At 34.8% G+C, this 57,671-nt stretch carries 50 protein-coding genes, 1 tRNA gene and 1 pseudogene (2 of these 52 cut by a window edge); 21 read left to right on the top strand and 31 right to left on the bottom strand.

Annotated features, from left to right (window positions below):
- From WFH39_RS05995 to WFH39_RS05875, 25 genes and pseudogenes are all read right to left on the bottom strand, one after another.
- Window positions 1–572, bottom strand: partial view of a glycosyltransferase family 2 protein gene (locus WFH39_RS05995; protein WP_336689169.1) — the 5' portion only. 364 nt of this gene lie to the left of the window's left edge; 572 of the gene's 936 nt are visible here — the first part of the coding sequence; the start codon lies at window positions 570–572; its stop codon lies beyond the left edge, outside the window.
- Entirely contained in the window at window positions 572–2,368 is a 1,797-nt protein-coding gene (gene asnB / locus WFH39_RS05990; protein WP_336689168.1) for an asparagine synthase (glutamine-hydrolyzing), read from the bottom strand. The genes WFH39_RS05995 and asnB overlap by 1 nt, the downstream gene beginning before the upstream one ends.
- Window positions 2,369–2,375: 7 nt before the next feature.
- Window positions 2,376–3,524 (bottom strand): annotated as a pseudogene (gene rffA, locus WFH39_RS05985) (dTDP-4-amino-4,6-dideoxygalactose transaminase); the annotation flags it as partial.
- A 110-nt stretch (window positions 3,525–3,634) separates the two neighbouring features.
- The gene (locus WFH39_RS05980) at window positions 3,635–5,308 is read right to left on the bottom strand and encodes a DUF6044 family protein (protein ID WP_336689167.1); all 1,674 of its coding nucleotides are present in this window, start codon (window positions 5,306–5,308) and stop codon (window positions 3,635–3,637) included.
- 1 nt (window position 5,309) lies between these two features.
- Window positions 5,310–6,011: a GNAT family N-acetyltransferase gene (locus WFH39_RS05975; RefSeq protein ID WP_336689166.1), complete on the bottom strand. Its 702-nt coding sequence runs from the start codon at window positions 6,009–6,011 to the stop codon at window positions 5,310–5,312.
- A complete protein-coding gene (locus WFH39_RS05970) occupies window positions 6,001–6,909 on the bottom strand; it encodes a glycosyltransferase family 2 protein (RefSeq protein WP_336689165.1) in 909 nt (302 codons plus the stop codon). The genes WFH39_RS05975 and WFH39_RS05970 overlap by 11 nt, the downstream gene beginning before the upstream one ends.
- A complete protein-coding gene (locus WFH39_RS05965; protein WP_336689164.1) occupies window positions 6,906–7,682 on the bottom strand; it encodes a class I SAM-dependent methyltransferase in 777 nt (258 codons plus the stop codon). Before WFH39_RS05965 ends, WFH39_RS05970 begins: the two co-directional genes overlap by 4 nt.
- 36 nt (window positions 7,683–7,718) lie before the next feature.
- Complete coding sequence (locus WFH39_RS05960; protein ID WP_336689163.1) at window positions 7,719–8,636, bottom strand: glycosyltransferase family 2 protein; 918 nt, start codon at window positions 8,634–8,636, stop codon at window positions 7,719–7,721.
- A 12-nt stretch (window positions 8,637–8,648) separates the two neighbouring features.
- The gene (locus WFH39_RS05955) at window positions 8,649–9,317 is read right to left on the bottom strand and encodes a hypothetical protein (protein ID WP_336689162.1); all 669 of its coding nucleotides are present in this window, start codon (window positions 9,315–9,317) and stop codon (window positions 8,649–8,651) included.
- A gap of 24 nt (window positions 9,318–9,341) precedes the next feature.
- A complete protein-coding gene (locus WFH39_RS05950) occupies window positions 9,342–10,208 on the bottom strand; it encodes a glycosyltransferase (RefSeq protein ID WP_336689161.1) in 867 nt (288 codons plus the stop codon).
- A gap of 4 nt (window positions 10,209–10,212) precedes the next feature.
- Window positions 10,213–11,028 carry a hypothetical protein gene (locus WFH39_RS05945; protein ID WP_336689160.1) on the bottom strand — a complete coding sequence of 272 codons (816 nt, stop codon included), beginning with the start codon at window positions 11,026–11,028 and terminating at the stop codon, window positions 10,213–10,215.
- Window positions 11,025–11,939: a glycosyltransferase family A protein gene (locus WFH39_RS05940; RefSeq protein WP_336689159.1), complete on the bottom strand. Its 915-nt coding sequence runs from the start codon at window positions 11,937–11,939 to the stop codon at window positions 11,025–11,027. Before WFH39_RS05940 ends, WFH39_RS05945 begins: the two co-directional genes overlap by 4 nt.
- The gene (locus WFH39_RS05935) at window positions 11,939–12,760 is read right to left on the bottom strand and encodes a glycosyltransferase (protein ID WP_336689158.1); all 822 of its coding nucleotides are present in this window, start codon (window positions 12,758–12,760) and stop codon (window positions 11,939–11,941) included. The genes WFH39_RS05940 and WFH39_RS05935 overlap by 1 nt, the downstream gene beginning before the upstream one ends.
- Window positions 12,760–13,923, bottom strand: coding sequence for a glycosyltransferase (locus WFH39_RS05930; RefSeq protein WP_336689157.1), 1,164 nt, complete (start codon window positions 13,921–13,923; stop codon window positions 12,760–12,762). Before WFH39_RS05930 ends, WFH39_RS05935 begins: the two co-directional genes overlap by 1 nt.
- Complete coding sequence (locus tag WFH39_RS05925; RefSeq protein ID WP_336689156.1) at window positions 13,920–14,513, bottom strand: acyltransferase; 594 nt, start codon at window positions 14,511–14,513, stop codon at window positions 13,920–13,922. The genes WFH39_RS05930 and WFH39_RS05925 overlap by 4 nt, the downstream gene beginning before the upstream one ends.
- Before the next feature lie 12 nt (window positions 14,514–14,525).
- The gene (locus WFH39_RS05920; RefSeq protein ID WP_336689155.1) at window positions 14,526–15,458 is read right to left on the bottom strand and encodes a glycosyltransferase; all 933 of its coding nucleotides are present in this window, start codon (window positions 15,456–15,458) and stop codon (window positions 14,526–14,528) included.
- Window positions 15,449–16,375, bottom strand: coding sequence for a hypothetical protein (locus WFH39_RS05915; protein WP_336689154.1), 927 nt, complete (start codon window positions 16,373–16,375; stop codon window positions 15,449–15,451). Before WFH39_RS05915 ends, WFH39_RS05920 begins: the two co-directional genes overlap by 10 nt.
- A gap of 2 nt (window positions 16,376–16,377) precedes the next feature.
- Entirely contained in the window at window positions 16,378–17,058 is a 681-nt protein-coding gene (locus WFH39_RS05910; protein ID WP_214588285.1) for an acetyltransferase, read from the bottom strand.
- A 4-nt stretch (window positions 17,059–17,062) separates the two neighbouring features.
- Window positions 17,063–17,767, bottom strand: coding sequence for a WbqC family protein (locus WFH39_RS05905; RefSeq protein ID WP_214588286.1), 705 nt, complete (start codon window positions 17,765–17,767; stop codon window positions 17,063–17,065).
- A 1-nt stretch (window position 17,768) separates the two neighbouring features.
- Window positions 17,769–18,851 (bottom strand): DegT/DnrJ/EryC1/StrS family aminotransferase, encoded by a 1,083-nt coding sequence (locus WFH39_RS05900; protein ID WP_336689153.1) that lies wholly within the window; start codon window positions 18,849–18,851, stop codon window positions 17,769–17,771.
- An 8-nt stretch (window positions 18,852–18,859) separates the two neighbouring features.
- Window positions 18,860–20,056 carry an ABC transporter ATP-binding protein gene (locus WFH39_RS05895; protein WP_336689152.1) on the bottom strand — a complete coding sequence of 399 codons (1,197 nt, stop codon included), beginning with the start codon at window positions 20,054–20,056 and terminating at the stop codon, window positions 18,860–18,862.
- The gene (locus WFH39_RS05890) at window positions 20,056–20,898 is read right to left on the bottom strand and encodes an ABC transporter permease (protein ID WP_336689151.1); all 843 of its coding nucleotides are present in this window, start codon (window positions 20,896–20,898) and stop codon (window positions 20,056–20,058) included. The genes WFH39_RS05895 and WFH39_RS05890 overlap by 1 nt, the downstream gene beginning before the upstream one ends.
- 171 nt (window positions 20,899–21,069) lie before the next feature.
- Window positions 21,070–21,933 (bottom strand): glucose-1-phosphate thymidylyltransferase RfbA, encoded by an 864-nt coding sequence (rfbA, locus tag WFH39_RS05885; protein WP_336689150.1) that lies wholly within the window; start codon window positions 21,931–21,933, stop codon window positions 21,070–21,072.
- Between the two features lie 20 nt (window positions 21,934–21,953).
- Window positions 21,954–23,033 carry a dTDP-glucose 4,6-dehydratase gene (gene rfbB / locus WFH39_RS05880; protein ID WP_214588291.1) on the bottom strand — a complete coding sequence of 360 codons (1,080 nt, stop codon included), beginning with the start codon at window positions 23,031–23,033 and terminating at the stop codon, window positions 21,954–21,956.
- A gap of 4 nt (window positions 23,034–23,037) precedes the next feature.
- Window positions 23,038–24,351: a UDP-glucose dehydrogenase family protein gene (locus WFH39_RS05875; protein ID WP_336689149.1), complete on the bottom strand. Its 1,314-nt coding sequence runs from the start codon at window positions 24,349–24,351 to the stop codon at window positions 23,038–23,040.
- Between the two features lie 217 nt (window positions 24,352–24,568).
- Between WFH39_RS05875 and rimP the strand changes: the two genes are divergently transcribed.
- The 11 genes from rimP to pckA all read left to right on the top strand — a co-directional run bounded on the left by rimP (window position 24,569) and on the right by pckA (window position 43,342).
- Window positions 24,569–25,036 (top strand): ribosome assembly cofactor RimP, encoded by a 468-nt coding sequence (gene rimP / locus WFH39_RS05870; protein ID WP_336689148.1) that lies wholly within the window; start codon window positions 24,569–24,571, stop codon window positions 25,034–25,036.
- Between the two features lie 15 nt (window positions 25,037–25,051).
- Window positions 25,052–26,287, top strand: a complete 1,236-nt coding sequence (nusA, locus tag WFH39_RS05865) for a transcription termination factor NusA (protein ID WP_116097380.1) — start codon at window positions 25,052–25,054, stop codon at window positions 26,285–26,287.
- A gap of 80 nt (window positions 26,288–26,367) precedes the next feature.
- A complete protein-coding gene (gene infB / locus WFH39_RS05860) occupies window positions 26,368–29,388 on the top strand; it encodes a translation initiation factor IF-2 (RefSeq protein ID WP_336689147.1) in 3,021 nt (1,006 codons plus the stop codon).
- Between the two features lie 297 nt (window positions 29,389–29,685).
- Window positions 29,686–32,445, top strand: a complete 2,760-nt coding sequence (locus WFH39_RS05855) for a SusC/RagA family TonB-linked outer membrane protein (protein ID WP_336689146.1) — start codon at window positions 29,686–29,688, stop codon at window positions 32,443–32,445.
- Between the two features lie 10 nt (window positions 32,446–32,455).
- Window positions 32,456–33,883 carry a RagB/SusD family nutrient uptake outer membrane protein gene (locus WFH39_RS05850; RefSeq protein WP_336689145.1) on the top strand — a complete coding sequence of 476 codons (1,428 nt, stop codon included), beginning with the start codon at window positions 32,456–32,458 and terminating at the stop codon, window positions 33,881–33,883.
- Window positions 33,884–34,022: 139 nt separating this feature from the next.
- Window positions 34,023–35,957 carry a putative porin gene (locus WFH39_RS05845; protein WP_336689144.1) on the top strand — a complete coding sequence of 645 codons (1,935 nt, stop codon included), beginning with the start codon at window positions 34,023–34,025 and terminating at the stop codon, window positions 35,955–35,957.
- A 13-nt stretch (window positions 35,958–35,970) separates the two neighbouring features.
- Entirely contained in the window at window positions 35,971–37,557 is a 1,587-nt protein-coding gene (gene bshC / locus WFH39_RS05840; RefSeq protein WP_336689143.1) for a bacillithiol biosynthesis cysteine-adding enzyme BshC, read from the top strand.
- Window positions 37,558–37,791: 234 nt separating this feature from the next.
- The gene (locus WFH39_RS05835) at window positions 37,792–39,732 is read left to right on the top strand and encodes a LysM peptidoglycan-binding domain-containing protein (RefSeq protein ID WP_336689142.1); all 1,941 of its coding nucleotides are present in this window, start codon (window positions 37,792–37,794) and stop codon (window positions 39,730–39,732) included.
- Window positions 39,733–39,802: 70 nt separating this feature from the next.
- Window positions 39,803–40,678, top strand: coding sequence for an ACP S-malonyltransferase (gene fabD / locus WFH39_RS05830; RefSeq protein WP_336689141.1), 876 nt, complete (start codon window positions 39,803–39,805; stop codon window positions 40,676–40,678).
- A gap of 11 nt (window positions 40,679–40,689) precedes the next feature.
- Window positions 40,690–41,592: a GYDIA family GHMP kinase gene (locus WFH39_RS05825; RefSeq protein ID WP_336689140.1), complete on the top strand. Its 903-nt coding sequence runs from the start codon at window positions 40,690–40,692 to the stop codon at window positions 41,590–41,592.
- Window positions 41,593–41,722: 130 nt separating this feature from the next.
- A complete protein-coding gene (gene pckA, locus WFH39_RS05820) occupies window positions 41,723–43,342 on the top strand; it encodes a phosphoenolpyruvate carboxykinase (ATP) (protein ID WP_336689139.1) in 1,620 nt (539 codons plus the stop codon).
- Between the two features lie 67 nt (window positions 43,343–43,409).
- On the opposite strand, the gene WFH39_RS05815 is transcribed toward pckA, so the two are convergent.
- The 5 genes from WFH39_RS05815 to WFH39_RS05795 all read right to left on the bottom strand — a co-directional run bounded on the left by WFH39_RS05815 (window position 43,410) and on the right by WFH39_RS05795 (window position 48,314).
- Window positions 43,410–43,817: a type II 3-dehydroquinate dehydratase gene (locus WFH39_RS05815; protein WP_185207733.1), complete on the bottom strand. Its 408-nt coding sequence runs from the start codon at window positions 43,815–43,817 to the stop codon at window positions 43,410–43,412.
- 77 nt (window positions 43,818–43,894) lie between these two features.
- Window positions 43,895–44,536: a hypothetical protein gene (locus WFH39_RS05810; RefSeq protein WP_336689138.1), complete on the bottom strand. Its 642-nt coding sequence runs from the start codon at window positions 44,534–44,536 to the stop codon at window positions 43,895–43,897.
- Window positions 44,537–44,551: 15 nt separating this feature from the next.
- The gene (locus WFH39_RS05805; RefSeq protein ID WP_336689137.1) at window positions 44,552–45,217 is read right to left on the bottom strand and encodes a hypothetical protein; all 666 of its coding nucleotides are present in this window, start codon (window positions 45,215–45,217) and stop codon (window positions 44,552–44,554) included.
- A gap of 3 nt (window positions 45,218–45,220) precedes the next feature.
- Complete coding sequence (locus WFH39_RS05800) at window positions 45,221–47,143, bottom strand: AHH domain-containing protein (protein WP_336689136.1); 1,923 nt, start codon at window positions 47,141–47,143, stop codon at window positions 45,221–45,223.
- 490 nt (window positions 47,144–47,633) lie between these two features.
- Window positions 47,634–48,314: a hypothetical protein gene (locus WFH39_RS05795; protein WP_336689135.1), complete on the bottom strand. Its 681-nt coding sequence runs from the start codon at window positions 48,312–48,314 to the stop codon at window positions 47,634–47,636.
- 419 nt (window positions 48,315–48,733) lie between these two features.
- On the opposite strand from WFH39_RS05795, the gene WFH39_RS05790 reads away from it, so the two are divergent.
- The 10 genes from WFH39_RS05790 (at window position 48,734) to WFH39_RS05745 (ending at window position 57,454) form a co-directional block, all read left to right on the top strand.
- Window positions 48,734–49,153, top strand: coding sequence for a Fur family transcriptional regulator (locus tag WFH39_RS05790; protein ID WP_214588303.1), 420 nt, complete (start codon window positions 48,734–48,736; stop codon window positions 49,151–49,153).
- A 44-nt stretch (window positions 49,154–49,197) separates the two neighbouring features.
- Window positions 49,198–51,156, top strand: coding sequence for a heavy metal translocating P-type ATPase (locus WFH39_RS05785; RefSeq protein ID WP_336689134.1), 1,959 nt, complete (start codon window positions 49,198–49,200; stop codon window positions 51,154–51,156).
- 424 nt (window positions 51,157–51,580) lie between these two features.
- Window positions 51,581–51,943: a hypothetical protein gene (locus WFH39_RS05780; RefSeq protein ID WP_336689133.1), complete on the top strand. Its 363-nt coding sequence runs from the start codon at window positions 51,581–51,583 to the stop codon at window positions 51,941–51,943.
- A gap of 385 nt (window positions 51,944–52,328) precedes the next feature.
- Complete coding sequence (locus WFH39_RS05775) at window positions 52,329–52,604, top strand: YHS domain-containing protein (RefSeq protein WP_050378248.1); 276 nt, start codon at window positions 52,329–52,331, stop codon at window positions 52,602–52,604.
- On the top strand, window positions 52,591–53,271 hold the full coding sequence (locus tag WFH39_RS05770) for an SCO family protein (RefSeq protein WP_336689132.1): 681 nt from the start codon (window positions 52,591–52,593) through the stop codon (window positions 53,269–53,271). The genes WFH39_RS05775 and WFH39_RS05770 overlap by 14 nt, the downstream gene beginning before the upstream one ends.
- A 110-nt stretch (window positions 53,272–53,381) precedes the next feature.
- Window positions 53,382–54,056, top strand: coding sequence for a superoxide dismutase (locus tag WFH39_RS05765; RefSeq protein ID WP_336689131.1), 675 nt, complete (start codon window positions 53,382–53,384; stop codon window positions 54,054–54,056).
- Window positions 54,057–54,059: 3 nt separating this feature from the next.
- The gene (locus tag WFH39_RS05760; protein WP_336689130.1) at window positions 54,060–54,428 is read left to right on the top strand and encodes a hypothetical protein; all 369 of its coding nucleotides are present in this window, start codon (window positions 54,060–54,062) and stop codon (window positions 54,426–54,428) included.
- A gap of 181 nt (window positions 54,429–54,609) precedes the next feature.
- Entirely contained in the window at window positions 54,610–55,437 is an 828-nt protein-coding gene (locus tag WFH39_RS05755) for an MbnP family protein (protein ID WP_336689129.1), read from the top strand.
- Entirely contained in the window at window positions 55,430–56,506 is a 1,077-nt protein-coding gene (locus WFH39_RS05750; RefSeq protein WP_336689128.1) for a cytochrome-c peroxidase, read from the top strand. The genes WFH39_RS05755 and WFH39_RS05750 overlap by 8 nt, the downstream gene beginning before the upstream one ends.
- A gap of 6 nt (window positions 56,507–56,512) precedes the next feature.
- Window positions 56,513–57,454: a transporter gene (locus tag WFH39_RS05745; protein ID WP_336689127.1), complete on the top strand. Its 942-nt coding sequence runs from the start codon at window positions 56,513–56,515 to the stop codon at window positions 57,452–57,454.
- Between the two features lie 148 nt (window positions 57,455–57,602).
- Here WFH39_RS05745 and WFH39_RS05740 read toward each other — a convergent pair.
- A tRNA-Glu gene (locus tag WFH39_RS05740) sits at window positions 57,603–57,671 on the bottom strand; it runs 3 nt beyond the window's last position.

The raw sequence follows: 57,671 nt of genomic DNA, 5'->3' as shown, positions 1-57,671 counted from the left end.
TTATTAAATCTAAGCTTGCTTTTTTCCAGTGCAGATTTTCTTATCGTTAAGGAATTCAGATGAAAAAAGGAACCAAATGTTTTATCTGTTAAGTTTAATAATCCTCTAAAAACTTCTTTCCCGTCTGCAGGATAATTTACCGTGGTGAGTGGCGAATCTTTAAATTTAGCCTGATACTCTTCTTTTCCCTTTTCAGTAAGATATTCAACGCCAATTGCACCGAATATTCCATCGATCTCAGAATTTTTAAACAGCTCTTTTTCTGCATCAAACCTATTGGGAAGATAATAATCATCAGCGTCTAAAAATGCGATAAAATTTTGTGAGGCTTTCTCAATGCCCAGATTTCTTGTCGCTCCTGCGCCATGATTCCCTTTGTCCGGGTGCTGAAATAATTTAATTTTTGAATTTTCTGATACCAGTTCCTCACAAATTTTCAAAGAATTATCTGTAGAACAATCTTCAGCCAGAATAATTTCTTTTACTTCTTCAAACCTCAAAGCAGACTCTACCGATTTCCTCAAAAATCGGGAAGCATTATAAACAGGAATTATAACAGAAACATCCAACATTATATAAACGATTTATTGTTATGTGCCCAGAGAGCAAGCTGTAAAAGACACCAGTGTTTATAATCTTTCGTCAGTAAATTCTGAGTAGCCTTAAAATCAATGTAATTAAAGATTTTTTGTTCTTTATCTCTCAATAATTCATCTGAAAAATTAATTAGCTGCTGTTCTTCAAACCAATTTGAAACACTCATTCCAAAGCCCTGTTTATGGCGTTTTCTGATAGTTTTCGTCCAGTAAGAGCCCATAGATTCGCGAAGGATGATCTTATCGTTATTGTTATTAAGTTTAAGCTGTTCCGGAAGCTGAATACAGAATTCTGCGAAATCCAGATCAAGAAATGGTGTTCTTACCTCTAAGGAATTTGCCATTGCCATTCTGTCGGATTTTACCATCATATTGGACGGGACAAAGTCTTCAATATCCAATCGCATGATATCATTTAATGAATCCGGATCTGGGATAAAACTGTAAGGCTGTTCATAATCCGAATGCAGTCCTAAAGCCTGTCTTTCTTGCTTTGAGAAAGCTCTTCTTACAAAGTTTTGATGAAAATCGAGAATATTTTTGTTTTCAATATTTTGTTGACTGATAAAAGAAATTGGTTTTAATTTCTGATACAGTTTTAATCCAAACTGGGCAATAATATTTTTGTAGCTGAAATGGCTCCTCAGTTTATTTTCAATGGTGTAGAAGTTGTAGCCACCAAATAATTCATCTCCGACATCTCCCGAAAGGACAACCGTAAGATTTTTCCTTGCATTTCTGCAGATTTCAAAATGAGGAATTGAAGAATAATCTGCAAAAGGTTCATCGAAAAACGGTGAAGTTTTTAAAAGAGCAGTTACGAGATCTTCTTTTTTTTCGTGAACTTCAATGTGATTAGTATGGTATTTATCGGCTATTTCTTTGGCATATTTCAGTTCGCTTGCTTCGTGATCGTACCCGAAACTAATCGTTGTCTGTTTAGGTAAAAATTCGGCAACAAGTCCTACAATGGAAGAAGAATCTAAACCTCCACTGAGAAAACTTCCCACTTCAACATCGGCTACAAGCTGTTTTTTTACAGCATTCTTTAACAGATAAGTAAATTCTTCTTTAGCATCTGATAAGCTTAAGGCTCTGTCTTTCTTAGGAAGACTGTAATATCTTGAAACCGATATTTTGCCGTCTTTCCAGATGAGCTGATGAGCAGGAGGAAGCGCATGAATATTTTCATAAATACTTTGATACGTACTTACGTAGCCATGCTGAAGATAATGGGAAAGAGCCAGATTGCTTACTTTTGGACGGATAAGCCCTGAAGCGAGGATTGCTTTGATCTCTGAGGCAAAAATAAATTCATTATTGTTCCCGATAGCATAATAGAATGGTTTTTCTCCAAATCGGTCTCTTGCGCAGAACAGTTCCTGTTTTTCGTTGTCCCAGATGGCAAAAGCAAACATTCCCGGAAGATCGTGGATGAGGTTTTCTTTTTTCCTCTGATACATGGCAAGAATGACCTCCGTATCTGAACTTCCGCGGTAAGGATATTCAGGGTAGTTGGATTTAATGTCGAGATAACCATATATTTCCCCGTTCAATACGATGCATTCGTTTTTTGTAGAGGAAAACATGGGCTGTTTTCCGTTTTCAGAAAGATCAATAATAGAAAGTCTGCGATGCCCTAAAGCTGCATTATCATAAAATTCAGCATGAGAAGAATCCGGACCGCGATGCGCAATGGCATCAGTCATTTTTTTCAGCTCCTCATGATAATTTCTGGCGTTGTTCGTGATGATTCCCGCTATTCCGCACATATTAATTTTATTTTGGAAAATTTTGTATAACGGTTGTTATTTTATTCATTTCGTTATCCGATAAATCATAGAACAGTGGAATTCTCAATAGTGTGTTCTCAAAAGTATCTGAATTTGCGAGTACTCTTCCATCATGTTTGTTTTGGTAATATTCGCTTTTATGAAGTGAAAGGTAATGGAACACAGATAAAATCTGATTTTGCTTTAAATGCTCAATCATTTTGCTTCTACTTTCTATATTTTCAAAAAGTAAATAAAACATGTGAGCATTATTGGTTGCATATACAGGGATTTCTGGTAGTTTTATAAAATCAGACTCTTTAAGATTGTCGAAGTAATAATTCCATATTTTTAATCTTTTCTCCTGAATGACTTCTAAATTTTCCAATTGAGCCCAAAGAAATGCTGAAATTATTTCACTTGGTAAAAAAGAGGAACCTGTATCTACCCAGCCATATTTATTGATTTCTCCTCTGAAAAACTGATTTCTGTTTGTTCCCTTTTCCCAGATTATTTCTGCACGATTAATGTATTGTGTATCATTAATCGTTAACATTCCTCCTTCACCTGAAATTATATTCTTGGTTTCGTGAAAAGAAAATGCTCCGAAATGTCCTATGCTGCCTAACGCTTTTTTGGTGCCGTCAGAAAACGTATAATAACTATCAATAGCTTGTGCTGCATCTTCAATTACAATTAATTGGTGACGATTTGCAATATCCATAATCTTTTCCATATCACAAGCTACTCCTGCGTAATGCACTACAACAATAGCTTTTGTTTTTGAAGTTACCAAACTCTCAATTTGATCAGCATCAATATTTGGATTGTTTTTATATGAATCTGCGAATATTATTTTTGCCCCTTGTCTCACAAATGCCAAGGCGGTAGAGACGAAAGTGTAGCTAGGAATAATAACTTCATCATTCGCTTCAACATTGGCAAGAATAGCTGCCATTTCTAATGCGTCGGTACAAGAAGTTGTAAGAAGTACTTTACCGAATTTATATGTATCTTCAAAAAATTGATGACACTTTTGCGTGAAAATTCCGTTACCGGAAATTTTTCCTGATTTTACAGCTTCTTCAATATATTGGGTTTCTCTTCCAGTAAGGTGAGGTTTGTTAAAAGGGATCATGTTATTCAAATATTGATTTGTTTTTAACTTTGTGTTTTGCGAATGAGTTTATAACAATTACAAATTAACGTTAAATATATAATGTTTTTTGTATTATACTCAATAATATTGCAAAGACGATAAATTTACTACTCATCGGATGTCACTTTATATATATAAACAGATTGCCAGTATTTTGAATGTATTACTTTATACGGAGTGAGGTATACATTTGTTAAGGGTATTGTAGAAAAAATGTAATTGATATGTAATTCAGTAATGGCATCTTTATCAATAAGAAGTTCCTTAGGCTCTTTGGAATATTTCTGTAATACCTGTTGGCCAATAACAAAATTGTCGGTAAAAACAAAATTTTGTCCCATATAAGAATCATATTTTATTCGTAATTCTGGATTTTTATTCAATATGGGTGTAATGAGCTTCCGGAATTTGTTTTTATAGGACTTTTCGTAATAAGGAAAATACCCATCTGCAGTATAAAATCCATGGTACTGAGCTGCTGCAGGATCAAAGCCGTAACTTATGACCCGGTATTTTGATTTGTCTTCTGGCAGTAATTTAGAGATTTCTTTAAATTCTTCAATCATGTAGTAATCTTTAAATGAAAAGTAGTACTCTCTGAAAGAATGTCTGATATTTTGATAAGGAATATTAATCCTTAGTACTGTATAAAAATTAACAAAAAGAAAAAGTACAGCTGTAATAGTAATTGCTTTTTTGTCCATGCTACTGAGATCCTCTAAAATAAAAATCAATATTATGTACCAAAGTAGACCATTAAAAAAATAGAATCTGTAAAGCGTAAGACCAAACATGAAATCAAGCTTTAAAGCTTTTATAAGACCTGGGAACAGGTTAATATTAAAGTATGAAAAAAAGCAGGTGAATATAATTAAACAAAAAATAGCAACTGTTTTCTTTATATTCTTTAAAGGGATGAAAAATGAAGAGATACAATAGATAAAGAAAGAGGCAACAATAAACTGGTGTCTTGCCGGAGCGTGATCGCTATTTTCTGTCCAGAATCTTGTGAAAACTGTTTTTAAGCCTGTTTTCCAAATGAGCTCACCGGCTATACCAATATTTCTATTGGAAACAAAAGTGGGGTTTACAGTTTCTATAATAAAACGATAGTTGGTTATTAGGTAGCCCATTACCAATAAACATAAAAAAGCAAATGCTGATTTGTTTATTTTCTTATTTTTTACGCTGTAGTATATTGTGAAAATACCTAAAAGGAAAATGAGAAACATTCCATAAACAATAAAGCTTGAATATAAAATGTAAAAAGCGGCAAATAAGTAATAGAAAAAATGAATACGCTGATATGTTAATAGTTTTAGCAATATCAATATAATTATAGGAGCAGCTGCTGTGCTGATACCCCCAAATTGCCAAAAATTTAGTAAAGCAAAAGTTAAGGAAACAATTACTAAAAGAATGGTGTTAATTTTAGGACATAAATATTTTCCTAAACTTAAAAGCGAAACGTATCCGGTAAGCGAAATTAGTAAACTGTTAACAACGAGAGCATAAAAAGGAGTGAGTATTTTATACAACAGATAAATAAAATCGAGCTCATTTCCGTAGCTGACTCTAAACTGGTTTTCGATATTTGGAAGTGGAGTGCTATTTGCTGAAAATGACAATCCACTTTCCGAAAGAATTTTCATCCAGACCGAATTAGAATCTAAATAATCTGCAGGATATCCTAGATAGGAATTCTCGCCGAAAATAAAAAAAGGAAAATATAGGACGATGATGAATATCATCCCACTTCCAATAATCATTTTGCTTTTCATATTATTTTTTCCAAAAATGTTTTAAAATGATACGCTCCTTTACTACATACCCCATTTTTTGATAAAATCTGCATGCACCAGCATTTTGTTCTTGTGTTGGAATATCCATTTCAGTCATTGCATTTTCCTTGCAATAGATTTCCGCTTTCTTTAACAGATGTTTTCCTATGCCTTGTCCTTGTAATTCTGAGTGTATAGCTATGAGCCCTATTTTTGCTGTTGTGTTACTTTGCTGAACTGTTACAAAACCTGTTGCTCCCAAATTTTTGTTTTTTGTGAAAAAAGTTTTGATAGCAAATTTTTTATTGAGACTATTTCTTACCCATATCTGATAAAGATCTCTGAATTTCGCTTCACCAAATTTAGAATCTAATAGAAATCTGCTGTATTTTCCACTTTCGTATGCAAGCTGAAAAAAATATTCATCTTCTTGCGGCAAAAAATCTGTATCAAAAATTTCATATGAAGACTCTGTATTTTCTTCACATAATTTTTTTGAAAACACGATCTTTGTTTCTTTAAATGTTTCTGTAAAACCTTCAATTTTGATATCTGAATCCCTTTTTTGTTTAATAATAATCAAATCATATTGATTATCATTAAGTTCCAGATTTCTTAGATCATCATCTATGATGTGTAATTCTCCAATATTTTTAGCGAAAAAATTGCTGTCCCATTCGAGCTTGGTAAGATTATTCTTCATCGATAATATATACAGGTCTATTCTTTGTTTGGTTAAAAGTTTTTCCGAGATATACTCCTAAAATACCAAGGCACATAAAAGTAACTCCAAATAAAAACCAGATTGAAAGAATCAGTGAGCTGTAGCCAGGTTCACTTATTTCTCCTCGAAGAGTTTTTATAAATACCCATGCTCCTCCTAAAAATGATATTAGAGAAATTGTAGCTCCCAGATTCACAAATAATTTCAAAGGTTTATCAGAAAAAGAGACAATCACATTAAAAGCAAGAGATATAAGTTTGCCAAGGCTGTATGATGATTTTCCCTCATCTCTTTCCTGATGATCTACCTCAACAGTGGTGGCTCTATAACCTACCCAATTGATAAAAAGTGGAAAGAATTTGATGTAATCGTTAACATTTAAAACCTGTCTGATTACTTTTTTGTGATAAATACCAAAGTTAGCTACTTCATTGTTGATTTTAATACCGGCAAGGTAATTAAAAATCTTATAAAATACCCTTGAGCTTAATTTCTTTAATTGTCCATCCTTTCTTTGTACTCTACTTGCCTGAACAATGTCATATCCTTCAAGAGCCTTTAAATAAAGTTTTTCGATCTCCTTGGGCTGATCCTGAAGATCACAGTCCATAACTACAATCCATTCACCCGTGGCTTTTGATAACCCGGCCATTATCGCAGCGTGCTGTCCAAAATTTCTGCTTAGACGGTAAATTTTTAAAGCCGGGTGAAATCCTGCTAAATTTTTCATAACCTCCCACGAATTATCTGGACTTCGGTCATCAACCAAAATAATCTCATAATCCGTGTTTAGTTTTTGCATCATGCTATTTATCTCACGCACTAGTTTTGGGAGAATTTTTTCTGCATGATACACAGGACTTACTATACTTATCACAACTCAGAATTTTTAAAGGACGGTTTTTCACAGAAAAACAAATCTTCCTCAGGATTTAAGCCATACGATAGATATTTATCAGAAATGTTGATTCTGTTAATTTTAAAACCCACACTTTCAAGACGGGTTACATAATCCTGTCCATATATTCGGCAGTGATCAAACTGTCCGAAGAGCTCTTCTCTCTTTTTAGGATCTTCTATCGTAAAATCTTCAACCGTTTCAGCAGAATTTTTAGAAATCGGAACTTGGAGAAGCGCATGACCTCCAGGCTTTAAAACTCTGAAAATTTCTTTCATCGCTCTAATATCTTCGGGGATGTGTTCAAGAACATGGTTGCAAAGAAAAAGATCGAAATGATTGTCTTGGAAATTTAAATCTAAAACATTCATGTTTTTAACATGTGCCGGATAGCTATATCCTTCGGTAAAGAGATCACCACAAATGTATTCTTTGAAGTTTTGTTTCAGTAAAACCTGCGACAGTTTTGGCTCAGGTGCAATATGAAGAATGCTGATGTTTTTATCGGATGGAAGTTTTAATTCTTCGATAAGAAAGGTGTAAAGCAATCTTTCTCTGTCACGCGAGTGGCATTTATAGCATCCCGCCGCTCTTCTTCCTCCGCCAATAACATGTTTCTCTTTAAGTATAGGAAGATCATGACCTACAGTTTCTAAATCTTTCGACTTATAACCGCAAAACGGACAGTGGTAGAGTGTTCCGGCATGAGTGTTTAATTTTATTTTTCTCTGGATTTTTTCAAAAAAATTCATATTTGTATTTATATTGAGGGAATTATGTCTTCAAATTTACACATTTAGAAAAGTTAATCCAACTTCTTTTACCTTATTGCGAAGTTCAGTCAGTATTTTTTCTTCTTTCAAAATTTTGTGGTACTTTTTGTGAAGTGTTTTGTATACTTTCAGGTTTCCTGTCAACATGTTTTTTAGCATACTTTGCTTGAGGGCTTTTTTTTCAGCCTTCAGAGAATCCGGAATAGACGGATTCATGATGTTGGTTTCTATTCTGAGGTCTTCGTATTTTGTATAGTCTACCTTGGAAAGAGATTGTTTTCCATCATGTATCACTTTGCTCTCCGGAACCAGTAACGTTTTCTTTTTGTGAAACAAAATGCGGTTTACATATTCGAGATCTTCACCATAATGAAAAAAATAAGGGTTGAATCCTCCTATAATTTCAATAGTCTCCTTTGGTAAGAACCAATGAGCAGCATTGATGAAGCTTATTTTGTAAAAGGGCTGTAAAGTCTGAAAATAAAGGTCAGAAATAAGACGGGTCTCAAAATTGTGGGCAATATATTTATCAAGAAAAATATCCAGTTTATTTCCTGTTCCGTCGATATGCATCGGGCTCAGTATGCCTATTTCTTTTTTGTCGGGATGAAGATTGTAAACATTCAGGAGCTTTTCTACACTGTCGTTAAAAATCCATGCATCCTGGTTCATCAGATAAAAGAAATCTGCTCCTTTTTGATAGGCTTTTTCGATTCCTATGTTATTGGCTTTTCCAAATCCTAAATTTTTTTCAGACTGAATTAATTCAACTTCGGGAAAATTGGACGTAATGTATTTTTGTGTGCCGTCTGTGGAACCATTGTCTACCACAATACAGTGAACAGGTACAGAAGACTGCCTTAAGCTGGTAAAGCATTTTTCTGCCCATTTCATGGCATTGTAGGTAACAATAATAAAATAAATTTCAGGCATTTGTGTTCTGTTCTAAATATATTTTTCAGCTAAATTTTTTAAATAATTTTCAGCATCTATTTCTCTAAAGAAATCGTTGACCGATTCATCAAAATCGACTTTATAAAAGTCTCCTTCATCCGATTCCTGATAATTTGCTTCTTTTTGAAGCTTGTTCCGGATGGCTTCTACAATTTCCTTTAAATCATAATAATACGGATAGGCAAAATTAATGGTTTGATTATTAATATTTGCACAGTTTGATTCTAAAAATTTTGTAATATCATCAATATCCAGCAATAATCTTCTGGCTTTTTGATGAAGCATGAAATTATTTCCATGCATAATTTGTGTTTTAAGGAAATTAAATAAAGTATTCGGATTTCCACCGTTGCCTACAATATTACCTATCCTTAAAATGATGTAATTTTTGCAATTTTCTTTTATAAAATTTTCAATTTCCAGTTTGTGCAAAACGTATGGACTTTGCTGTTTTGAAAGATCATTTACACTTAAAGTGGAAAAATAAAAAAGTTTATTTTCCGCATTTTGTATAATGCTGTTTTTTAGCAGAGAAAATTCTCTTTCAAATTCCGAGCTTCTTGTTTCGAGAGAGTTTGAAACTCCGGAAGCAAAGTAAAGATGGTCTTTGGAATCGATATTTTTTAGTGAGTTGGCAATGAGTCCGTTTCCTATAATCATGCAGATAAGCCTTTTTAATAAATTTTAATTCTTTGTGTGTTTGTTGATATTTCCGGAATATCTTATATAATGATAATATTTTTTTAAGATTTCCAAATGATCTCTAAAATTAAGTTTTTTAGGATAAAATTGTAATGTAAATAAAATATTTTTTCGAGTAACCGGATAAAATCTGAAATAATTATACAAAAAACCTTGAAATACTTCTTTTTCTACATCAGGATCTATTCTTTGTTTAAAATCTGATCCTAATTTTTTTTTAACTTTTATATTGGCATCCAGCCATTTTTTATCAAGATTTCCGGCGGAAAAATGCTTTATTAAAATATCATTTATGATATAATTCTGGAATTTTCGGGAAACTCTTAAACTGAAATCCAGATCATAACCATGAAATCCTTTCAAATTTTCATCAAATCTGAATTCATTATAATTTTTTTTCCTGATTGCCATAAACACACCATCTACAGCAAAAACTTCAGTCCTGTTTTTTTCTGTTGAATTGATGTGAAAAAACTCTGTATTTTCTTTATTTCCCTGTAAAATATATACAGAATTGTATTTTTCAGAAACAGTCCAGCTTGACGGGGCAGAAGGAACATATGACGAACCTGCAACTCCTACAATTCCTGTACTTTCTTTTTGTAAATGATTCAGTAATCTTTGACCCCAATTTCTCGTGTAAAAGATGATGTCTTCGTGCAGAAAAAGAAGATTTTCATATCTGGATTTTCCTGCTCCTGAATTGTACGCTTTTGTAATGCTCATCAGATTCGGGTTCCACATCTGAATAATTTCATACTGAAAATCTTCTCCGATCGTCTCCCTGATATTTTCAACCAGTTGATCGAAGTAGTGTTTTTGGTATGATGAGATAATTATTGAGAGCATAGAATTATTTTAGCAAGTGATCATATTCATCTGAAGCATGGTTCCCTTTTTCATCTAGTTTCCATGAAGAAGAGTGGTTGGCAGTTTTTATATAGAATATATTTTCTTCTGTGAGATCATTGGGATTGAGATACCATCCTCCATGTTTACAGGTGAAATCTCCCGCCATTCTAATGGCCGTCATAAATTTAAATAAATTAAAAATCGTTTTAGGATACTTAGGTTTATATAATGCGAAAGTAGTATCTATAAAGGCAAAATAAATATTTTTTTCAAGTTCGTCCTGCCAGAAACGTTTTTCCCAAGTTTGAACTTTTTCTTTTAAAGGATAATAGTCGGGAATATCTTTGGTGTCAATTGCAAAACCTATTTTGTTTACTTTTTTATAATATTTAAATAGATAGTTGAGCATAACAGTCTCAAAATCTTTCGGTAGATTTTTATTTGGAACGATATCGGAGTCCGTAAGAAAATAAAATCCTTTTCCGTATTTCTTCTGAAGATCTCTGTTTTTAAAGAACACATCATGTCCAAAATTAGTATTCAGTTTTTCAACGGTTACGACGTTCTGAATTTCTGAATAATAATCTAAGAGCGGTTGGTAAGTAGACGCATTATCAATAATGATGATGTTTTTAAATTCTCTTCTGATCAGGAAATCAACAAGTTGCTTCAGATAAAAAAGCTGATTAAAATTGATGATGATAACCGGAATACTTTTATGATCCTGCATCTGGTGACGAACAGTACCATCAAATTTCATTAAAAATTTGAGATAAAGCGTATCTAAATGCAACATGAGTCTACGTTTTGTAATCATCCTTTTGAGTGTTTTATTTTGTTTTTGATTGACCAAACAGTTTTAGTCATATCGAAATATCTTTTCGGATAGCCTCTTTTCATAAGAATTTTAAAAAGTCTTAGATGAGGTCTTAGGAAGTTTTTCTCACAGAAACGAAGATGATCATTCAGCATTCTTATAAGAAAGCTCTTGTCGAAGTTTTCTGAATATTTATTCAGTACTGTTTCCCGCATCATGTGATAACCAAGATCTTTTTTTGCCTGTAAGGATAAATCGCCAGATATGCTGGAAGTGGACATTCTCACAGTAACTTTAGCATCTGCGATATAAAAAACTTTATTCAATCCCGAAAAAGTCAGAATGGCATAATCATCAGCTCCCCATGCAAAAGGGATTTTTAGAAACCTGTGCTTTTTATAAGCCGAGAGTGTAAAAATATTCTCAGATAAGCTGCTAGGCATTTGCCCTTTATATTTTCTTTTAAATAATTCTGGTGAAGCTATTATTCTTTCTTCAGTTGTTATGGAATGTAAAATGGCTTTGTTTTCATCTACAATATTATGGGAAAATTTAATAGCGGAGATATTTTCAGATTGTATCTGAGGCAGATTTTTATAAAATTCTTCCACAAAGTTTTCTGAAATAATGTCGTCATCACCTAATATCTGAAACCAGTCTTCTTTAACATTTTCCAGAATTCTTTCCCATTGCAATGCCAGGTTTTTCCCTCCTAAATTATCATTGTAATCAAAATAAAAATAAGAGAAATCACTCAAATATTTTTCAATGAGTGGTAAGGGGTCATCTGGACTTGCATCGTTCCCAATATACAATACAAAATCTCTGTTGTTTTGTGCCGCAACAGATTGTAAGGTTTCTTCAAAGAAATCTATTTTGTAGTAAGGGATAACAATGGCAAGGCGACTCATTATTGTGTAATAGTAAATTTAAGAAGTGGCAAATATTTTCTGCGACCAATTTTAAATATGGGAAAAAACTTTAAAATTTGAATAAGAGTTAAAAGATTTTTAGGATGATATTTGAAATAATCACGAACAAATCTTTCATACATCTGATATTCAAGATCTTTATTTATTGTAATATTAAAATTACTGCCAAGTTTATTTCTTGTATAGATATTGCTTTCCAACCATTTATGATCAGGATTTCCTTGAGAGAAATGTTCAATAAGGATCTCTGAAGTAACATAATTTTGATACTGTGAAGAAATACGCAGGCTTAATTCTGTATCATATCCGTGGTATCCTTTTAGATTTTCATCAAATTTAAATTTGTTGAAAATAGATTTTTTTATACCTAAAAAAACACCATCTACTGCAATTACTTTTTCTTTTTTAGTTTCGAAGGTCTTTTCTACTATTTTACTTCCTCCTTTTTTATGTTGAATTATAGAAATTTTTGCATTATTCATTGTAGTAAACCAACCATAAGGAGCCGCCGGAACGTATGTACCGCCTGCTATTCCTATTATCCCTGTTTTTGCTTCAGATAAGCTTAATATAAGAGGTTTCCCCCAATTCATTGTCGATATCAATATATCTTCATGTATAAATAGCAGATTGTCATATTTTGCTTTCTCGGCACCTTTGTTGTAAGCTTCACAAATCCCCATTAGAGCAGGGTTTTCTATTTTGATTACTTCAAATTCCACACCGCAGGTTTCCGCAATGTTTTTTTCGAGTGCAGCGAAATATTGGGGCTGGTAGGATGAGATGATGATGGAAAGCATTATATATTGTCAATTACGTTATAGATAGTTATCATAGAATTTTCCTTTGAAAATTGATGAACATTGTCTTTAATTTTTAATAACGATTTTTCACGAAATATTTTATCATTGTGAGTTTTTATTATTATATCTGCAAATTGATCAATATCTAAATAATCTGCAAGCAAGTTAGTACCATTCAAAAATTCTTCTACACCACCAGAGTCTTTAAAACCAACAATTGGCTTGTTAAACTCTGCGGCTAAATGCATTACTAATGGGAAAGGATCTTCTCTTGAAGGGAGTAAAAAACAGTCGAAAATGTTAACGTAATCATTCGGATTTTTAGTGTTCTCAACAAAAATAACTTCTTCCTCAACATCTAATTTTTGTGTATCTATTTTTGCAAATCTCACAAAAGGATTTGAATCATTTCCACCGATATTAAAAATCTTAAATTTAAGATTTGGATTTTTTTGTTTTATTCTTTTTGCTAACAAAGGTACTAGCTCGCTGCCTTTTCTTAATTCTTGAGTGCTTAAGGTTCCTAAGATAAATGTATCATCTGAAATATTGTACTGTTGTCTTAGTTCAGATGCTTTTGTCTTTATCTCATTGTCTTTTGATATGAAAGAATATGCAACTGAAATTTTGCTCGCAGAGATTTTATACCTTTGAGTAAGAAAATCCTTTACAGATTGAGAGCCTGCTAATATAGAGTCTAACGAGGATATTTTGCGAGACAGATCATGGGCGTCGTAGAAACTTTCTAATGCAAACTGAAGTTCGTGAGTGTATAATATTGTTTTAAGACCTTTTGTTTTAAATTTTTCTAAAATACTTAATGTAGCGACAGTCATCCCAAAAACGCAGTCATAGTTTTTTGAGGATAATTTCTCGACGGCAGCATTATACAAATCTTCCTGACTCAGTAAGTCATTTTTTAAAACAATAAAACGTCTTAGTATTCTTGTCACAATATTAGGGCGAGGCTGAAAATGTTTTATATTTACAGCAGTTGGTACAAGATCTGTGAAATCTTTTGCCATTGTTCCATTTAGCAGAATAAGTAAATCTACTTCATACTTCTGTGCATTCTGAATCTCTTTTAGCAATTCTAAAAGTAGGATTGGTGCGCCAGATCTTGTGGCTTCATGCAGTACAAAGAGTATTTTTTTTCTCATACTAAAGTCTCTAATATATGATTTTGATTATTTTTAACAATAGTATTATCAGGAATAGATTTGTGAATAATACAATTCGCACCTACAATACAATTATCACCAATCGTAACACCTTTAAGCACAATAACATTGCTTCCTAGCCAGCAGTTTTTGCCAATAATAATGGGCGCAGTAGAAAATTGATCTTTAGAGACATTAATGTTGGTGTTTTTAATGATTAAGTGATTGTGGTCATACAGTTTCACGCCTTCTCCAAAAAGGGTATCATCACCTATTTCTATACTTTCTAAACAATTAACCGAACAGAAATTATTAAAAAAAACTCTTTTACCTATTGTAAGTTTTGCTTTTGGATAAACCAAAATATTACAATAGTCTCGTAAAGAAAATCCTTCACCGATGGAAATATCCCCATATAAGACTCCGTTTCCCTTAAATATATTTGTTTCTTTCTTTTTGAAAGATTCGTGAATATTAATATTAGGATTCGAGGTAAATTGCCACCATTTTTTTTTTTCCTCAAATTCTTCGAGATCAGCTATGAAATTGAAGATTTTTTTGTAAATAAAATTTTTTATTTTTCGAAACATCGAAGTAATTTTTTAATTCTTTATCTTTAGTTTCTTTAAGATTTTAATTTTCAGTATTTTTAATAAATAATTTAAGCTGATATTTTTTTCTAAAAAGGTATGGTCTTTTATATTAAGCTCCAATTTCTTTTTATCTTCAAAAGGTTTTGAAAGGATGGCTTTAAAATTATCATATTGTTTTTTTAAATTTTCAAAAACAGGTATGTTGCTTTTAAAATGGCTCATTAAAAGCGTCATGCAAAACATGGCATTTACAGTCTGCTCTATATTGCTTTTTGTGCTCCAAACACCGCTTCCCACTCTGTAAACTGCCATTTCTTCAGGAAAATATTTAATCAATCCAAAAGAAGCATTAATCATGTGAAGCGGATAGTCTCCTATTGGAGAATATTTGAACCACGAAGGTAAAATCTTATCATTATTTCTAAATACAACAGAAGGAGCGTCAATAAAATTTCCTGTAGATAAATCTTCAATTGTAAAGGTTTTTTCGATTGAACCTGAATTAAAATTTTTGTGCTTCGTCTCCCCTCCTGAAATATCAATATATTTTACATTATGAAAACATATACTATATTCTTTGTTTTGCTCTAAAAAATCAACTTGTTTCTGAAGTTTAAGAGGATCTGTCCAGTAATCATCACCATCACATAAAGTAATATATTCACCATCACACATTTCCAACGTGGACATGAAATTTTCTTTACCCGGAATTCCGGTGCCTCTTTTATCCCTCAAATTCAGACGAATCATATCCGGAAATCTGGAAGCATATTCTTTTACAATTTCCCTTGTTCCGTCTGTTGATACATCGTCGCCAATTACAATTTCAAAATCAAAGTCAGTTTTCTGCATGAGAATTCCATCAATACATTTTGAAATATAATTGATGTGATTGTATGTTATTACATGACAGCTAACTTTTTTTCTTTTAGTTATTCCCATACAGCGAAGCCAATTCCGGTCTTTCCAAAACCGTTACCATTGTAAAATAAAATTTTTTTATTATTGGCTACAATTACCGAAGGATATGTCTGCATCGTAGAATCCCAGCCTGAATCCGAAAATTCAATACCGCTTTGAGCATCATTTCGATTCCAGTTTATCCCATCTTCAGATTCTGCATAGCCAATTCTGTAACTTTCCTTACCATCTCTATAATCAAAAGAACCTCTGTAAGTAAACCACATTTTATATTTTCCGTCTTCTATAATCACAGCAGGTCTTGCTGTACACTGATATTTTTCGGCAGGAGGGATACAGGTAATATTGGGACGAACCCAATTGATACCATCTGTAGAATGAGCATATTTAATTTCATATAATGGTTCCGGTTTACCGTCACTTATTACGAAACCTGTACTGGAAGCATACCACATGATCCATTGGTCATTATGTTTAATAACACATGGAGACGCTGTAAAAAACGGCTCATCTCTGTTACGTTCTACAATTGCTCCGGGAAATGCTTTTTCAAATGTTTCCCCATTATCATAACTGATTGCTAATCCTATCGCATTTCTGTAAGGTACCAAAACACTTGCATTCCATCCTACATAATAAAGATAAATACAGGTTTCTGATAACCGCACAACAGAACATGGCATAATTCCTCCATCATCAAATGTTCCTAATTCTCCGGGTTCTAAAACAGGTTTATCATGAATATATAATACTTCTTCAGGATTTTTTGCGGAAACATCAATATAGGTAGGAATGCTTCTTCCTTCTGAGTTTCTTGGAGCATAATAAATTCTTACAACATCTTCATTCAGTAATAATGCTGTAGGTACACATGCATGGGAAACCATCCAGTCGTTGTAATGATCAATATGGTGTATTCTTCCTTTTTTTTGCCACATATTTACCCTTTTGTTTTATGAGAAATACTATCTATATCAATACTCTTATCGTCTCTCATGGTAGATTTTGCACCCAGCCAAATGCTGAATTCAGGTGTGTCTTTTGTAATGATAGCACCCATACCAATTAAAGATGCTTTACCAATATTGGTTTCGTCACGAACTGTGGCATTGACTCCGAAAAATGAATTTTCACCAATTTCACAACATCCTGAAATAACTACATGAGAAGTGATAAATACATGGTCATGAATATTAGTATGGTGACCGATATGGTTTCCGCTCCATAAAACACAATTGTCTCCAATTGTTACAAAAGGCTGAATGGTATTATCTTCAAAAATAAAACAGTTTTCACCTACCGTAAGATCCGGCCATGTGCTTGCTTTGCTGGAAACATAGCTTACACATTTATACCCTTTTGCTTTTGCCTCTTCAAATTTTCTTTTTCTGAGAAAGCTCATTTGCTTAAAACTAATAGGTAAGAACATTTTATATTCAGAAGGCGGATAATGCTTTTCAATCTCTTCAAATGATACAACGGGAAGACCTCTGAACTCATTTTCAGTAATATAATCACTGTCTAAAGTGAAAGCTACCACTTCATGCGGGGAGTCATGCGTAAAATAAAAATGTGCTAAACTGGCTAACTGACTGGTTCCAAAAATTACAATTTTTTCCATAATGTTATTTTAATTCATATTTATTCAAAATATTTTTTATATCATCAATACTATTGAACATTAGTACGTCAATGATTGATAAGTGGGGAACAAAAATATTTTTAAACTGTTTATATTCCAAAGGTAATGATTTAATAAAATGTAAGGCTACTCCTTTCTGGGAAAAGTCTTCTTGTTTATAGAGTTCCTGCCCTCCAATGGCGTTAATATAATCTGTTGCGTCTTCCTGTTTGCAAATATCCAACAATCTTTCCTGTCTTTCTAAATTTTGATTTTGGTAAGATTGAGAAGAAATGATAAACTGAGTTGTAAATCCTAAATATCGGGAAACTGAAAGGATACTGTCTATTGCCAGATCGCTTATAGATCTATTTTTTTTATTAAAGACTTCTGCTACCAATTCATAAACAACACTAAAAAATGGTGCGTTTTTGTAGTTTTGAGAAAGTGTTAATAGAAATTTTGTTTTCCAGTTTTCATACAACTTTACATTTATTTCAGTATCTTTTATTAAGGTAAATGATGTTGCCTTAGACAAAGGAACTGTAAATAAAAAACTTTTTCCTGATAATAAAATATTATTTCTGTTGATCCAGCCTTGTTTGATAAAATTTACATCATCATAAAAAATGAATTTATCAACTGCATTAATCATTTGGAAATATCCTATATAAGGAAAAATGTAGGGTTGCATTACAGCAATTTTCATATTAATTATTTTGGAATCGAAGTATGATTCTTACAATATATTCTATTTCCTCAGGAGTTAGATCATAATAAAAAGGAAGACATAATACTCTTTTGGAAATATCTTCTGTTACAGGCAATTCTAATTTTGGCAAATAAGGCAATGCTGAAGCAAGGCTTGGATAAAAATATCTTCTTGTATATATCTGTTGCCTTTCCAATTCCGCCTTAAGCTGTAAAAGAACTTCTTCACTTTCTAAAATAATAGGATAATAAGCATAATTTTCCTTAGACTGAGAATGCCAAATTGGTTTTTTATATTTGAACGTGGAAAGTTTTTTGTCATACAATTCTGACAAAGTTTTTCTCTTATCATGAATATTATTTATGTATTTCAAATTTGCAAGTCCCATCGCCGCGTGAAACTCCGAATTTTTACCATTGATCCCTACATCTGAGAAAGAGTCGAAACTTGCAATTCCAAAATTTCTTATGGATGCCAGTTTCTTTAATACATCAGGTTTTTTTGCTATAAGTAATCCACCTTCTATAGAGTGGTAAAGTTTAGTCGCATGTAATGAACAGGTAGAAATGTCTCCAAATTCAAAAATAGATTTTCCGTTAACTTCTACTCCAAAAGCATGTGCTGCATCATAAATGACTTTCAGATTGTGCTTTTTAGCAATTTGATCTATTGCTTCAACGTCACATGGATTACCGTAAACATGAGTTGCAAGAATAGCTGTAGTTTTTTCTGTAATTGCTGTTTCTATTTTTGTTGGATCTATGCAGAGACTTTTAGAATCTATATCCACAAAAACGGGCGTACATCCTTCCCAGACAATAGAACTTGTTGTTGCTACAAAAGAAAAAGGCGTTGTAATAATTTCACCTTTTAGATCCAAAGCTTCTATGGCCATTTGTATGGCAACAGTACCATTTGTTACAAATAGCAGATGGTTAACTTTTAGATGGTCTTTCAGTTCCAATTCCAATTGACTTGCCAATGGACCCATATTGGTGAGCCAGTTTCTTTTCCAGATGCCAGCTAGATATTTCTGATATTCTTCCTGAGGAGGTAAGAAAGGTTGGGTTACGGGAATCATAATAAATTTTAATGTAAAGTTATGATATTTTCGCTTTCTAATTCAAAGGGAATCCATTGTTCCTTTTCACCACCAACAGTAAACTCAATGATATTGTTAATACGGATATAAGGGGATTCTGTTGAGGGATCATAGAGTCCTAAATCTAATATATATTTTCCTAATGTAAAGAGAGGATTTTTCACAGTAATTTTATAAGTTATCTTTGATCCTTCTTTTATGTTTTCTCTATATTCTTTTACAGATATACCAGCAATTGGTTTTTGTTCTTTATCTTTAAACTCAAGATATAATATAGGTAATCTTTCAATAGCTGCATAAACCTCAAATTCGAATGTTAAATTGAAATCCTTATGACGATGAATTTTATTATTCAAAAGGTCTGTTTGAACCGAAATTAATCCGAAAGTTTTGGTATCGTATACTTTATTTTGATGGTTATTTGAAAATTTATTGTAATAAAGCTGTATCCCTTTTCCGATTTCTTTTCCGCAGTATTCAACTTTTCCATGATCCATTAAGATTACTTCATTGCAGATCCTTGATATCATTGGCATACTATGAGAAACAAAAATAACAGCAGTACGAGGGAGTAACTCGTCTATTTTGCTAAAACATTTCAGAATAAAACCCAGATCTCCTACAGCTAATACCTCATCAATGATCAGGATATCAGGTTCAAGATGAGCGGCAACCGAGAAGCCCAAGCGAACCTTCATTCCCGAAGAGTAGTTTTGTACAGGGGTATCTATAAATTCGCCAATTTCAGAAAAGTTTATGATTGAATTCATTTTTTCTTCAACCTCTTTTTTTGTAAATCCCAATATAGAAGCATTATTGTAAATGTTCTCTCTTCCTGTAAGTATAGGATTGAAGCCTGCACCTAGTTCTATTAAAGCGCCTATTTTTCCTCGCATTACAATCTTGCCTTTATCAGGATTGTAAAGCCCGTTTAAAACTTTCAGAAGTGTAGATTTTCCGGCTCCGTTATGTCCTATCAGTCCAATGCATTCTCCTCTTTTCAGCTCAAAACTTACATCATGTACAGCCCAGAACTCTTGAGGACGCAAATCTTTGTTCACGCGTAGCCCTAAAGTACTTCGAATGATATCTAAAGCTCCATATTTAAGAGAACTTTTAAGATTTTTGCTGAATTTCTTCGATACATTCTGTACGGAAACTAATATTTCGTTATCCTTTTCCATTATCCTGCGATTTTTTCAATAACGATTGGCATTGATTTTCTGAAAATGACCAGTCCAATTAGTAAAAAAAATATACTTAAAACCGTTAAACCGATTATGAATGTTAAAGACTGAGTTTCTGTTCCTGTCAATGTACTTCTGGTATCATTAATAATATAAGTTAAAGGATTTAGCTTAAATAAAAATTTAAAAAATCCTACCGAAGGAGCAGCGTATACAACAGGAGTTACATACATAAGGAAAGGGATTCCTGTTGTTAAAACTTTACTTATGTCGGTGTAAATTAACCCTAAAGGAGTTATTAGAAGACCAATGGCGAATGCGAAAATTATTAATGAAAAAATGTAAAAAGGAAAAAGTAGTAAATTCCAGGATGGTGTTATCTGATAAACAATCAGAATAAGAATTACCGGGATCATTTTTATTGCCAAATTGAACAAGGTAGTATATAGTCCCTTCATTAAAAGAGACTCCTTAGGAAAATTGATTTTTGAAATAATTGATTTTCCTGCATTGACAGAATTTATAGGACTTTGAATGGCTTCAGCAAAGATGTTCCAGGTAGTGGTTCCCAAAATCACAAAAACTGGGTAAGGTATTCCGCCCGGAATATTTACATTTACAACGCCGGAACCATTCAAAAATAACCAAACCAAGGAATTAATAATTACGGGAGCCAATATCCAAAAGAAACCTAGCAATGACTGTCTGTATTGAGCCTGTATGTCTCTTTTGGTCATTTGAAAGGCTAAAAAATTAGATGATCGAATGTCTTTATAAATAGAGGCAAGCTCTTTAAAAAAATGTGTTTCTTTATCAGATGTGTATACTACGGTTTTCAAAGTAGATTTTTTTCAAATTTATAACAATTAATTGATTTTCAATTTGTATGCGTTGTAAATTATTACTTGCATAAAATGAAAAAGTATAACTAATATATTAATATTTACTGTTATGAACAAAAAACTATCAGCCGTAAAGCCAATAGTTTTAAAATGTATTAATTTAGTCGATTATTTATTGACTAATTTTTTCAGGTATTCGCCATAACCGCTTTTTCCGTATTTGGTTGCGGTTTCCAGTAATTTTTCTTCGTCAATGAATTTATTTCTGAAAGCAATTTCCTCAATGCATCCTATTTTGAAGCCCTGTCTCTTTTCAATTACTCTCACAAACTCAGAAGCATCGTTTAAAGAATCAAATGTTCCTGTGTCCAGCCACGCTGTACCTCTGTCGAGAACACCTACTTCCAGTTTTCCTTTTTGAAGATATACATTGTTTACATCAGTAATTTCCAGTTCTCCTCTCGCGGAAGGCTGAATGTTTTTAGCAATTTCAACCACTTCGTTATCGTAAAAATATAATCCGGGAACGGCGTAATTTGATTTTGGTTTTAAAGGCTTTTCTTCGATTGAAACGGCTTTAAGGTTATCGTCAAATTCTACAACGCCATATCTTTCAGGATCTGAAACGTGATACGCGAAAACGACACCTCCATCCGGATTGGTTTTATTTTTAAGCAGAGTTCCCATTTCTGAACCGTAAAAAATATTATCGCCTAAAACCAATGCAGCGGCGTCATTTCCTATAAACTGATCTCCTAAAATAAAAGCCTGCGCAAGACCATCCGGACTTGGCTGAACCACATATTCTATATTGCATCCGATCTGAGATCCGTCTCCCAATAATTTAACAAATCCTTCCTGATCGTGAGGCGTTGTAATAATTAAAATATCTTTAATTCCTGCTAATAGCAATGTAGAAAGAGGATAATAGATCATCGGTTTATCGTAAACAGGCATTAACTGCTTGCTGACAGCGATGGTAAGAGGGTAAAGTCTGGTTCCGGAACCTCCGGCTAAAATGATACCTTTCATCTTTTAATCTGTGTTTAATTTTAATGATACTGTTTTTCGTAATATTTCTGATAGTCTCCACTCGTTACGTGTTCCAGCCATTCTTTATTCTCAAGATACCAGTCAATAGTTTTTGCCAGGCCTTCTTCAAATGTTACCGATGGCTTCCAGCCAAGATCTTTATTCAGTTTTGTTGCGTCAATAGCATATCTTTTATCGTGTCCCGGTCTGTCTTTTACAAAAGTAATTAATTTTTCAGAGTAGCCTTCTTCTCTGCCTAATTTAGCATCCATTTGCTTGATTAATTCTCTTACCAAATCAATATTCTGCCACTCATTAAAACCTCCGATATTGTATGTTTCTCCTGTTTTAGCTTCATTGAAAATCTGGTGGATTCCTTTAGCGTGATCGATGACAAAAAGCCAGTCTCTTGTATATTTCCCGTCGCCGTAAATAGGCAAAGGTTTTTCATTGATGATATTTGAAATACATAGAGGAATCAGTTTTTCCGGAAAATGATTCGGGCCGTAATTATTTGAACAGTTCGAAATAATAAACGGCATTCCGTAAGTATTTCCATACGCTCTCACCAAGTGATCTGAAGCTGCTTTTGAAGCCGAATATGGAGACTGTGGATCATATGCTGTGGTTTCTAAGAAAAAACCGGTCTCTCCTAAACTTCCATACACTTCGTCTGTAGAAACATGATAGAAAAGATTCGTTCTCTTCTCATCAGGGAATCTTCCATGCGTATGGTCCGGATTTAACGTCCAGAATTCCTTACAAAGATTCAGAAGATTGGCAGTTCCGTTCACGTTGGTATTGATGAATGCCATCGGGTCTGTAATGCTTCGGTCTACGTGACTTTCTGCAGCTAAATGCACTACTGCATCCGGATTATATTTTTCGAAAACTTTTCTTAATTCTTCAGGTTTTGTAATATCGGCTTTTTCGAAAACGTAATTCGGCTCATTTTCGATATCCTTAAGATTTTCAAGATTTCCTGCATACGTAAGTGCATCAAGGTTGATGATCGTTGTTTCAGGATTGTTTTTTACAAACTCTCTTACCACGTGCGAACCGATAAAGCCGGCTCCTCCCGTAATGATTATATTTTTCATTTGATTAATTTAAAACTGTTTTGCGTCCGATACTTTTATAATAAAAACCATTCTGCTCAGGAATTTCCAGTGGATATATATTTCTTCCGTCAAAAATCACCTTATTGTTCATTCTTTTCTCCATCAGTTCGAAATTCGGGTTTTTGAATTCCGGCCATTCTGTTGCAATAAACAAAGCATCTGCGTTGTCCAGAGCTTCGTACATATTTTTTGCGTATTGGATTTTATCTCCTAACAATTTCTGAACATTATTTTCGGCAACCAGATCATAAGCAACAATCTTTGCCCCTTTTTCTAAAAGCAACGCAATATTATCTAATGAAGAAGCCTCACGAATATCATCGGTATTCGCTTTGAAGGCTAATCCCCACATTGCGATCGTTTTCCCTTCGATATTTCCTCCAAAGTATTTTTCAATTTCAGAAACAAGAATTACTTTCTGAGCAATATTTACGTTTTCGGTCGCTTCTAAAATCTGAAAATTAAAATTTTCCTGCTTTCCGGATTTTATTAATGCTTTCACATCTTTTGGGAAACAGCTTCCGCCGTATCCGATTCCCGGAAACAAAAATCGATGACCGATTCTGTCGTCACTTCCCATTCCAAGTCTTACTTTATCCACATCAGCGCCAACTTTTTCACAGTAATTGGCAATTTCATTCATGAAAGTAATTTTTACTGCCAAGAATGAGTTAGCTGCATATTTTGTAAGCTCAGAAGATTTTTCATCCATAAAAATAATAGGAACTCCGGTGTTGGTAAATGGCTGGTAAATTTTAGCCATAATTTCCTGTGCCTTTTCAGAACTTGCTCCAACAACCACTCTTGCAGGATTCATAGAATCTTCTACTGCGAAACCTTCCCTTAAGAACTCAGGATTGGAAACCACATCAAAAGGAATCCAGGTTTTTGAAGCGATAACTTCACGGACTTTATCAGCTGTTCCTACGGGAACGGTACTTTTATTAACAATAACTTTGTATTCCGTCATCATTTCGCCAATATCGTTTGCTACTTTCAGTACATAAGAAAGATCTGCGGATCCGTCTTCTCCGGGCGGAGTAGGTAAGGCTAAATAAATAACTTCGCTTTTATCCAAAGCTTCTTTTAGATTGGTAGTGAAAAATAATCTTTCAGCCTGTATATTTCTCAGGAACATTTCTTCAAGATTCGGCTCATAGATGGGAACTACGCCGTTTTTCATACCTTCTACTTTTTTTTCATCAATATCTACACAGTATACTGAATTGCCAAGTTCTGCCAAAGTGGTTCCTGTAACCAGTCCTACATAACCTGTTCCTACAATGGTAATATTCAAAATGTATGTTTTTAAAAAATTCAAACACAAAAGTAATAAAAATACCATGATCTGAGTCTTTAATTTCGTGTAAATAAAATTTAAGTTATCATATTGATAATAAGATATTTTGCTTTTCCAAGAAAAAGTCGTATATTTGCAATGGATTTACGGAAAAACATGGGAAGGCCTTCGGAAGAAAGCCTTTTTTCGTACTGGTAAATCAAGATTTTAAAATATGGAGTTTAGAAAAAGAATTGAAGAATTATTACATGAATTCCTCGAGACCAGAAAAGATCTGTTTCTTATTGATCTGAAAATTTCTGCGGGGGATGACATCACAGTGATTTTGGATGGTGACAATGGTGTTTCTTTACAGGACTGCCTTGATGCAAGCCGCGCGATAGAATTTAATATGGATCGCGAAGAACATGATTTCAGCCTGCAGGTAATGTCTGCGGGATTGAGCGAGCCTTTGGCAACTCCAAGACAGTTTGCAAAAAATATCGGAAGAGAAATTGAAGTTTTACTGAATGACTCTACAAAAACGGAAGGCGAACTGGCAAAAGTAGATGAAGAAAAAATCACACTGATCCGGCGTTACCGCAAACCGAAAGACATCGGTAAAGGAAAAGTGGATGTGGAGGAGGAAAAAGAAATTCCGTACTCTGAGATTAAAAAAGCATTAGTAACAATTAAATTTTAAAAGAAAAAAGAATAAATGGACAATATAGCGTTGATTGAATCCTTCGGTGATTTTAAAGACGAAAAAGGGATCAGTAAGATTGATCTTATGGCAATTATTGAAGATTCTCTGAAGACACTTTTGAGAAAAAGATATGATTCGGATGATCATTTTGATGTGATTGTAAACCCTGATAAAGGAGATTTTCAAATATTTTTAAATAAAACCATTGTGGAGGACGAAATGTCTGAAGATGATGATCTGGAAATCGAGATATCTGAAGCTAAGAAAATTGACCCTACTTTTGAAGTGGGAGAAGATTTTACGATGGAAATTCCTGTTGCACAGTTGGGAAGAAGAAATATTCTTACCCTGAAGCAGATCTTGGCTACAAAATTGCAGGAGCACAACAATGCGATGTTGTACGAGCAGTTTAAAGACAGAATCGGGGAAATCGTAGTAGGAGAGATCCACCATATCCGTCATAAGCACGTGATTTTGCTGGATGATGAAGGGAACGAATTCATTTTGCCTAAAGAAAACCAGATCCCATCCGATTTCTTTAAAAAGGGTGAGAATATCAGAGCTATTGTTGAAACAGTAGATTTCAAAGGTTCAAAGCCGCAGATTATTATTTCCAGAACTGCACCTAAATTCTTAGAAAAACTATTAGAGCTGGAAATCCCTGAAATTCAGGACGGAACTATTATTCTTAAAAAAGTAGTGAGAATTCCTGGAGAAAAGGCGAAGATTGCAGTAGATGCTTACGACGACAGAATTGATCCGGTAGGAGCTTGTGTGGGAGTGAAAGGATCCAGAATTCACGGAGTGGTAAGAGAGTTGAGAAATGAGAACATCGATGTTATTCAGTGGTCTAAAAACCCTGAGATTTTGGTGAAGAGAGCTTTAGGAAACGTTACCATCAATAAAATTGACATCAACGAGGAGCAGGAATATGCTTTAGTATATACTCCGGTTGAAGAGATTTCTAAAGTAATCGGAAAACAGGGTCAGAATATCAGACTTGCTTCTTGGTTGACAGGTTATGAGATTGATGTACACAGAGAGTCCAGCGAAGATGATGATGTTGAACTTACAGAGTTTAACGATGATATCGAGCAGTGGATTTTGGATGAGTTTAAAAAAGTAGGTCTTACTACTGCAAAATCAGTTTTAGATAAAGAAACTGTAAGCTTGCTGAATATGGTCGACCTTGAAGAGGAAACGATTGAAGAAGTGAAGCGTATTCTTAGAGAAGAATTCGAAGATTAAGATTTGTAAATAAATTTTAATAAACAGTAAAAAAGAAATACTTTAATTTTAAGAATTAAAAAAAATAGTAAATAATATAGATGCCAAAAATTAGATTAAATAAAGCGGTTAAGGAATTCAATATTTCGATGTCCAGATTAGTAGAATTTTTACAGTCAAAAGGCATTGAGGTTGAAAGCAATCCTAACGCTCAATTAGAAGAAGCGGCATATTCTGCATTGGAGGCTGAGTTTGCCAAGGACGGCGAACAGCGTAAAGCTTCCCATGAGGTGGTGATCACGAAAGTTCCGGAAGAAAAACTGGAAATTGAAGAAAAGAAAACCCCTGAAGTAATAAGAGCTAAAGCTAACAAACCGGAAACTAAAATTTTAGGTAAAATAGATTTAGAACCTAAAAAACCTGAAGTGGAAGAAGTTCCGGCTCCAAAACCACAGCCTGTGGTGGAAGAGAAAAAAGAAGAAGTTGCACCTGCTCCTGAAGTTAAGGCAACTCCTGAAAAGCAGGAATTTAAAGTTCTTGATAAAATAGATCTTTCCCAGATCGAATCCAGAAACAGACCTGTGAAAAAAGATAAACCAAAAGCGGAGGAGAAGAAAGAAGAAGAAAAACCTGTGGCTAAACCTGCAGAACCTGTAAAAGAAACTCCGCAGCCTGTTGTTGCTGAAAAGCCGGTTGCAAAACCAGCTGAAGAAAAACCGGCTGAACCTGCAAAAGCAGAAGAGGAGTCTCAGGAACCACAAAAAATTGAAACCGTTTATCAAAAACTTGACGGTCCTAAAATCGTTGGAGAAAAAATCGATTTAACTCAGTTTGCACCTAAACCTGGAGCTGGAGCTAAAAAGAAAAGAAAGAGAATTGAGAAACCGGGCGGAGGAAATCAGCAGGGTGGAAACAATAACCAACAGGGAGGAAATAATCAGGGACAAGGAAACCGTCCACAAGGACAGGGAGGTCAAGGTGGAAACCGTTTTGGAAATAACCAGGGCGGGCAAGGAAACCGTCCTCAAGGTCAGGGTGGACAAGGAAACCGTCCACAAGGACAGGGAGGTCAAGGTGGAAACCGTTTTGGAAATAACCAGGGCGGACAAGGAAACCGTCCTCAAGGTCAAGGTGGACAAGGTGGAAACAGAGGTGGATTCAACAGAGGCGGACAAGGAGGTAACAGACCGGGTCAGAGAACGATGCCTGTTGAGTTAACAGACGAACAAGTTAAAAACCAGATCAAGGAAACCCTTGAAAAATTAACCAATAAAGGAGGTAAATCTAAATCTGCAAAACACAGAAAAGATAAAAGAAACTTCCGTAGAGAACAGGACGAGCGTCAGCAGGAAATTGATGCGGCAGACAGAACATTAAAAGTAACAGAATTCATCACGGTTGGTGAATTGGCAAGTTTAATGAACGTATCTCCTACAGAAGTAATTTCTGCCTGTTTCTCATTAGGTGTAATGGTTACCATGAACCAGAGGCTTGAAGCAGATACCTTATTGCTGGTAGCTGATGAATTTGGTTATAAAATAGAATTCTCTGATGCAGATCTTGAAGATACTGATTCTGAAGACGACATTGATAACGAGGAAGATCTTCTTCCGAGAGCTCCGATCGTAACGGTGATGGGTCACGTAGACCACGGTAAGACTTCATTACTGGATTACATCAGAAAAACCAATGTAATCGCTGGTGAATCAGGAGGAATTACTCAGCATATTGGTGCTTATAACGTGAAACTGGAAAACGGACAAAGAATTACATTCTTAGATACGCCGGGTCACGAAGCCTTTACGGCAATGAGAGCGAGAGGTGCACAGGTTACCGATATTGCAATTATCGTAATTGCTGCGGATGATGATGTAATGCCTCAGACAAAAGAAGCGATCTCTCACGCACAGGCTGCAGGGGTTCCGATGATTATTGCAATCAATAAGGTTGATAAACCGAATGCGAATCCTGATAACATCCGTCAGCAGCTTTCCGGAATGAATATTTTGGTAGAAGAATGGGGTGGAAATGTTCAGGCGCAGGAAATTTCAGCTAAATTTGGTAACAATGTCGATGTATTGCTTGAAAAGGTTTTATTACAGGCTGAATTACTTGAATTAAAGGCAAATCCTGATCGTTCCGCTAACGGAGTTGTTATCGAAGCATCTTTGGATAAAGGTAGAGGTTATGTAGCAACTATGTTGGTGCAAACCGGAACTTTAAGAGTTGGTGATTATGTGGTAGCTGGTAAAAACCACGGTAAAGTGAAAGCTTTGCTTGACGAGAGAGGTAAAAATCTTTCAGAAGCAGGTCCTTCAATCCCGGCAACTATTTTAGGTCTGGACGGGGCGCCTACAGCGGGTGATAAATTCCGTGTTTATGCAGATGAAAGTGAAGGTAAAGCAATTGCCAACAAGAGAGAGCAGCTTCAGAGAGAACTTTCCATCAGAACTAAAAAGCATACGACACTTGAAGAATTGGGTAGACGTATTGCTTTAGGAGAATTCAAAGAGTTGAATATTATCCTTAAAGGTGACGTAGATGGTTCGGTAGAAGCATTGTCTGATCAGTTACAAAGATTATCAACAGAAGAGATCAGCGTGAAAATCCTTCACTCAGGGGTTGGACAGATCACTGAATCTGATATCAACTTAGCAGCAGCATCTGATGCAATTATTATTGGATTCAACGTAAGAGCCGGAGCAAATGCAAAAGATCTTGCGGACCGTGAAGAAATTGAGATCAGAACCTATTCTGTAATCTACAAAGCGATTGATGAGGTAAAAGAAGCAATGGAAGGGATGCTTTCTCCTGAAATTCAGGAGCAGGTTATCGGTAATGTTGAAATTCGTGAGGTCTTCAAAATTTCTAAAGTGGGAACCATTGCAGGTTGTATGGTTCTTACCGGAAAAGTTACCAGACAGTCTAAAGTACGTTTGCTAAGAGACGGTATCGTGAAATTCGATGGTGAACTTGAAAGTTTAAAACGTTTCAAAGATGATGTGAAAGAAGTAACCAAAGGTTACGAATGTGGATTGAACCTGAAAGGCTACAATGATATTGAACAAGGCGACATTCTTGAAGTTTATGAAGAAGTTGCTGTGAAGAAAAAGTTAAAATAACATAATATTTTATCTATATGAGACAATAATCCGACTGTATAAGTCGGATTATTTTTTTTAATTTATAATTATTCTAAATAATATTTGGTGTTATATTTAAAATTTGTTAATTTACGTTTTTTATAATGAAATTCAAATATAATCATATTTTTTTGTGCAAATTATAAATAATTGTTGTTGATTTATTACAATGAAATGTCTTTTTAGCATATTTAAAATAAAAAAAAGTAAAAAAAAATTGGTAATGTTAAAATTTATTAACATTTTTGTTTTTCTTAAATATAAAATTTGTTTAATATGAATGTGAAATTAAAAGTGTTAACTATCGGGACATTTTTCTTTTTAGGTGGAGTAGCAGTTGTTGCTCAAAATAAGAAGAAGGATACGATTAAAGAACGACAAATTGATGAAGTTGTTCTTGTTGGTTATACAAGTAAGAAAAAAGAAGCAATAACAACTTCAGTTTCTACAATTAAGGCATCTGAGATCAATAATGTTCCAGTAGCTAACTTTGTTCAGAATTTAGGGGGAAGAATGGCGGGTGTAGATATAGCAGTGGGATCTGGGCAACCTGGGAGCGGTGGAAATATTATTGTCAGAGGGATCGGAAGTATTAATGGTGGAAATACACCGCTGTATATAGTTGATGGGATTCCATTGAGTTCAACAGCATTTGCATCACTCAATCAAAATGATTTTGAAGAAATAACTGTTTTAAAAGACGCGGCTTCTAAAGCTCAATACGGAGCTTCTGGTGGTGCTGGCGTGGTGCTTGTTAGAACAAAAAATGGTAAAAATGGTTTTAAAGTACAATATACAGGTCAGGTAGGTATATCAGAGAGAGGCAAACAGAATTATGAGTTAATGAATGCAAGCCAATGGCTTGAATGGAATCGTCTTTGGGGGAATTTTAGTGATTCTGATGTTGCATTTTACAAGGACAAAGGAGTGGATACAGATTGGAGAAAGACCTTTTTCAGAACTGGTTTTTCAATGTCCAACGATGTTGCAATATCAGGAGGAGCAAACAATACAAATTATTATTTATCATTAGCACAATTTAGTCAAGAAGGAATTTCTTTAGCATCTAATTTAGATAGATATACACTAAATGCTAAAATTAATTCTGGAAATGGAAGAAATTTCCGCTTTGGATTTCAAACTAATTTAGGATTTAGTAAATTAAATAATATTAGAGGTGAGGCTGGAGTATTTACAAATAATCCATATTTTGCTGTAGCAACAGCTCCTGTTTTTACACCGTATAATCCAGATGGGACTTATGGGGTAAATCAAGGTCTATTTGATGCTGCGTCTTTGAGACTAAACTATGGTGCAAGAGCTTTAGAGCAGACATTAGAGGGAAAAAATGGTAGAAATCAAATTAAAATATTGTCAAATGTTTATGGAGAGTATGATTTTAGTCCACATTTAACTGCAAGAGTAGCAGGTGGAGTAGACTTTACGCAAAATAATACAACGAGTTATAATAATCCTAATACATATTATGGTTCTACAACTTCGCCCGGACAATCTGGTTCCTTAAGCAAATCAATTGCAAACTGGACTACTTTAAATACTAATGCCAGATTAACTTATAAAAATTCTTGGAATAGTGTTCATAATTTTGAAGCATTTATTTTAGGGGAATATATCGGACGATTTAGAGAAAGTTTTGGATATACGGGATATGGTCTTGACAAAGCCCTAGGTAATACTCCTGCGGCAATTACTGTTTCGTCCACTATATTGCCGGCGGTATCCGGTGGAAGCACAAGATTTACTGTTTTATCTGGTTTAGGTTTTGCATCTTACAACTATGATAATAAATATTTTATTGATGCTAATATAAGAATTGATGCAAGTTCTCAGTTTGCTAAAAATAAAAAATCTGGGACTTTCGGAGGTGCTTCAATTGCGTGGGCTATAAACAAAGAAAACTTTTTACTAAATTCAAAAGTTAGCACATTAAAATTAAGAGCAAGTTATGGTGTAACAGGTAATACAGGGGATCCAACATCTTTGAATCCATACAATGATACTCAATATTTAAATTATGCAGGATTGTATGATGGAGTAAGAACATTATCAGTGGGTACACCATACAATCCTGATTATAGATGGGAAAAAGAAAGACAGGTGAATTTAGGATTAGACTTCGGCTTTTTTAATAATAGAATATCAGGAGCTTTTGATGTTTATGACAGAAGAACAAATGATCTATTTGTTACCTACAATTTATCAGCGACTTCAGGATATACTGGTATAGGTAATTACAATGGAGGATCTATGAGTAATAAAGGAATTGAATTTGATTTGCGAGGAGATGTAATCAGAAATGATGACTTGAAAGTTTCTCTTTTCGCAAATTTTGCTTACAATAAAAATAAAATCTTAGATTTGGGTCAGGTCAGACAATTTGAAAGTGGAACTTCAATTATTAGAGTTGGAGAAGAGTTTGGGAGTCATTACATTGTTGGATGGGTAGGAGTTAATCCACAAACAGGTGCTCCTATTTATCAAGATATCAATGGTAATCCGACGGAAATTTATAATGCTTCAAATAGTAAAACTGGATTTGGAACTTATATTCCACCATATAAAGGAGGGTTTGGATTGGATTTAAATTACAAAGGATTTTTCCTTAATACATTATTTCAGTGGAAAAGTGGATTTTCGAGATTTAATAATCAAAGATTCTTTCAGGAAAATCCAAATTTTTGGTACTTGAATCAAAACGTAAGTCAATTGGATATTTGGACTACTCCTGGTCAGGTAACAGATGTTCAGGGAGCTGCTTATAAAGTTGAGTTCTCATCTAAATTTATAGAAGATGCATCATTCCTGAGATTTAAAAATGTAAGATTGGGATATGAGTTTCCTAAAAGTTTGCTAGCAAACTCTGGATTGAAAGGAGTTTCTATATTTGCTGATATAAATAACCTTTACACTTGGACAAAATGGACAGGTTTTGATCCTGATGATGATAACAATATTGCGCAATATGAATATCCGACACCACGAATTATTACTATTGGTACAACAATAACATTTTAAGAATTAAAAAATGAAAAATAGATTTTTTAAAAATATATTATTACTTTCTTCAGTTTTTTTATTAACTGCTACTTCTTCTTGTACAAATCTGTTAGAGGATGAAAGTAAAGATGCGCTTGTAATTGATGAAGCTACTTTATCGGATATAAATAATTTAGATAGAGTTCTTTTAAACTCTTATCAGACAATGCCAGTTGGTAGTGATGCTTTTATCCAATCTATGATGACTGACGAAGTAAGGATAGCTCCTTCAAATAATGGAAGCGGCGTATTTTTATGGAGTAGAGCTATTACATCTCAAGACTCTAATATTCAGGCATTATGGAATTCTCTATATAGAACAATTTTTACAGCAAATAAAGTTTTAGATAATATTGATAAAGTCACAAATGACGGAGCTAATGGCTTATCTAAAAATCAAATTAAGGCTGAAGCGTTAGGAATGCGTGCTTTTGGACATTTTCTTGTACTTAAAGATTTTTCCCCTAAATATAATCCCACAGCTTTAGGATGTGCGTATGTTACAACTGGGGCAATCGAAAATCTTTACGATATTCCTGCCAGAGATAATATGCAAGTGTCTTATCAAAAAGTACTGGCCGATTTGGATGCGGCAATTGCTTTAAATCCAAGTAACACTCTTAATAAAAGAATGTCTTTGTCGGCTTTGAGAGCATTAAAAGCGCTGGTTTATTTGGAAATTGGAGATTATGCAAATTCGGTAACTTTTGCTACTCAGTCTTTGACTGGTAAATCTTTAAAGACTACAGCCGCAGATATTGCTAATTTATGGATAGATCCTATTTCTGGTGCTGGTTCAAATTCGTCTGCTGTTGACGGAAGTGAAGTTATTTTTCAGCAAATAAATATCGCAGGATCTGTAAATACTACAATGGGTGGGAATTATAGATCACCATCTCTTGGATTCTTCTGGTATGTTGCTAATACATCATTTTCAAAATATGCATCAACAGATTTTAGAGTAAATTCATATTTCAAGACATCTTCTGGAAATCTTATTCATTACAAATATTATGGTCCCAGTGCTACTCCAGGAGTTGCTAATATTAAAATTATAAGAACAGCAGAAATGATGCTTGTAAGAGCTGAAGCAAGAGCCAAGTCTGGAGACTTAGCAGGAGCTTTTACTGATTACGCAGCAGTTAGAACTGCTAGAAATGCAGGCGCTTCTGTTGCGTTTACATCATTGCAGGATGCTGTAGATAAAATCTTGGATGAAAAGGCTAGAGAGTGTATTCTTGAAGGTAAAAGACTGACAGATCTTAAGCGAAACAATAAAACAGTTGTTAGATTATCTTCAGATGCAACAACTGCATATCCAAATACATCTTTCCCAGATGTTCAAAAAATGACATTACCAATTCCATACTCTGAGATTTTTGCAAATCCCAATATGGTTCAGAATCCTTCTTGGTAAGAATATTAAATTGAATATTTTTTATAAAGACTGTCTTTACGAAGGCGGTCTTTTTTATTGAGGTAAATATATCATATAGTATAATCACCTATATACATACTTAATTCAATTTTCCTACTTTTGCATAACAATCTTCATTATGAAATATTCAATTGTATTATTGATTTTGGTATCAGTGTTTTTAAAAGCCCAGGTCGTCAACAAAACAGACTTCAATAAGCTTCCCAAAGATAAAGACACGCTCGTTATCGATTCCGGGAGAAAAGACTCTTTAAAAATATTTAAACCGACTATTAATGATTATCTCTATCAGAAGCAGTTTTCTGAAAAGAAAGTCTTTGATACGGTAATGACTTTCGATAAAACGTATATTTTTTCTCAGTATAACAATAAAGATAATTTTGGAAAAGTGCAGGTTGCAAATATTGGGGCAGGATTTAATCCGATTATCTATGAAGTGAATGCCGAGCAAAATTTATCACTATTACCAACCAACAAATCGTATTGGATTTTAGGCGTTAATGATATCAATTACTATGACGTAAAAACGCCGACTGCAACCTTCATTTACCATAATGCAATGAAAAATGGAGCCGCTTTAAGATCTTCTTATACCCAGAATATTGGGAAAAGATTTAATTTTTCTCTGGAATACAGCGGATTGCGTTCTCAGGGAATGTACAGGAATTCATTGGCATCCAATAACAATACTTTGTTTACAGGACATTACGTCTCAAAAAGCGGAAATTATGAATTGTTTGCACACTATCTTCATCAAAATGTAAACAATCAGGAAAACGGTGGAATTGCAGTAGACAGTTTGTTTCAGAACGGCGACAGCAATTCAAAAAACAGACAGAATATGCAGGTAAATCTTGCATCTTCTAGCTCACAGTATTCCTATAGAAGATATTATTTAACTCATCAGTTTGCACCGTTTAAATCAGAAAAAATTCCTTTTAAAATAAGACATACCATTTCTCATCAGGGAAATAAATATTATTATGCCCAGAGCGCGACGGAAAATTATTGGTATGATGCTCCGGACGAACTTGTAACAGGGGCTCCGCTTACTTCAAAAAAATATTCGGACAACTTCAGCAATACAGTGAGTCTGGTTTGGGACAATGAGAAATTTAAGCTTGATGCAGGTCTCCGTTACCAGATGCTTAAATTCGGTTCCAACGAAATTACACTTCCGATTTTAGTGATTCCGACAGAAATTAAAGAAAGCCGAATCGGGGCAGTGGGAAATTTACAGATAAAACTTTTCGATAAAATTCAGCTGAATTCATTTTTAGAGTTTTCTAACGGAAGCCAGTTCGGAACTTATTTAAAAACGACAAACAATCTTAAATTCGAACCTGTAAAAGATTACTTCGTAAATGCAAAAGTAAACTTTCAAAGCGCATATCCATCCTTCAATTATCTGCTGAATACTTCTGTCTATAATAATTACAACTATTATTTTCAGAATGCCCAAAACCAAACGGTTACAGAAATCGGAGGAAGTCTTGGCTTGAAGTGGTTCAAAACAGAATTATTTGCCAACTATTACAGAATAGATAATTATACGTACTTTGACGAAATTGCCATGCCTCAGCAAAGCGGAAGTCCGGTTAATATTTCTCAGATCGGAGGTGATGCTACATTCAGCTACGGAAAATTTCACTTAAATACAAGACTGCATTTCCAGAATGTCTTAACCAACAAAGACTTGTTGCCGCTACCCGGTTTCATTGGTCGTGCGAACTTCTTTTTCCAGTCGAAGGCATTTAAAAATGCTGCCGAAATTCAGACAGGACTTAAAGTATATTACTTTTCAAAATTTGCTTCAAGAGAATTTTTTCCTATTCTTAACGAATATATTTTGCCGGGTTCCAATTCATTTTCTATCGGAGGACAGCCGATTGCCGATGTTTATTTTAATCTGAAAGTTAAAAAAATGTTCTTTTTTATTGAAGGACAACAGGTAGGAACCTTCCTTTCTCACAACAAAGCGTACGCATTTCCAAGCTATCCGGTCTACGATTTCAGGCTGAATATGGGAATTGTATGGTATTTGTTCAACTAAAATTTATACAGAGTTGAAAACTATAAATAAAATATCTTTTCACGATATCCAGAGCATACCTCAGCTAATCAAAGATTTTTTGAATCACGATATCGAGGAATTTGAAGAAAAAACATTTTCTTTAGATCATTTTAAAAAACAGATCGCGCAGAAACAGAATTCTTTCACTACGGATCGGAGAAATATCTTAGCCAGTAACTTAGAAAGACAGCTTGTCCATCTTGAACTTTCTTCTAAACAGAAAGAAAATTTAGATCATTTAAGACTTTCTGATACCTTTACCATTACAACCGGTCATCAGTTGAATCTTTTTTCAGGACCCGTCTTTTTTATATACAAGATTTTACAGACCATTAAAACCTGTACTTACTTAAAAGAAAATTTTCCTGATTTCAACTTTGTTCCTGTATATTGGATGGCTTCCGAAGATCATGACTTTGCGGAAATTAATCATTTTAAAACCGAGAACAATTTTTACGAAATCAATGAAAAATCAGGCGGTCCGGTTGGAAGAATAGAAATCAACCATACATTTTTTATTTCTGAATTTGAAAGAGAATTCAAAGACTACGTTTTCGGAACGGAACTGATTTTAATGCTGAAAGAAGCCTATAAAACAGGAAATACATTAACTCAGGCAATACAGATTTTAGTTAACAGACTGTTCTCAGACTTTGGTTTATTGATTTTAGATGGTGATTCTAAAGCCCTTAAAAATCAGATCAAGGAAACCTTTAAAGATGAACTGCTGAATTTCAGCTTATATAAAAATTCAAAAGAAAAAGTAGATTTCTTAACCGGGAAATACGGAAAAGTTCAGGTGAATCCGCGCGAGATTAATTTATTCTATCTTTCCGATACAAGAGACAGGATTGATTTTGATGGTCAGAAATACTTCGTTGTAGATAAAAATATTCAGTTCACTGAAGAAGAAATTTTAAATGAACTTGAAAACTATCCGGAAAAATTTAGTCCGAATGCACTGATGCGTCCTGTTTATCAGGAAACAATTCTTCCTAACCTTGCCTACATCGGAGGAAATGCAGAAATCATGTATTGGCTGGAACTCAAAGATTACTTTTCAAAAATAAATATCCCTTTCCCGATTCTTATTCCCCGAAATTCAATGCTGTTTTTAAAAGAAAAAACATTGGGGAAAATTGAAAAACTGAATCTGAAAGTAGAAGATTTCTTCCAGAACTTTACAACAGTCATCAACAATAAAATGTTGGAAGATAATTCCATTCTGGAAATGCTGGAACAAAAAGAAAGTACACTTATCACTCAGTTTGCCGAACTTAAAAATATCGCTGAAACCACCGAAAAATCGTTCGGAAATATGGTGAAAGCAGAAGAGGTAAGACAGTTGAAATCCTTCAGAAGAATGAAAAAACGTCTTCTTCATGCAGAAAAAATAAAAAAAAGTGAATTATTGGAGCGGCTGGAAAATCTTTTTTTGGAGGTAAATCCTTCTAAAAACTGGCAGGAACGAGTATATAATTTCAGCGTATTTTTTGCAGATCATGGATATTCATGGTTAGATTTTTGTTTAGAAAAAATAGAAATAGAAAAGTCAGAATTTATAGTTATTGCTTATTAAGAATAAAGAATCTATTATTGCATTTAAAAAAATGAAATGATGGAAAATTATTTTGCCTCTCTTATACAGGAGATGAAGAATATTTCAGGTAAAACAGCCTTTGGTTCCGAAGCAAATGTACTATCAGAATAGTCCAATGAAATTCTGATCGGAACACAAGCTTAGTCTTTTCAAAACCAATAATTATTGTCATTTAATTTTAAAGAAGTATTTTTGCATTTATAATCACCGAATATGATAAAGAGGTTTTTTATTCTGTCCAGTTTATGTATGGTTTTGGGTATGTCCGCTCAAAAATCACACACCGTTGTAAAAGGAGATACTCCTTATAATATTGCTAAAAAATACGGTCTTACTGTAGAAGAATTGCTAAAACTAAATCCTAACGTGAAGGACGGTAAATTGGCGCTTGGAGATGTTCTTACCGTGAAAAATGATAAGGCAGCTTCTGCTTCATCAAAAACGCCTGTTGCTTCAAAGCCTGTAGGTAACTCCCAGCTTGGAAAAATTATTCTACAGCCAAAGCAGACCATTTACGGTATCACAAAACAATACAGAATCTCTGAAACAGACCTCAGAAAACTGAATCCTGAATTGGATGCTCATATGAAGATCGGGGATGAAGTTACCCTGCCTCTTGAAAGCATTAAGAAATATGGCGGAGAACAAAATGTTGCCGTACATACTTCTCCGGTGGAAAAACCTGTGGAACCTGTAGCTGAAACTCATGCTGTAAAAGCTTCGGACGACGAATATATCGTACAGCAGAAAGATAATTACTACAGAATTTCAAGACAGTTCAATATCACAAAAGAAGAATTGTTTGCTCTAAATCCGGGACTGGAAGAAAAAGGTTTAAAACCGGGAGAATCTATTAAAGTAAAGAAGTCTGGAACAAAAAGTTCCGGAGCTGATGTTTTTCAGGAAAATACAAATCCGAAAACAAAAGTAGATTCAGGCAATGAAAAATCTTCATCTAACACGGTTTCTTCGGAAGACGATTATGTAACCTATACTGTTCAGCAGGGGGATACCGTTTTTTCGATTGTTAACAAATTCGGCGTTACCATTGATGAATTAATTGCTCTTAATCCTGAACTTTCAAAAGGATTAAAAACAGGAATGGTTTTAAAAATAAAAAAACTGGATCCTGCCTATGTAAAGAAAAACGGTGATGCGTTAAGCGTTGTCATGATGCTTCCTTTTGGCTACAGCACAGGAGAAACACAATATCGCACAATGGCGCTGGACTTTCTTACGGGCGCAAAACTTGCTATTGAAAGAAATGCCAGAAACGGACAAAAATTAGATATAAAAATTGTGGATTCCGGAAATGAAGCTTCGTTCCGAAATTCATTAACCCAGATAAATCCGGATAATACAGACTTAATTATCGGTCCCTTTTTCAAGTCTAACGTTGTAGATGTTCTGGACTTTACAAAGAACCAGAAAATCCCGATTGTTGCGCCATTTGCCAACTCTCCGGAACTATACAACTACAGCAACCTGATTATCGTGGAAACAAACTATCAGACTTACGCCGATAAAATTGTAGAAGAAGTGAAATCTGCATTCTCGGATCAGAAAATCTATATAGTTGCAGATTCTAAAAAAGAGAATGCCAATTACATTAAAGCAGGTCTTGAGAAAACACTCAGAAATCCAAACATCACCATCGTAAATTCATCAGCGGATATTCAGCTTGATAAAAATATGATGACAGGACAGTCTGCTCCGGTGATCGCGATTTTAGCAAGTGATAATGATACAGCAGGAGAAGCTTTTGCCGGCAGAGTAATCGCTTTGTCCAAAGAAGTTCAGGGAGTAAAAGCATTCAGCATGTATTACGCTCCGGTGTTCGAGAGAAAAGTAGACGATCTTAGTCAGGCACACTTAGTGTACCTTATGGACAGAAAGATCAATACAGAAGGTAGTTTTGAAAAAGAAATTCTTGCCGCTTATAAAAATAAATACTGCAAAACACCTCCTAAGTTTGCCATTGTAGGCTTTGATATCGTAAATGATATGCTGACCAGAGAAAACAAAAAAGGAGAGATCTTCAGGCAGATGAATAAAGTACAGACTCAGCTTGCTACAAAATTTGAGTTTGTAAAATCCAAAGCAAACGGTGCTTATGTAAACACGGGATACCGTGTCATAAGGCTCGTTCCTTAAAAGGATTTATAAAGGCTAAAGAATATTGTTAACATAATAATTATATTTGCATAATATTTTAAATTAATACATGAAAGCACTTGTATTTCCAGGGCAGGGTTCTCAGTTCGTAGGAATGGGAAAAGAATTGTACGATTCTAGAAAAGACATCAAAGATCTGATGGAATCTGCCAATGAAATTTTAGGGTTTGATATCCTTTCAATAATGTTCAGAGGAACGGATGAAGATCTTAAAAAAACGGAGGTTACCCAGCCTTCAATTTTTATCCACTCGGTTGCTGCTTTAAAAGCCGTGAACGGTCTTGGAGCTGAAATGGTTGCAGGACATTCTTTAGGAGAATTTTCAGCACTGGTAGCCAATGGAGTTCTCTCTTTTGATGATGGTCTGAAGCTGGTTTCCGAGAGAGCAAAAGCAATGCAGGAAGCCTGTGATGCCAATCCAAGTTCTATGGCTGCTATTTTAGGATTGGAAGATGCTAAAGTAGAGGAAATCTGTGCATCAACCAGCGGAATTGTTGTTCCTGCAAATTATAACTGTCCGGGACAGCTGGTAATTTCCGGTGAAACGGCATCTGTAGAAGAAGCTTGTGCAAAGCTGAAAGAAGCAGGAGCAAAAAGAGCTTTACTGTTGCCGGTAAACGGAGCATTCCACTCACCATTGATGCAGCCTGCGCAGGAAAGATTAGCGGCGGCAATTGAAAAAACAAAATTCAGAAAAGCGACCATTCCGGTTTATCAGAATATTACAACAACTGCAATCTCTGATCCTGAAGAAATTAAGAAAAACCTTATTGCACAATTAACAGGTCCTGTAAAATGGACACAGTCTGTTCAGAATATGATTAAAGACGGCGCCAATAACTTCGTGGAAGTGGGACCGGGAAAAACGTTACAGGGACTCATCAAGAAAATTGATTCTTCTGTAGATGTAGCTTCTGCAATCTAATTAATAAAATCATGGGCGAGATATTTTCACCGGGAAAGCTGATGCTTACTTCAGAATATTTCGCAATGGACGGAGCTCTTGTCTTAGCGGTACCTACCAGGCTGGGACAAGAGTTTTCTTTTGAAGAAATTCATGATGAAAAATCTCTTATTCTCTGGGAAGCTTATCATCAGAACAAATTATGGCTGAAAGCTGTCATCGATTATCAGAACTGGCAGATTTTAGAAACCAACATTCCAGCCAGTGCTGAATTTATTTTAAAAACCTTAAAAAACGTTCAGTCACTTTCTACAATTACATTCAAAAATAACTTTACTTACCATTTAAAGACCAACCTTCAGTTTCCGGCAGATTACGGTTTAGGAAGCAGTTCAACTTTAATGACCAATCTTGCGGAGTGGGCGGAGATCGATCCATTTTATTTAAATAAGATAAGTCTGGGCGGAAGCGGATACGATATTGCTGTGGCAAAAGAGAAATCGGCGGTTCTGTATCAAAGTGTTCCTGAAATTAAATATGAAAAGGTAAATTTTAATCCTTCTTTTAAAGATGAACTGATTTTTATTCATTTAAATCAGAAACAGGACAGCCGTGAAGGAATTAATTTTTACAAGTCTAAAACCAAGTCCCAAAAACGGGTTGATGAATTTTCGGATATTACAAGAAATATTTTACTATGCAATAAATTGGAAAATTTTTCTGAACTAATGTTGATTCATGAGCAAAAAATATCGGATTTTCTTGAAATTCCTACAGTTAAGGCTAAATTTTTCGCAGATTGCCCTGTTTTTGTCAAAAGTTTGGGAGCTTGGGGAGGAGATTTTGTAATGAGCTCAAAATTTGACGGCTTTAAGGACTATTTTTGGGGAAAAGGTTTTCACACAATTTTCGAATGGTCTGAAATAATTGCTTGATTTTCAATTTTTTACAAGGTTTATTTTTTATTTGTCATTCTGACTTATATCATTATATTTAACCACCTTTAACAATTAATTAATATTTAATTTTGTTATACCCAAAAAAGAAATAGAAAATATAAGTAAAATGAAACACGCTAAAATCATCCAAGATTTAGAAAAATTAGGGATTAAAGGAAATTACGAAGTAGTGTACAATCCGTCTTACGAAGAATTGTATCAGGCTGAATTTTCTCCTGAAAATCAGGGCTTTGAGAAAGCTGAGCTTACGGAATCTGGTGCAGTATCAGTAAAAACAGGAATTTTCACAGGTCGTTCTCCTAAAGACAGGTACATAGTTCAGGATGATGTTACAAGAGAAACCATTTTCTGGGACGGGAAAGTAAACTTGCCGACTACTCCGGAAATTTTTGCGTCTTGTAAAGATTTAGTGCTGAACCAACTTGCTGCTGCAAAGAAAATTTATGTAGTAGATGCTTTCTGCGGAACCAATGCAGATACGAGACTAAAAGTGAGGTTCATCGTTGAAGTAGCGTGGCAGGCACATTTCGTTACCAATATGTTTATCCGTCCTTCTCATTATGAGCTGGAAAACTTTGGTGAGCCGGATTTTACCGTAATCAATGGTTCTAAAACAACGAATCCAAACTGGGAAGCACAGGAACTGAATTCTGAAAACTTCGTGATGTTCAACCTTACTGAAAAACTTCAGATTATCGGAGGAACATGGTACGGCGGAGAAATGAAAAAAGGAATGTTTGCAATGATGAACTATTACCTTCCGCTAAAAGGAATGGCTTCAATGCACTGTTCTGCAAATGTAGGAGAAGAAGGAGACGTAGCTCTTTTCTTCGGACTTTCAGGAACAGGAAAAACAACTTTGTCTGCAGATCCGAAAAGATATCTGATCGGAGACGACGAACACGGTTGGGATAACAACGGAGTTTTCAACTATGAAGGAGGTTGCTACGCAAAAGTAATCGATCTTTCGGAAGAAAAAGAACCGGATATTTTCAGAGCCATTAAAAGAGATGCGCTTTTGGAAAACGTGGTGGTAAACAACGGAGTTTCAGATTATACAGACGGATCCATCACAGAAAACACAAGAGTTTCTTATCCTATTTATCATATCAATAAAATTGTTCTGCCTTCAAAAGCAGGACACGCTAAAAAGATCGTTTATCTTTCAGCAGATGCTTTCGGAGTATTGCCTCCGGTTTCTATTCTGGATGAAGATCAGGCACAATACCATTTCCTTTGCGGGTATACATCGAAATTAGCGGGAACTGAAAGAGGAATTACCTCTCCGGAACCGTCTTTCTCTCCTGCATTCGGGGAAGCTTTCTTAACATTACACCCAACAATGTACTCTAAAACATTGATCGGGAAAATGAAAGAACACGGTGCAAAAGCATATCTGGTAAACACAGGCTGGAACGGAACAGGAAAGAGAATTTCTCTTAAAGATACAAGAGCTATTATCGATGCCATCATCGACGGTTCTATTGAAAATGCTCCGAAAACAAGAATTCCGATTATGAATCTGGAAGTTCCTACCGCATTGCCAAATGTTTCTGAAGGAATCTTAGATCCGAGAAATACTTACAGTGATGCTTCTGAGTGGGAAGAAAAAGCGAAAGACTTAGCTTCAAGATATATTAAAAACTTTGAGCAGTATTGCAACACCGAAGAAGGTAAAAAATTAATTCCTTCCGGACCTCAGTTACAAGAGCAGACAACCAACTAAAAATAGAAATCCTCATCATGCGATGAGGATTTTTTATTTGTATTCCGGCAGATTTTCGTTGAATAAATTACTTCAGGCTCAGAATAGCCAGTCTGTAACCATCCATTCCGAAACCGGATAAGACAGCATCCGTATTTGCAGCTGTTACAGATTTCTGGCGGAATTCTTCTCTTTTGTAAATATTGCTGATATGAACCTCAACTTTTGGTTTACGGATGTTTTTTAAACAGTCGGCAATAGCATAAGAATAATGTGTAAAAGCTCCCGGATTAATAATCAGGGCATCAAATTCATCTTTCTGAAGCTGGTTGATAATTTCACCCTCAATATTAGACTGATAATATTCCAGTTGATGCGAAGGAAAATCGGTTCTTAAACGATCCAGATAATCCTCCATGGAGACTGTTCCGTAAATTTCTGGCTCTCTGGTTCCTAATAAATTCAGATTGGGACCATTAACGATAAGAATTTTCATTGAAAATAATTTATCCAAAGATAGCACATTTTAAAAACACATTGATTAAATGCAAAACTTCCTCTATTCTTAAAATCTTACTTTAGTTCAATTTTTTCTAATTTAAATCTTCTTTCAAAACCTTTTATATCGCTTTGAGTTTCTAAGATTTCTAAAGGATAATATTTTTCTAAAATAATTTTATCAAATACTATTGGATGATACAAGGATTTTATTTTCTCTGTTACCCACATTTCACGTTGATAAATTGTGTTTTTTGCATAGATTTTATATTCTTCATCCGCATGTTCATTGTTTTCCTTATATTCATACTTAACTTTATAACAGTCATATCCTTTTATTATCTTCTTACTCTTTTTATCTTCTGAAACCTTTAGAATAATATTTTTTGAAAAGTCTTGAAGATTATCTTCAAATTTATATACGTATATTTCTGTTGAATCCTCAGTATATATCATTTTTAATGCATCGGCTGATATATTGCACATCTCTTCAATTTCCTTTTCCTTTCCAGTGTTTTCTTCTTCTTTTAGTAAAGACTTTATAAGCGATTCTTTAAAGTTTTCTTTTGCTGTTTTTAATGATTCATCAAACAATTTTTTGTTAGTAATTTTAGAAGTTTCTCTGAAAACAATTTCGCCTTTGGTAGGTTTATAGGATTGAGCATTAATGCTCAATCCTATAAGTAATATAAAAGTTGTTATTATTTTACTTTTCATTATTTATTATATTAATCAGTAGGTTACTTTTATTCTTTCATCGATTTCTTCTATTTCCTTAAATGCTATACCTGTAAATCCTTTTTCTTTAATATTGTTCTTTAATTTTTCAGATACGAAATATCCCCCAATTAGAGGAGAATTCCTAATAAGTATTAAGTCTTTTTTTATGCTTGAAAAATCTAAGTTTAATAAACTTGTTTTTAAACAATAATCATTGTCACACTCTTTTTTAATACTTTGCATATAATTCTCATAATTGTCTAATCTAACAATATCTCCTTTATACTGCCAGTCTTTATTACTTCCCTTAAAAAATATTGATTTTTCATAGTTAATAATAATTTTATCTGAAGTTTCCAATAAAATAAACAGATTATAGTTATCAAAAATTTTGCTTCCCTTTCTTACTTTTATTTTTGAACTTAAATATTCGTTATTTGATAAAAATGATTCTAGAAAAAAGAGTAAGTCATCATCTATGATTAATTTTGGAGTTGTGATAGGAGCTGATAATATCAGAGATGTTAATTTTGCTTTACTTTTTAAAACAGGGATTGGATTAATATCTAAAATGCTCAAATTTGATAGCATGAAATTATAATTCTCTGCACTTTCTGATTGAGGAAAACAACCTATTTCTTTATTATCAATAGAATATGTTAGTTGATAGTATTTCATTATTTATGGATAATTAATAATTGCTGCAATTTCACCAAGGTTTTTATTGGGGTTATTTTGAATTAAATTTTTTAAATAATTTGTAAATCCAATAATTTTATTGTATGATTCTGCTGGATTTGGGTTCTGTATATCTAATTGCTCTAATATATCGAATACTTTTTGATTATATGCCTGATGTCCTGTTAAATGTGCAGTAGTTGGTAGAGGAATTCCATTGATCACATCATTCATGTGAAATCCTTGTAATGCAAAAGCAGCTTTTTGAATCAAAGGATGGTTTCTCCACTCCCATGGAATAATATGGTGTGCATGTATAGAACTGTCTGTAAGTTGTAATACTTGTCTTAATTTACTTCGGTTTCCAAATTTAATAATTCCACCATCAACTACCATATTCAAAATAACTTTATTGCTGATATTAGCAAACTTTATGGTGAATTTTTTGCCTGTGCTTAGCCATCCTGCAATAGGTATAGCAGAACCTGTACTCCATGCTGCATTATCCCAATCACCATCTATTGCATAAATTGTAGCATTAGAAAGATCACAAAACTCCCCAAATGCAGGTACTAATCCTCCAAGATCTAAAAGGAAGTGAACCGCTTCTTTTGAAGCTTCCCACATACAAGTTGCCTGATCCCAATTAGTATGTTTTCTCAAGAAAATATAATTGGAAGCTACAATATTAATCTCGTTTTGTGTAAATACTTGCGGGAAAGAAATAAATGGAGGAAAAGGGCAGCACATTGAATTTAAAGCACTCTGTATATTTTGTGAAGACGGATTGCTTGGTATGTTGTATGCATAAAGCATAGCATAAAGATAGTTTGCACCTTGTACTTCAAGAAGTTCTTGAGAACCTAATTGGCTGTAGTTAATAGCTGAATTAATGTTTTTATATTCTTGAATTTGAGCTGGAGATAATTGAATTATATTTTTCTGATGTTGTGTATTATAACCATCTATGAACCAGTTCTGAAACTGCTCCCAAGAAGTATCAGGATTAGCGAGTTTAAATTGCAGCGCCCATGTAATAAAGGCTTTAGCCGCCGCAGTTTTGTTGCTGTAGTAAAAATAATTATTCAATCCGGTATAAAAATCAAGATAATCAACATTATTCACTACGTCCTGTAAGTTCTGCGGAAGGGTATTTACAAACAAAATAAACTGCAGGTTCGTTAATGTCGGCGCAGTAGGAAAATCAATCCCTCCATTATCAGGATTCTGGGTGTCATTTCCATAATCAGTTCCGATTCCTGTTCCGGTGCTGCTGCTTCCACCGGAGCCGCATGGCACTTCTTCCACCGTTACAATAAGTTTTGCTTTTACAGGATGTGTACATTTGTCCCATTGATCCATATTGCTTGCATTATGCTGTCCCGAACCACATGGGGAAACCTCAATGCTTTCCGAATAACATTTGCCTCCGGATTCATAATATTTTCCCTGCGTATTGTTCGGTGCAGCATCATCAAGATCTGTAACAGATATTACTTTCCCTGAAAAGTTGACCATATTTCCCATAAGCATACTTTCCTTTTCATTTTCGGATGCAGAGTAAGTAATGATTTTCTTTTTAATTGTTCCATCGGGATACTGAATAACCACCAGATTCTGAAAAGAACCGGGAGCATCGGAATTCAGGATTTTAAATGTGTATGTTTTTTTGCCTGCGGTTTCTATATATTCTACATGCTTATAATCCAGCTCTGTGGTATTTGTTTTATTGTTTTTAAAGGCATAAAGAATATTGGATTTCTGTACAATTTCATCTTTACCGGAAAGCGAGACGGTTTTTGTAATAAATTTTGCCTGAGACGTTTTCTCCAGGTTTTTCTGTAGGTTGTTCTCATCCATATTTTCTGTTCTGCAGGAGAACATGAACGCTAATGCCATAAGCATTAGGAAATAAGATTTTTTCATTTTGTTGATTTTAAAGTTGTGAATTTATATTTTTTTTAATTCTATCAATACAGGGAAAACCCCATATTTTTGTCCGTAGTTTTGCGGTGCTTTATTATCCCGACCTGTTCAGTATTTTCATCGCTTTCAATTTTTTTAATTAAACATTTTCATGTGCAAAAATAAATTTGCAGTACGGCAAAAGCTGTCGTATTAATTTTAATAAAAAGCCTTAGACAAAAATTAATCGGGAGATAGAATAATGCAAAAGGCACGGAGCAAAAGCCAATCTGTATTAGAGGCACCGCTAAGAACCCAAAGACCAAGAAAGACTCCGCCCGTGCCAGTTATAGGTACACGGGCGTAAGCCTATCAAAATTTGGTCTTTTTAGAAGATTAGCGGTTTTCTAATACCAAAATGATAGCTTACGCTTGTTTCGTTAAAATTATGGATGCTAATATAGAAATAAAAAATATTACTTTTTATAACGCATCAAAATTTTTTCAAAGGTTATCCCTTATTTTGGGTGTCATCTATAGATTTGTTCTTTCTGGAAGAATTTACCATAGCAATCAGATTTTCAAGAGTGTACTCAGAAGCCTTCTGCTCTCCCTGAAATATAATTTTTCCCAATCTTGCCACGTCACCTATATAGACATACAGCTCCCTGTAAATGCCTTTGTTGGCAGAGGTAAAGGCTTTCCTCTGCTGTTGGAAGCTGCTCTGCTCATTGCTTTTTGTGGTAATGGCATCAAACGCGTTTTGAAGCACCGTTTCGGTATCGGCTTTCATTCCATAGGATGTTAATAGAGCGTTGTTGGCTGCAACAACATCTTTCAGAGATTTAAGCCCCATCAGGACGCCTTCAAAATTTCTTTTGTTTACTTTTTTCAGTACCTCGCTGGTTAAAGAATTTTTTATTCCGGCTTTATCAAAGACGAGGTTCAGCAGTTTCATGGGTTTAGAAAGTTCTTTGCCTAATGTATAAAGTTCTTTTGTGGTCTGCTTTTGCTGTATCAGCAATGCGTCTCCGGTTTCCTTTGCCCTTACCTCATCCGTCTTGCTTTGCATTGCCGAAAGATAGGAAGCATTGAACAAATGATTTTCTGCTTCAAAAATGGCTAAGTCTCTAGCTAAACTAATTAGTAATGCATCAGCAATCGGCACATACTCTTCTTTTAAGATTCCCATTATATAATTATTTTAAAAATTCGGAAAATAAATATACACTTTAATCCCTCATCTTTAGAGGTTTGTATGCTTTTAATGCACTGTTTAGAAGATTATTAATACTGTGTATTATTTTTAATTTAGTATTTACATGAAACGGTGTATTGTTTAGGATAAATTTTACTTTTTACACCATCTTTAAAGTAGTGTTGAGTAATTTTATTGCAGTATTAAGTATTTTTACTATACTGTTGAAGATTTTTGTTGCACTGTGGAACATTTTTATCACAGTATGGAAGATTGAGATTGGTGTTTTTCAGGTAAACAGAGATAATATTAAGAATTCTTACACTAAGTTTATATAAATTATGCTCTATAACAATTAAACAAATTTTAAAACTGCTAACTTTGAAAGAGCAGATCCATCAAATGTAAATCGTATGAAAAAGGACATTGAGAATAAATTAATGAATAAGAATACCAAACCTACAAGCATGAGGATTTTGGTATACGATTTTTTGAGTTCTCAGGAAGCCGCCCTTTCTCTTTCGGAAATTGAAAATCATTTCGAAAATGCAGACCGGACAACCATTTACCGCACTCTGAAAACATTTGAAGAAAAAGGAATTGTTCACAGCATTCAGGAAAATGCAACAACAAAATACAAACTCTGCCACGATGGATGCGATGAACATACCCACAAAGACTGGCATCTTCATTTCTACTGTAAAATCTGCAAACAGACCACCTGTAAAGAAGATATTTCAGTCCCGGAAAATATACAGACTCAATTCAGGATCGATGAAATAAGGCTTTTTGCAAAAGGAATCTGCGAAAACTGCCTGGAAAGTTTGCAATAGTATTGCACGCATTTTGACTGTAATTTTGAATTAAAATTTAAGTTATGGAAGAATGCTGCAACACAAAACCGAAAAAAGAACATCAACATCATCATGAAGGTCACAACCATGATCACGATCATTCTCATGATACAGGAGATCAGTCTGTTTTCAGTCTGTTTCTTCCCGCAATCATTTCTTTTGGATTGTTATTAATAGGAATCGCTTTGGATAATTTCATCAAAGCAGAATGGTTTTCCGGCTGGATTCGTCTGGTTTGGTACTTAATCGCCTATATTCCTGTTGGTCTTCCGGTTTTGAAAGAAGCGTTCGAAAGCATAAAAAACGGAGATGTATTCTCTGAATTTTTCCTGATGGGAATCGCAACCGTGGGCGCTTTTGCCATCGGAGAATATCCGGAAGGCGTTGCAGTCATGCTTTTTTATTCTGTTGGAGAAGTTTTTCAGGCAATGGCGGTAACAAGAGCCAAAACCAACATCAAATCTTTACTCGATCAGCGTCCCGATGAAGTAACCGTTTTAAAAGACGGAAAACCTCAGATTATGAAAGCCGAAAAAGTAAATATTGGAGATGTCATTCAGTTAAAATCTGGAGAAAAATTAGCGCTGGACGGAGAATTGCTGTCCGAAACCACCTCATTCAATACCTCTGCATTAACCGGAGAAAGTAAACCCGATACCAAAACAAAAGGCGAAACTGTTTTAGCCGGAATGATCAACCTCAATACAGTAAGTGAAGTAAAAGTGACAACCGCTTACAAAGACAGCAAACTGAGCAAAATTTTAGAACTCGTTCAGAATGCGACTGCTCAAAAAGCTCCTACCGAATTATTCATCAGGAAATTTGCTAAAATCTACACTCCGATTGTTGTATTTCTTGCAATCGGAATCACATTTATACCCTATTTATTTGTAGAAGATTATCAGTTCAGAGCGTGGCTGTACAGAGCATTGGTTTTCCTTGTGATTTCCTGTCCGTGTGCGTTGGTGATTTCTATTCCTTTGGGGTATTTCGGAGGAATCGGAGCAGGAAGCCGAAACGGAATTTTATTCAAAGGAAGCAATTTCTTAGATATTCTCGCAAACGTTCAAAACGTTGTTATGGATAAAACCGGAACCATGACGGAAGGCGTGTTCAAAGTACAGGAAGTTAATTTTAATGATGAATTTAATACCGATGAAATCTTAAAACTCATCAATGCTCTGGAAAGCAAAAGCTCACATCCTGTAGCAACCGCCATTCATGAATATGTGGGAGAAGTTGATCACTCAATTCTGTTGGAAAATGCAGAAGAAATTGCGGGTTATGGCTTAAAGGCAGTTATCAACGGAAAAGAACTGGTGGTCGGAAATTTTAAACTGATGGATAAATTCAGCATCAATTATGATGTTCAGACTGAAAATATCGTGTATACTTTAATTGCGGTTGCATATGACAACAAATTTGTCGGGTATTTAACAATTGCAGACACTGTTAAAGCAGATGCACAATTAACCATCAATACATTAAAATCTTTAGGAGTAAAAACCACAATGCTCAGCGGAGATAAATCCTCTGTAGTGAAACACGTCGCCGATATTTTAGGCATTCAGAACGTTTATGGAGATCTGCTTCCCGAGGACAAAGTGAATAAAGTGAAGGAGATAAAAGCAAAAAATCAAACCGTTGCCTTTGTAGGAGACGGTGTGAATGATGCTCCCGTGGTTGCGTTAAGCGATGTCGGAATTGCGATGGGCGGATTGGGAAGTGATGCGACAATTGAAACAGCAGATGTTGTCATTCAGGATGATATGCCGAGTAAAATCCCGATGGCAATCAACATTGGAAAACAGACAAAAAAAATTGTGTGGCAAAATATCATTCTGGCATTTTCCATCAAAGCCGTTGTTCTTATTCTCGGGGCAGGAGGTTTGGCAACCATGTGGGAAGCTGTTTTCGCCGACGTAGGAGTCGCTTTACTCGCTATCCTGAATGCCGTGAGAATTCAAAGGATGAAGTTTTAATAAGCCGGAAGAGGGAAGTGGGATGATAGAAGTTTATTGTATTCCGCATATATTGTCAAAAAGCTGTTTAATCATCAATAGGAACGGGCTAAAGCCCGTTTGCAAGGATAAATTTTTCAATTTGGCTTTAGCCAAAATTTATTTTTCTCTTCAGATTTCGCAGATTCTTTAGTTTCATCATAAAGTATTTGTATTCATCTGTGAAAATCCGTGCAATCCGTGGTTAATAAATTATGAAAACTCCCGCAGATTTCACAGATGCCGCAGATTTTTAATGCGTTAAATTATTTATCCAAAGGGGTGTGATCTGGGAAATCTCTACGAAAATAAAGCGTACAATTAAACCATTACCAAAACTGACTTTCATCATAATCTATCTTAAAAACAAAATTTCATTAGTATATTTGTAGAGTAGAATATAGCATTGAAGTTTTTCGTTTCCATATTTATCATTTTTACGATTGCATTACGTCCCGTTTTGCCCTTGATTAATTACGCCGTTAATTATGACTATATCGTAAAAAACCTTTGCGAAAACAGAAACATTCCACAATCTACCTGCAAAGGAAAATGCTACGTTGCCAAAGAACTGGCAAAAACAGAAAAACAGTCCAATAACAATCAGACAGTAAAAATTTCAGGAATTGATGTTTTTATCTCCCATGAAATTCTTTCCTTTTCGGTGAACAATCAGTTTGATGTTTCAAACAAAAAATCAGATTCACGATACATAAATTTCCATACTTCAGAATATTTTTCCAGAATATTCCATCCTCCTTTAGTTTAATATTATTTTCAGCTAATTCTTTAACTGAATTAATTGTGAATAAAGTTTCTAGCTATCACTCGCTAAGTGTTTAGTTTATGCTGAGCTTGTCGAAGTACCTTCACGAACTTAAAAAGAAGTTACTATTCAAAATCTCTTACAAACTCTGCGTTAAAATTAAGCAATATATGACTGTCCGTAATTTGTCATCATTAAAATCTTTGGGTTCTTTGCTAAGTAGAACGCCTTTGCGAACTTAAAAACAGTTAGTAGTTAAAATAAACTTTGCGGACCTTTGCGTTTAAATTAAGCATTATGATTAATTAAAGATAAGCAAGAAATTCATTAGTAAGTCTAGTTAAAAAATCAATCATTCAAATATTATTAATTTCAATTTAAATAAAAAATGAAATCAAAACTTATTTTAACAGCATTATTGTCTGTTTCATTAATGGCATGTGCACAGGAAACCCCTAAAGTAAAGCATAAAAAAGCAAAAACAACCGCAAATTCCGGAACGAAAACAGTGAAATTTGCCAATGCGGTAGACCCGATCTGCAATATGCCCACAGAAGCCGACATGAAAGATACGGCAGTCTATAAAAATAAAACGTACGGTTTTTGCAGTGCTTACTGTAAAGACGAATTCAAAAAGAATCCTGAGAAATATGCCAAAAAATAAAAAGACCAGCAATTCCAAAAGCAAAGTAATCGTTCCGATTGTAATTATTGCTCTGCTTTTTGTGGGAATCGGTGTCGGAATGGGATATTTCAAAAAGAATCTGTACACCGTAATGAAAGTTCCGGATTTCAAATTAACGGATCAGAACAACAAAACGATTACCAATAAAGATATGCTCGGAAAAGTATATCTGGTAGAATTTTTCTTCAGCAGATGCCCTACGATCTGTCCTGTAATGAATACCAATATGAGAGCCATTGAAGATGAGATCAACAATCCTGATTTCGGAATCATCTCCATAAGCATCGATCCGGAAAATGATACTCCACAGACATTAAAAGAACACGCACAAAGAATAGGCGTAAAATCTTCGAACTGGCATTTTCTTACTGGAGACAGAGTTTATATCGGGAAACTGGCAGATCAGTTCAATATATATGTCGGAGATAAGGAAGACGAAGGTGAAAACCTGAATCACAGCGGAATGATTGCCCTTGTAGATAAAGAAGGAAATATCCGTTGCCGGTACAATAAAGACAATATGCCGATTTTGTATTATTCGGGATTAAACTATGGAGATCCGGAAGGAAAAACGCCGAAGCTTACCGGAAAATACCATCCCGACAGAGAAATATTAATAGAAGATATTAAGAAATTATTGAAATAGAGATTTGGAAGATGGAAGTTAGAGGCTGGAAGTTTTATGGAGTATATAGAAAACTTCAGGCTTCCATCACCCATCTCCCAGCCAAAATAAACCACAAAAAACAAAACGTTATGAAGATTTTGAAAGTAACTGCCCTGAGTGCAGTTTTTGCAGCGCAGTTTGCGTTTGCACAGTTTAAGCAGACACCGTTGCCGTATGCTTACAATGCGTTGGAAGGAAATATCGACGCACAGACAATGGAAATTCATTATTCCAAACACGCAGCAGCCTATGTTGCAAACCTGAATAAAGCAATCGCAGGAACGCCGCAGGAAAAACAGACCTTATTCGAGATCATGTCGAATGCTTCAAAATTACCGGCTGCCGTAAGAAATAACGCAGGAGGACATTACAACCATGAGTTGTTCTGGACCGTTTTAACCCCGGAAAAAAATACACAGCCTTCTGCAAAACTGACAAAAGCAATCAACGAAACATTCGGAAGCATGGATGCTTTTAAAGCGAAGATGGCAAAAGCAGGAGCCGACCGTTTCGGATCAGGATGGGCATGGCTTTCTGTGGATAAGAGCGGAAAATTATTTGTTTCCTCAACACCCAATCAGGATAACCCATTAATGGATGTTGTAGAAGAAAAAGGAACCCCTATTTTCGGGATCGATGTTTGGGAACATGCGTATTATCTGAAATATCAGAACAAAAGAGCAGATTATTTAACCGCGATCTGGAACGTAACCAACTGGAAAGAAATCAGCAGAAGATACGAAGAAGCGATCAGCAAAAAATAACCAATGAACTTAATTTGCAGCATATTTCTCACCTTATTTGTGGTATTCAGACCTCTGGTGCCATTGGTGGAATATGCTGTAAATTATGATTACATCTCCGAAGTATTGTGCATCAACAAAAGCAATCCCGAAATTCACTGTAACGGAAAATGTTACCTGAGTAAAGAAATTGCAAAAACCAATGACACCGATTCTTCCCCTTTAAACAAAACAAAAAATTCAGGACAGAAACTTCTTGATATATACCTTCTTCCTGAAATCACCAAAATCCATACAACAGAAAGCGCATTCTTTTCAAACGCTCATTTTCTGTACAAAACCGCGTATTCCTTTCTGTTTTTAAAACCTATTTTCAGACCACCGGTTTTTTAGTGCATCATTTTATCATTTTGGGCGATCCCCTTTCCCTGGCTTTTCCCGCTGCACGGGTCGGGCTGTCCGCTACTATCTTTTTTTAGATTCTTCCATTCGTCAGAATCCAAAAAAAGGATAACCGCTTCCATCCCTATCGCGATGGGGCATATCAATATATTTTATCACTAAAAAATCAACAATGAAAATCTATAAATTTTTATCATTATTCTTTATTGCCTTTACTTTATTTACCATTTCATCATGCAGAACCAACGACGACGATGAGGCAGCAGATTCCACTCCCGGAAACCTTCAGCTAAAATTCGAAAACGGATTCAATAATTTGGGAGACATTGTGCTGAACCAGACCACACAAACTTCCGTCAACGGACAAAAACACCAGTTTTCAACCCTGAAATATGTCATCAGCAACATCACTTTAATCGATGAAAACGGAGGAGAATTCAAATACCATTACAACGATCCTGACAACGGAGCCTTTATCATAGATCAGGCAGAAGCCGTTGCAGGAATTAATTACATCAACCTGAAAGAAATTCCTAAAAATAACTACAAAAAAGTAAGAATCGGTTTAGGCATCAGTCAGTCCGCTTATCTTTTGGGACAAAGCGGACAGGGAATTTTCTGGCAGAAAGCAAAAACCGCGGGAATGGCTTGGTCTTGGGCTGCAGGATACATCTTCACAAAATTGGAAGGTAAATACGGAACCTCTTCAGCTACTACAGAATTCATGAACCACTGTGGAAATATGGGAAATACTTCAGCAAACAATACACCCGATCTTTACCGTGAAATTACCCTTGATTTTCCTTCAACAGCAAGAGTATCAAAAGAAATAACCCCTTCCGTTCATATTCTGGCAGATCTTAATCAATATTTAAGCGGACAAACTGCTTTAACATTGGACAGTTCCAATGAGATGGCAATGGGATCGAACCAGCATCTGGTGAATGTGACGAACAATGTTTCAAAAATGTTTAAAGTAGACCACGTTCACAATGATTAATTGTTTCCAGCAATCCAAAAGAGGGCAATCCGGCTCTCTTTGGATTTTCCTGTTTTTTCTGGCTTTTGCATTAAATTCCTGCACAGGCGATGAGGTGATTGAACCTTTGCCAAAAGATGAAGCCTATCGTCTTGACAAACCATCCGGATTTCCGGAAATCACTTTCGATATTACAGGAAATCCGGTCACGGTGAATGGAGTAGCACTTGGGAAAAAACTCTTTTATGAAGGGAAATTATCCAGAAATAATACCATCTCATGCGGATTCTGCCATATTCAGGAATATGCTTTTACCCACCACGGTCATGCCGTAAGTCATGGAATTGATGACAGATTAGGCATCCGAAATGCACCGCCAATACAGAATATGGCATTTCTGAAAAATTATACATGGGACGGAGTAAGTCATAATCTGGACGAAAGATCTTTGGTTCCGATCACCACAGATTTTGAGATGGACAGTTCTCTTCCTGAAGCGGTAGGAAAATTAAATGCCGATCCGAATTACAAGAAAATGTTTAAAGCAGCATTCGGGGACGAAAATATTACCGGAGAAAGAATTCTCAAAGCAATTTCCCAGTTTATGACAACCATGATTTCCGCCGATTCAAAGTACGACCAAATGAAAAAAGGAAACGCGGTTTTCACTGCTGAAGAAAATCAGGGAATGGCTCTGTTTCAGAATAAATGTGCGGCTTGTCATTCGGGAGACTTATTTACCGACGAAAGTTACCGAAATACAGGAATGTATTATAATCCGCAGTTTGACGACAGAGGAAGATATCGTGTAACACTGAACTGGAATGATAATATGAAATTTCGGGTTCCGAGTCTCAGAAATGTAGAATATACCGCTCCGTACATGCACGACGGAAGATTTTACAGTTTAGAAGCAGTCATGAATTTTTATTCTGAAAATGTAGAAAATCAACCCAACCTCGATCCGTTGCTGAAACAAAACGGACACATCGGAATTCCTATGACCACTTCTGAAAAACAGAACATCATCGCATTTCTGAAAACGTTAAGCGATAAAAATTTTATAACGAATCCAAAATTTGCAGAATAATAAATCATGAAGAAGATATTTTTAACATTGGGTTTAACCGGATGTTTTTTTAGTCAGGCAAAAGAAATCCACGACAGTTTATTTATTCCAAAAGAATTTATTCCAATTATACTTGATGATTGTGATGCGTGTGGCTGTGCCGCAGGAAACGGTTCTTCCGGTTTTGAATCTTTACTAAATCCTCAGTTTATCGGCGTTAAATATTTTGCACAGCATTACAGAGCGAAAGAAAATTTATTCGTCAATAATCTTACGCAGGATCAGTATTTCAATACGCTTCAGCTTTGGGGAAAAATTCCGGTTGCTAAAAATGTAAGTGTATATGCAAGTATTCCGTTTCAGTTTCACACCAAGAAAACGTTACAGGGAGATATCAACATTGAAGGAATCGGGGATGCAAATGTGATGGGAATTTACCAGATCATTGATTCCAAAGATTCTTCCCATCAGCTTAACGGAGGTTTCGGTGTTAAAATTCCGATCGGAAAGTTTGATGAAAAAGGAATCACCGGAGTAAATCCGAGTTTTCAGCTCGGAACCGGAAGCTGGGATTATCAGATGGTTCTGAATTATAAATTTCAGAAAGATAAACTGGCGGTATTGCTGAACACCGATTATACTTTAAAAACAGAAAACAAAAAACATTACCGTTTCGGAAACCAGTGGAATTATGCAGCGACAGGATTTTACAGACTCTGGAAAAACGAAAACAGTATTTTATCCGGAAAATTCGGAATGCAGGGCGAAGTCTACGACTGGAACAGACAGTTTGGAGAAGTAATGCCTAAAACAGCCGGAAGCGCTTTATACGGAAAGCTGGGTTTTGAAGCCTCTTACAAAAAAATCAGTTTAGGAAGTGAAGTAATGCTTCCTGCTTACACAAATCTTGCCGGAGGAGATATTGAAGCCAAATCCCGATTCAGTATTTTCGTAAATTTCGGAATTTAGATTTAAGATATTCATTATTCTTAAAAACCTTCATTGTATAGTGAAGGTTTTTGTTTTTTCAGATTTTAGAATACCGTAATGAAGGATGAGGTGAATTAAATAGTATATTAATAAACAAAAAAAGAGATCCAATAATGAATCTCTTTTGTAGCCCGTAGGGGAATCGAACCCCTCTTACCAGAATGAAAATCTGAGGTCCTAACCGATAGACGAACGG

The sequence above is a fragment of the Chryseobacterium sp. MMO-72 genome (assembly GCF_037146035.1).
Taxonomy (GTDB): Bacteria; Bacteroidota; Bacteroidia; order Flavobacteriales; family Weeksellaceae; genus Chryseobacterium; species Chryseobacterium indicum.
The sequence above is the reverse complement of the archived record's forward strand: the minus strand, read 5'-3'. Positions and strand labels throughout refer to the sequence as shown.

Coding starts and splice junctions, on each gene's coding strand:
- WFH39_RS05855 (WP_336689146.1), top strand. CDS start 29,686: ATGAATGTGAAATTAAAAGTGTTAACTATCGGGACATTTTTCTTTTTA.
- WFH39_RS05760 (WP_336689130.1), top strand. CDS start 54,060: ATGAACTTAATTTGCAGCATATTTCTCACCTTATTTGTGGTATTCAGA.
- WFH39_RS05925 (WP_336689156.1), bottom strand. CDS start 14,513: ATGTTTCGAAAAATAAAAAATTTTATTTACAAAAAAATCTTCAATTTC.
- WFH39_RS05940 (WP_336689159.1), bottom strand. CDS start 11,939: ATGAGTCGCCTTGCCATTGTTATCCCTTACTACAAAATAGATTTCTTT.
- WFH39_RS05800 (WP_336689136.1), bottom strand. CDS start 47,143: ATGAAAAAATCTTATTTCCTAATGCTTATGGCATTAGCGTTCATGTTC.
- WFH39_RS05785 (WP_336689134.1), top strand. CDS start 49,198: ATGGAAGAATGCTGCAACACAAAACCGAAAAAAGAACATCAACATCAT.
- rimP (WP_336689148.1), top strand. CDS start 24,569: ATGGAGTTTAGAAAAAGAATTGAAGAATTATTACATGAATTCCTCGAG.
- WFH39_RS05845 (WP_336689144.1), top strand. CDS start 34,023: ATGAAATATTCAATTGTATTATTGATTTTGGTATCAGTGTTTTTAAAA.
- WFH39_RS05930 (WP_336689157.1), bottom strand. CDS start 13,923: ATGAGAAAAAAAATACTCTTTGTACTGCATGAAGCCACAAGATCTGGC.
- WFH39_RS05765 (WP_336689131.1), top strand. CDS start 53,382: ATGAAGATTTTGAAAGTAACTGCCCTGAGTGCAGTTTTTGCAGCGCAG.
- WFH39_RS05965 (WP_336689164.1), bottom strand. CDS start 7,682: ATGAATTTTTTTGAAAAAATCCAGAGAAAAATAAAATTAAACACTCAT.
- WFH39_RS05935 (WP_336689158.1), bottom strand. CDS start 12,760: ATGCTTTCCATCATCATCTCATCCTACCAGCCCCAATATTTCGCTGCA.
- WFH39_RS05920 (WP_336689155.1), bottom strand. CDS start 15,458: ATGGGAATAACTAAAAGAAAAAAAGTTAGCTGTCATGTAATAACATAC.
- WFH39_RS05750 (WP_336689128.1), top strand. CDS start 55,430: ATGATTAATTGTTTCCAGCAATCCAAAAGAGGGCAATCCGGCTCTCTT.
- WFH39_RS05805 (WP_336689137.1), bottom strand. CDS start 45,217: ATGAAATACTATCAACTAACATATTCTATTGATAATAAAGAAATAGGT.
- WFH39_RS05810 (WP_336689138.1), bottom strand. CDS start 44,536: ATGAAAAGTAAAATAATAACAACTTTTATATTACTTATAGGATTGAGC.
- WFH39_RS05905 (WP_214588286.1), bottom strand. CDS start 17,767: ATGAAAATTGCTGTAATGCAACCCTACATTTTTCCTTATATAGGATAT.
- WFH39_RS05775 (WP_050378248.1), top strand. CDS start 52,329: ATGAAATCAAAACTTATTTTAACAGCATTATTGTCTGTTTCATTAATG.
- WFH39_RS05835 (WP_336689142.1), top strand. CDS start 37,792: ATGATAAAGAGGTTTTTTATTCTGTCCAGTTTATGTATGGTTTTGGGT.
- WFH39_RS05755 (WP_336689129.1), top strand. CDS start 54,610: ATGAAAATCTATAAATTTTTATCATTATTCTTTATTGCCTTTACTTTA.
- rfbB (WP_214588291.1), bottom strand. CDS start 23,033: ATGAAAAATATAATCATTACGGGAGGAGCCGGCTTTATCGGTTCGCAC.
- WFH39_RS05955 (WP_336689162.1), bottom strand. CDS start 9,317: ATGATTATAGGAAACGGACTCATTGCCAACTCACTAAAAAATATCGAT.
- infB (WP_336689147.1), top strand. CDS start 26,368: ATGCCAAAAATTAGATTAAATAAAGCGGTTAAGGAATTCAATATTTCG.
- WFH39_RS05910 (WP_214588285.1), bottom strand. CDS start 17,058: ATGGAAAAAATTGTAATTTTTGGAACCAGTCAGTTAGCCAGTTTAGCA.
- rfbA (WP_336689150.1), bottom strand. CDS start 21,933: ATGAAAGGTATCATTTTAGCCGGAGGTTCCGGAACCAGACTTTACCCT.
- WFH39_RS05980 (WP_336689167.1), bottom strand. CDS start 5,308: ATGAAAAGCAAAATGATTATTGGAAGTGGGATGATATTCATCATCGTC.
- asnB (WP_336689168.1), bottom strand. CDS start 2,368: ATGTGCGGAATAGCGGGAATCATCACGAACAACGCCAGAAATTATCAT.
- WFH39_RS05915 (WP_336689154.1), bottom strand. CDS start 16,375: ATGTGGCAAAAAAAAGGAAGAATACACCATATTGATCATTACAACGAC.
- WFH39_RS05945 (WP_336689160.1), bottom strand. CDS start 11,028: ATGATTACAAAACGTAGACTCATGTTGCATTTAGATACGCTTTATCTC.
- WFH39_RS05950 (WP_336689161.1), bottom strand. CDS start 10,208: ATGCTCTCAATAATTATCTCATCATACCAAAAACACTACTTCGATCAA.
- WFH39_RS05815 (WP_185207733.1), bottom strand. CDS start 43,817: ATGAAAATTCTTATCGTTAATGGTCCCAATCTGAATTTATTAGGAACC.
- WFH39_RS05895 (WP_336689152.1), bottom strand. CDS start 20,056: ATGGAAAAGGATAACGAAATATTAGTTTCCGTACAGAATGTATCGAAG.
- WFH39_RS05795 (WP_336689135.1), bottom strand. CDS start 48,314: ATGGGAATCTTAAAAGAAGAGTATGTGCCGATTGCTGATGCATTACTA.
- WFH39_RS05960 (WP_336689163.1), bottom strand. CDS start 8,636: ATGCCTGAAATTTATTTTATTATTGTTACCTACAATGCCATGAAATGG.
- WFH39_RS05770 (WP_336689132.1), top strand. CDS start 52,591: ATGCCAAAAAATAAAAAGACCAGCAATTCCAAAAGCAAAGTAATCGTT.
- nusA (WP_116097380.1), top strand. CDS start 25,052: ATGGACAATATAGCGTTGATTGAATCCTTCGGTGATTTTAAAGACGAA.
- WFH39_RS05825 (WP_336689140.1), top strand. CDS start 40,690: ATGGGCGAGATATTTTCACCGGGAAAGCTGATGCTTACTTCAGAATAT.
- WFH39_RS05745 (WP_336689127.1), top strand. CDS start 56,513: ATGAAGAAGATATTTTTAACATTGGGTTTAACCGGATGTTTTTTTAGT.
- fabD (WP_336689141.1), top strand. CDS start 39,803: ATGAAAGCACTTGTATTTCCAGGGCAGGGTTCTCAGTTCGTAGGAATG.
- pckA (WP_336689139.1), top strand. CDS start 41,723: ATGAAACACGCTAAAATCATCCAAGATTTAGAAAAATTAGGGATTAAA.
- WFH39_RS05850 (WP_336689145.1), top strand. CDS start 32,456: ATGAAAAATAGATTTTTTAAAAATATATTATTACTTTCTTCAGTTTTT.
- WFH39_RS05900 (WP_336689153.1), bottom strand. CDS start 18,851: ATGATTCCCGTAACCCAACCTTTCTTACCTCCTCAGGAAGAATATCAG.
- WFH39_RS05790 (WP_214588303.1), top strand. CDS start 48,734: ATGAAAAAGGACATTGAGAATAAATTAATGAATAAGAATACCAAACCT.
- WFH39_RS05975 (WP_336689166.1), bottom strand. CDS start 6,011: ATGAAGAATAATCTTACCAAGCTCGAATGGGACAGCAATTTTTTCGCT.